The 57,671-nt window shown below is 35.7% G+C and carries 47 protein-coding genes and 2 tRNA genes (1 of these 49 only partly in view); 23 read left to right on the plus strand and 26 right to left on the minus strand.

Annotation, left to right across the window (positions count from 1 at the left end):
- Positions 1-8 precede the first annotated feature (8 nt).
- Positions 9-1,097 (plus strand): hypothetical protein, encoded by a 1,089-nt coding sequence (locus QMO11_RS12055; protein WP_282037523.1) that lies wholly within the window; start codon positions 9-11, stop codon positions 1,095-1,097.
- A gap of 186 nt (positions 1,098-1,283) precedes the next feature.
- Positions 1,284-1,616 carry a hypothetical protein gene (locus QMO11_RS12060; protein ID WP_282037524.1) on the plus strand — a complete coding sequence of 111 codons (333 nt, stop codon included), beginning with the start codon at positions 1,284-1,286 and terminating at the stop codon, positions 1,614-1,616.
- Positions 1,617-1,720: 104 nt separating this feature from the next.
- Here the strand turns inward: QMO11_RS12060 and QMO11_RS12065 are convergent.
- Positions 1,721-1,793 (minus strand) — tRNA-Gln (locus QMO11_RS12065).
- Positions 1,794-2,105: 312 nt separating this feature from the next.
- Here QMO11_RS12065 and QMO11_RS12070 point away from each other — a divergent pair.
- Both QMO11_RS12070 and QMO11_RS12075 read left to right on the plus strand, forming a co-directional pair.
- Positions 2,106-4,472 carry an arylsulfatase gene (locus QMO11_RS12070; RefSeq protein WP_282037525.1) on the plus strand — a complete coding sequence of 789 codons (2,367 nt, stop codon included), beginning with the start codon at positions 2,106-2,108 and terminating at the stop codon, positions 4,470-4,472.
- Between the two features lie 233 nt (positions 4,473-4,705).
- Positions 4,706-7,039: an arylsulfatase gene (locus tag QMO11_RS12075; RefSeq protein ID WP_282037526.1), complete on the plus strand. Its 2,334-nt coding sequence runs from the start codon at positions 4,706-4,708 to the stop codon at positions 7,037-7,039.
- 821 nt (positions 7,040-7,860) lie between these two features.
- Here the strand turns inward: QMO11_RS12075 and QMO11_RS12080 are convergent.
- The 4 genes from QMO11_RS12080 to QMO11_RS12095 all read right to left on the minus strand — a co-directional run bounded on the left by QMO11_RS12080 (position 7,861) and on the right by QMO11_RS12095 (position 10,844).
- The gene (locus QMO11_RS12080) at positions 7,861-8,034 is read right to left on the minus strand and encodes a hypothetical protein (RefSeq protein ID WP_171973178.1); all 174 of its coding nucleotides are present in this window, start codon (positions 8,032-8,034) and stop codon (positions 7,861-7,863) included.
- Between the two features lie 130 nt (positions 8,035-8,164).
- A complete protein-coding gene (locus QMO11_RS12085) occupies positions 8,165-8,818 on the minus strand; it encodes a response regulator transcription factor (protein ID WP_282037527.1) in 654 nt (217 codons plus the stop codon).
- Positions 8,819-8,822: 4 nt separating this feature from the next.
- Positions 8,823-10,589, minus strand: a complete 1,767-nt coding sequence (locus QMO11_RS12090; RefSeq protein WP_282037528.1) for a sensor histidine kinase — start codon at positions 10,587-10,589, stop codon at positions 8,823-8,825.
- A gap of 182 nt (positions 10,590-10,771) precedes the next feature.
- Positions 10,772-10,844: transfer RNA gene (locus QMO11_RS12095), tRNA-Gln, on the minus strand.
- Positions 10,845-11,364: 520 nt separating this feature from the next.
- Between QMO11_RS12095 and QMO11_RS12100 the strand changes: the two genes are divergently transcribed.
- The 5 genes from QMO11_RS12100 to QMO11_RS12120 all read left to right on the plus strand — a co-directional run bounded on the left by QMO11_RS12100 (position 11,365) and on the right by QMO11_RS12120 (position 19,113).
- Entirely contained in the window at positions 11,365-14,457 is a 3,093-nt protein-coding gene (locus tag QMO11_RS12100; protein WP_282037529.1) for a glycosyltransferase family 117 protein, read from the plus strand.
- Between the two features lie 65 nt (positions 14,458-14,522).
- Positions 14,523-15,131, plus strand: a complete 609-nt coding sequence (locus tag QMO11_RS12105; RefSeq protein ID WP_282037530.1) for a polysaccharide deacetylase family protein — start codon at positions 14,523-14,525, stop codon at positions 15,129-15,131.
- Positions 15,132-15,182: 51 nt separating this feature from the next.
- On the plus strand, positions 15,183-16,454 hold the full coding sequence (purD, locus tag QMO11_RS12110) for a phosphoribosylamine--glycine ligase (RefSeq protein WP_282037531.1): 1,272 nt from the start codon (positions 15,183-15,185) through the stop codon (positions 16,452-16,454).
- A gap of 156 nt (positions 16,455-16,610) precedes the next feature.
- Positions 16,611-17,465: a DUF6427 family protein gene (locus QMO11_RS12115; RefSeq protein WP_282037532.1), complete on the plus strand. Its 855-nt coding sequence runs from the start codon at positions 16,611-16,613 to the stop codon at positions 17,463-17,465.
- Position 17,466: 1 nt separating this feature from the next.
- Positions 17,467-19,113: a carbamoyltransferase C-terminal domain-containing protein gene (locus tag QMO11_RS12120; protein WP_282037533.1), complete on the plus strand. Its 1,647-nt coding sequence runs from the start codon at positions 17,467-17,469 to the stop codon at positions 19,111-19,113.
- Positions 19,114-19,121: 8 nt separating this feature from the next.
- Here the strand turns inward: QMO11_RS12120 and QMO11_RS12125 are convergent, their stop codons facing one another.
- The 3 genes from QMO11_RS12125 to QMO11_RS12135 form a co-directional block, all read right to left on the minus strand.
- Positions 19,122-19,373, minus strand: coding sequence for a DUF4834 family protein (locus tag QMO11_RS12125; RefSeq protein WP_282037534.1), 252 nt, complete (start codon positions 19,371-19,373; stop codon positions 19,122-19,124).
- Positions 19,374-19,485: 112 nt separating this feature from the next.
- Positions 19,486-21,108: a S41 family peptidase gene (locus tag QMO11_RS12130; protein ID WP_282037535.1), complete on the minus strand. Its 1,623-nt coding sequence runs from the start codon at positions 21,106-21,108 to the stop codon at positions 19,486-19,488.
- A 22-nt stretch (positions 21,109-21,130) separates the two neighbouring features.
- Positions 21,131-21,592: a dCMP deaminase family protein gene (locus QMO11_RS12135; RefSeq protein WP_075602732.1), complete on the minus strand. Its 462-nt coding sequence runs from the start codon at positions 21,590-21,592 to the stop codon at positions 21,131-21,133.
- A gap of 245 nt (positions 21,593-21,837) precedes the next feature.
- Here QMO11_RS12135 and QMO11_RS12140 point away from each other — a divergent pair, with 245 nt between their 5' ends.
- A complete protein-coding gene (locus QMO11_RS12140; protein ID WP_282037536.1) occupies positions 21,838-24,192 on the plus strand; it encodes a hypothetical protein in 2,355 nt (784 codons plus the stop codon).
- A gap of 59 nt (positions 24,193-24,251) precedes the next feature.
- Here the strand turns inward: QMO11_RS12140 and radA are convergent, their stop codons facing one another.
- From radA to panC, 4 genes are all read right to left on the minus strand, one after another.
- Positions 24,252-25,613, minus strand: coding sequence for a DNA repair protein RadA (radA, locus tag QMO11_RS12145; RefSeq protein WP_075602734.1), 1,362 nt, complete (start codon positions 25,611-25,613; stop codon positions 24,252-24,254).
- A gap of 25 nt (positions 25,614-25,638) precedes the next feature.
- Complete coding sequence (gene rfaE2 / locus QMO11_RS12150) at positions 25,639-26,127, minus strand: D-glycero-beta-D-manno-heptose 1-phosphate adenylyltransferase (RefSeq protein WP_075602735.1); 489 nt, start codon at positions 26,125-26,127, stop codon at positions 25,639-25,641.
- A gap of 74 nt (positions 26,128-26,201) precedes the next feature.
- Positions 26,202-26,555: an aspartate 1-decarboxylase gene (gene panD, locus QMO11_RS12155; RefSeq protein WP_282037537.1), complete on the minus strand. Its 354-nt coding sequence runs from the start codon at positions 26,553-26,555 to the stop codon at positions 26,202-26,204.
- Positions 26,552-27,403 carry a pantoate--beta-alanine ligase gene (panC, locus tag QMO11_RS12160; protein ID WP_282037538.1) on the minus strand — a complete coding sequence of 284 codons (852 nt, stop codon included), beginning with the start codon at positions 27,401-27,403 and terminating at the stop codon, positions 26,552-26,554. The genes panD and panC overlap by 4 nt, the downstream gene beginning before the upstream one ends.
- A 243-nt stretch (positions 27,404-27,646) precedes the next feature.
- Between panC and QMO11_RS12165 the strand changes: the two genes are divergently transcribed.
- The 4 genes from QMO11_RS12165 (at position 27,647) to glmS (ending at position 33,933) form a co-directional block, all read left to right on the plus strand.
- On the plus strand, positions 27,647-28,453 hold the full coding sequence (locus QMO11_RS12165) for a glycogen/starch synthase (RefSeq protein ID WP_282037539.1): 807 nt from the start codon (positions 27,647-27,649) through the stop codon (positions 28,451-28,453).
- Between the two features lie 34 nt (positions 28,454-28,487).
- On the plus strand, positions 28,488-29,927 hold the full coding sequence (locus QMO11_RS12170) for a DUF4270 family protein (RefSeq protein ID WP_282037540.1): 1,440 nt from the start codon (positions 28,488-28,490) through the stop codon (positions 29,925-29,927).
- 114 nt (positions 29,928-30,041) lie between these two features.
- Positions 30,042-31,979, plus strand: coding sequence for a DUF4954 family protein (locus QMO11_RS12175; protein ID WP_282037541.1), 1,938 nt, complete (start codon positions 30,042-30,044; stop codon positions 31,977-31,979).
- 118 nt (positions 31,980-32,097) lie between these two features.
- Positions 32,098-33,933, plus strand: a complete 1,836-nt coding sequence (gene glmS, locus QMO11_RS12180; RefSeq protein ID WP_282037542.1) for a glutamine--fructose-6-phosphate transaminase (isomerizing) — start codon at positions 32,098-32,100, stop codon at positions 33,931-33,933.
- A gap of 90 nt (positions 33,934-34,023) precedes the next feature.
- Here the strand turns inward: glmS and QMO11_RS12185 are convergent, their stop codons facing one another.
- Both QMO11_RS12185 and QMO11_RS12190 read right to left on the minus strand, forming a co-directional pair.
- Positions 34,024-37,989 (minus strand): peptidase associated/transthyretin-like domain-containing protein, encoded by a 3,966-nt coding sequence (locus QMO11_RS12185; RefSeq protein ID WP_282037543.1) that lies wholly within the window; start codon positions 37,987-37,989, stop codon positions 34,024-34,026.
- A gap of 884 nt (positions 37,990-38,873) precedes the next feature.
- A complete protein-coding gene (locus tag QMO11_RS12190) occupies positions 38,874-39,854 on the minus strand; it encodes a hypothetical protein (protein ID WP_282037544.1) in 981 nt (326 codons plus the stop codon).
- A gap of 493 nt (positions 39,855-40,347) precedes the next feature.
- Between QMO11_RS12190 and typA the strand changes: the two genes are divergently transcribed.
- On the plus strand, positions 40,348-42,144 hold the full coding sequence (typA, locus tag QMO11_RS12195) for a translational GTPase TypA (RefSeq protein WP_282037545.1): 1,797 nt from the start codon (positions 40,348-40,350) through the stop codon (positions 42,142-42,144).
- 95 nt (positions 42,145-42,239) lie between these two features.
- Here typA and QMO11_RS12200 read toward each other — a convergent pair whose 3' ends face one another.
- The gene (locus QMO11_RS12200; RefSeq protein WP_282037546.1) at positions 42,240-43,169 is read right to left on the minus strand and encodes an FISUMP domain-containing protein; all 930 of its coding nucleotides are present in this window, start codon (positions 43,167-43,169) and stop codon (positions 42,240-42,242) included.
- A 261-nt stretch (positions 43,170-43,430) separates the two neighbouring features.
- Between QMO11_RS12200 and QMO11_RS12205 the strand changes: the two genes are divergently transcribed.
- On the plus strand, positions 43,431-44,447 hold the full coding sequence (locus QMO11_RS12205; RefSeq protein WP_068475657.1) for a branched-chain amino acid aminotransferase: 1,017 nt from the start codon (positions 43,431-43,433) through the stop codon (positions 44,445-44,447).
- A gap of 350 nt (positions 44,448-44,797) precedes the next feature.
- Positions 44,798-45,790, plus strand: a complete 993-nt coding sequence (locus QMO11_RS12210; RefSeq protein WP_282037547.1) for a methyl-accepting chemotaxis protein — start codon at positions 44,798-44,800, stop codon at positions 45,788-45,790.
- Here QMO11_RS12210 and QMO11_RS12215 read toward each other — a convergent pair.
- On the minus strand, positions 45,787-46,182 hold the full coding sequence (locus tag QMO11_RS12215) for a hypothetical protein (RefSeq protein WP_282037548.1): 396 nt from the start codon (positions 46,180-46,182) through the stop codon (positions 45,787-45,789). The two genes, QMO11_RS12210 and QMO11_RS12215, sit on opposite strands and share 4 nt — an antisense overlap.
- A gap of 231 nt (positions 46,183-46,413) precedes the next feature.
- Between QMO11_RS12215 and QMO11_RS12220 the strand changes: the two genes are divergently transcribed.
- The 5 genes from QMO11_RS12220 to QMO11_RS12240 are packed head-to-tail and all read left to right on the plus strand — an operon-like array spanning position 46,414 to position 49,652.
- Positions 46,414-46,830, plus strand: coding sequence for a hypothetical protein (locus QMO11_RS12220; protein WP_068475651.1), 417 nt, complete (start codon positions 46,414-46,416; stop codon positions 46,828-46,830).
- A gap of 8 nt (positions 46,831-46,838) precedes the next feature.
- Positions 46,839-47,495, plus strand: coding sequence for a hypothetical protein (locus QMO11_RS12225; protein WP_282037549.1), 657 nt, complete (start codon positions 46,839-46,841; stop codon positions 47,493-47,495).
- Between the two features lie 16 nt (positions 47,496-47,511).
- Complete coding sequence (locus QMO11_RS12230; RefSeq protein WP_282037550.1) at positions 47,512-48,111, plus strand: TlpA family protein disulfide reductase; 600 nt, start codon at positions 47,512-47,514, stop codon at positions 48,109-48,111.
- Positions 48,111-49,109, plus strand: coding sequence for a tRNA dihydrouridine synthase DusB (gene dusB, locus QMO11_RS12235; RefSeq protein WP_282037551.1), 999 nt, complete (start codon positions 48,111-48,113; stop codon positions 49,107-49,109). Before QMO11_RS12230 ends, dusB begins: the two co-directional genes overlap by 1 nt.
- Before the next feature lie 3 nt (positions 49,110-49,112).
- On the plus strand, positions 49,113-49,652 hold the full coding sequence (locus tag QMO11_RS12240) for a methylated-DNA--[protein]-cysteine S-methyltransferase (protein ID WP_282037552.1): 540 nt from the start codon (positions 49,113-49,115) through the stop codon (positions 49,650-49,652).
- Positions 49,653-49,668: 16 nt separating this feature from the next.
- Here QMO11_RS12240 and QMO11_RS12245 read toward each other — a convergent pair whose 3' ends face one another.
- The 10 genes from QMO11_RS12245 to QMO11_RS12290 all read right to left on the minus strand — a co-directional run bounded on the left by QMO11_RS12245 (position 49,669) and on the right by QMO11_RS12290 (position 56,623).
- Positions 49,669-50,901, minus strand: coding sequence for an ABC transporter permease (locus QMO11_RS12245; RefSeq protein ID WP_282037553.1), 1,233 nt, complete (start codon positions 50,899-50,901; stop codon positions 49,669-49,671).
- A 7-nt stretch (positions 50,902-50,908) separates the two neighbouring features.
- Positions 50,909-51,736, minus strand: a complete 828-nt coding sequence (locus tag QMO11_RS12250; RefSeq protein WP_282037554.1) for a class I SAM-dependent methyltransferase — start codon at positions 51,734-51,736, stop codon at positions 50,909-50,911.
- Between the two features lie 2 nt (positions 51,737-51,738).
- Entirely contained in the window at positions 51,739-52,077 is a 339-nt protein-coding gene (rbfA, locus tag QMO11_RS12255) for a 30S ribosome-binding factor RbfA (protein WP_068475683.1), read from the minus strand.
- Between the two features lie 66 nt (positions 52,078-52,143).
- Entirely contained in the window at positions 52,144-52,398 is a 255-nt protein-coding gene (gene yidD / locus QMO11_RS12260; protein ID WP_282037555.1) for a membrane protein insertion efficiency factor YidD, read from the minus strand.
- Positions 52,391-52,792, minus strand: a complete 402-nt coding sequence (locus QMO11_RS12265; protein ID WP_282037556.1) for a ribonuclease P protein component — start codon at positions 52,790-52,792, stop codon at positions 52,391-52,393. Before QMO11_RS12265 ends, yidD begins: the two co-directional genes overlap by 8 nt.
- A gap of 76 nt (positions 52,793-52,868) precedes the next feature.
- Positions 52,869-53,618 (minus strand): uroporphyrinogen-III synthase, encoded by a 750-nt coding sequence (locus tag QMO11_RS12270; protein WP_282037557.1) that lies wholly within the window; start codon positions 53,616-53,618, stop codon positions 52,869-52,871.
- A gap of 22 nt (positions 53,619-53,640) precedes the next feature.
- Entirely contained in the window at positions 53,641-54,789 is a 1,149-nt protein-coding gene (locus QMO11_RS12275) for a DUF4271 domain-containing protein (RefSeq protein ID WP_282037558.1), read from the minus strand.
- A 22-nt stretch (positions 54,790-54,811) separates the two neighbouring features.
- Entirely contained in the window at positions 54,812-55,393 is a 582-nt protein-coding gene (locus QMO11_RS12280; RefSeq protein ID WP_282037559.1) for an LOG family protein, read from the minus strand.
- Positions 55,394-55,396: 3 nt separating this feature from the next.
- Complete coding sequence (locus QMO11_RS12285) at positions 55,397-55,837, minus strand: DUF417 family protein (RefSeq protein WP_068475629.1); 441 nt, start codon at positions 55,835-55,837, stop codon at positions 55,397-55,399.
- A 66-nt stretch (positions 55,838-55,903) separates the two neighbouring features.
- Positions 55,904-56,623 carry a hypothetical protein gene (locus QMO11_RS12290; RefSeq protein ID WP_282037560.1) on the minus strand — a complete coding sequence of 240 codons (720 nt, stop codon included), beginning with the start codon at positions 56,621-56,623 and terminating at the stop codon, positions 55,904-55,906.
- Between the two features lie 198 nt (positions 56,624-56,821).
- Between QMO11_RS12290 and QMO11_RS12295 the strand changes: the two genes are divergently transcribed.
- On the plus strand, positions 56,822-57,671 hold the 5' portion of the coding sequence (locus QMO11_RS12295) for an ATP-binding cassette domain-containing protein (protein ID WP_282037561.1). The gene runs 389 nt beyond the window's last position; only the first 850 of its 1,239 coding nucleotides appear in the window; its start codon is at positions 56,822-56,824; its stop codon lies off the right edge, out of view.

Below are 57,671 nucleotides of genomic sequence, written 5' to 3' on the forward strand. Positions count from 1 at the left end.
ATTAATCAATGAACCAAATTAAACTGATCATTATAGCATTAACAATTTCTTTTACAGCAAGTAGTCAAACAGCACATGTTAACTATTTGAAAGAAAACAGTAATGAACCCTCTGCGTATTTGAATCATCTATTTAGTCAGAATGATTTGGTGTTTTTATGCGAACGAAGGCATACTGAAATGACTCAGTATGATTTTATACAAGAAATTATATCAACAGACTGGTTTATCAAAAACGTTGGTTTTGTGATAACAGAGATGTGTACACGAACAATTCAGGATAAGCTTGATAGTCTTCTGTTATCAGAAGACTTACCAAGCGACGAATTACAGAATGCCTTAATAAGCATATGTAGAAACAATTCAGTACATACTTTATGGCATTACTCCAGCTTTTACAATTTTGTAAAACACATTTACGAATTAAATCAAAAGTTAGAAGGTGATGACAAGGTTCGTTTAATTGGTGCCGATATCAGTTATTCTTGGGATTCAATAAAAAGTAAAAATGATGCCAAAATTGCCATTCAGCATAATAGAGATACAGAAATGGGGCAATTTATTGTAGATTGGTATAACAATGACTCTACCCGTAAGGCATTAGTAATTATGAATACAAGGCATGCGTATTTTTCAAAGTACTCTGCTGCAAAATATACAAAATGGAAGTTGCCGCACACTACAACTAATGTTTACTTAAATGAGTGTTCAATGTCAGGAAAGCTTATAAATAAGGGTGTTTGGGACAATTCATTTGAAACTTTAGGTAATAAGCCGATGGCTTTTAAACTAAAAGGCTCTCCATTTGGGAAAGACCCATTCGATCATTTTTATAACAATAAACAAAAACTAATTTGGGAAGAGGTATTTGACCATCTTGTATTCTATAATCCTATAGAAGAGATGTACACTTCTCAAGGAGTGAGCGGCCTAGTTACAAGAGATTTTGAAGCGGAATACAACAGACGGCATAAATTCAGGTGGTATAGAAAACCTAAATCCTTTTTTCAAAGAAGGCTTAGAAATAGTAAGCATCAAGAGATAAAAATCAAATTATATAGAAAAACAGGTAACCGTGTTTACTTGCGGAAAGGGTAATGACTGATTGAATGATAGCAGGGCATAACAATGTATCATAAGTAATGCGTTAAAAGTATTATTATGAATGATATAGTAGTTAATAAATGACGGTGTAAGCTGATAGTTTGGAGTGGGAAACCTCCAGCTACTCATTCTCTCACCGATATGTGCACTTTATTCTATGAAAAACTTAAATCTAAAATAATGGAAAGAAATACATTAGTAGGAAGTGATAGAGGTGGAGGTGAGCAATATTTATCTAATTCTGGAGCAAGTCTTAGTTCAGAAGATTTAATAGCTGTAGGTTTTAAAGAACAGCATCATTTTATTGCACGCAATGCCGTAATTTTTAAACTATCGCGAAATAGGCATTTGTGTTTGGCCAATATTGGTACTATTGAAGAAGAACTCTGGCTTTGCGAATCTGACCATCAGAATGACAAAAAGATTATTGATATGGTTAGCCTCCATAATTATAAATATAACGGATATATAGATATTCAGAAAGTAAAAGGAATCATAAGTCTAGTAGACTAAAGGTTTAAAGTAGCGAGACATTATATCGTTAACAAGGTGTACTAATATTGCTAAGTATGGCCATAAAAAAAGCCCGATATCAATTTGATATCGGGCTTCTTCTGTTGTCCCACTAGGGCTCGAACCTAGACTCTTCTGTACCAAAAACAGACGTGTTGCCAGTTACACCATGGGACAATCCTAGTCTTTCTCTGTGAAAGCGATGCAAAAGTAATTTATTTTTTAAAACTGACAAAATAAATTACTCCGATTTTCAATCTTTTTTCAGGTTTATCTAATGTCGACTTGTTAGTGTGTTGTATTGTAGTGGTTTATATTTCATGTTTTAATTTCTCAAACGGGTAACTAAAAACTACGTGATACACCTAATTATAAGATATCAGTTAGACACCAATATATTTTAGGGTTTAATACATCACCTTTGTTAAGTCTCTTAATTGAGTGTATTCAGGATAATTAAGAACTGTGTTTAAATTTAAAATATACGATATGAAAACGAAACCATCATTATTAACAATATTAATTCTGTCCTTTATGGGAGTAATTAATGTTGTAGCGCAAGAAGTTTTGCCCTTTGCGCCTGTACCATCGGCATCAGTACCCGGAAGAACGCTTGGAGAATCTAGTCATCAGAAGCGAAGTGTACCCAAGCACCTGCCTGATGATGCTCCCAATATTATTATCGTTTTATTGGATGATGTTGGCCCTGGCCAAGCTGGCGCTTATGGAGGTGAGATTAATACACCGACGCTTGAAAAAATAGCCAATGAAGGTATTAGTTATAATCGCTTTCACTCTACGGCTATGTGTTCACCAACTCGTTCAGCTTTGCTTACCGGACGTAATCATCATAGAGTAGGCAATGGCGTTATTTCTGAATATTCTAATGATTGGGATGGCTATTCAGGCGTTATTCCTCAAAGCAGTGCTACAGTAGCTGAGGTGCTTAAGCAATATGGTTACGCTACTTCTGCTTTTGGGAAATGGCATAATACACATCCTTCTGAAACCAGTGAAATGGGTCCTTACGATCGATGGCCAACAGGCTATGGTTTCGAGCATTTTTACGGATTCTTAGGAGGGGAGGCTTCGCAATATGAGCCAACATTAGTAGAGAATACCAATTTAGTTGATCAAAGTAAAATTCATCGTGAGGGTTATCATTTAAGTGAAGATTTGGCTGATCAAGCTATTGATTGGTTGCATAAACATAAATCGCATCAGCCAGAAAAACCGTTCTTCTTATATTGGTCTAGTGGAGCAGCGCATGGTCCGCATCATGTTACTAAAGAATGGGCCGATAAATATAAGGGTCAGTTCGATGATGGTTGGGATGAGTATCGCAAGCGTGTATACGAAAGAGCTAAGAAAATGGGGTGGATTCCGGAGAATACACAATTAACTCCACGCCCAGAATCTATGCCTGCATGGGAAGACATACCTGAAGACGAAAAGGCTTTTCAAACTAGGTTGATGGAAGTTTATGCTGGATTCATGGAGCACGTAGATGTGCAAGTGGGGCGCATGATTGATGAGGTTGACGAATTGGGATATAAGGACAATACCATTGTGTTTTATATCTGGGGTGATAATGGAGCTTCAGCAGAAGGGCAGAATGGAACCATATCTGAATTGTTGGCGCAAAACACCATAAAAACCACAACTAAACAACAAATTGAAGCACTTGAGAAAATTGGAGGTTTAGATGAAATAGGCGGACCAAAAGTGGAGAATATGCAACACGCCGCTTGGGCATGGGCAGGAAGTTCTCCTTATAAAGCCACAAAATTAGTAGCATCGCACTTTGGAGGCACACGTCAGCCTATGGCAGTAAGGTGGCCTAAAAAGATTAAGGCAGATGCAACACCTCGTCCTCAATTTCATCATGTAAATGATATAGCACCCACTATCTACGATATATTAGATATTACACCCCCGCGTGTTGTAAGCGGAATAGAACAAGATCCGATCGATGGTACAAGTATGACATATACTTTTGATGATGCAGAAGTTGAAGGCACTAAGAAAACCCAGTATTTTGAGATTATGGGGAGTCGTGGCATCTATCACGATGGTTGGTATGCCTGCACCTTTGGGCCTCGTATCCCTTGGGTACCTGGATTGCCAGAAGGATTCAATACTTGGACACCTGATAACGATACATGGGAGCTGTATAATTTGGATGAAGATTGGTCGCAAGCAAACGATTTAGCAAAGAAGCATCCTGAAAAGTTACAGCAGATGAAGGATATATTTTTAATGGAAGCAACCAAAAATAAAGCTTTACCTATTGGTGGTTCCTTTTGGTCAACAGCGGCTATGCATCCTGAAGATGCTCCTATGAAACCCACTACAGAATGGAATTTCCCTAGTCCAATAACACGTATTCCTGAAGCCAATGCACCACGTATAGGTAACACTAATAATTCGGTTGTAATTAACGCCGAAGTCACTGAAAAAACCAATGGTGTGTTATATGCTTTAGGTCCTCATGCAGGAGGTATTAGCATGTTTGTTGAGAATGGTTATTTAAATTATGAGTACAATTTGTTTTTAATGGAGCGTACTAAAATTAGAGCCAAGAAGCGTTTGCCTAGCGGGAAAGTAAAAATAGAAGTCATCTCTCGCATGGAAGAAAATAAAATCTTTGCACCGCTCATGGTTACCATAAAAGTGAATGGCGAGGTGTATGCCACGGGCAAAGTGCCTAAAACAGCTCCCTCAATGTTTTCATTTAACGATGGTTTCGATATCGGCACCGATCTAGGTTCTCCGGTTGCAGAATCATATTATGATAAAGCACCATTTGAGTTTGATGGAGAAATAAATAATGTTGTTATTAAGTATATTGATTAGTGTAGTGTATAGTAGTCAGTAATTTATGCCCTTAACCCTTCACTTAACCTCCTTTGGTACTTTACAATAAGTATTAGGGGAGGTTTTTATTTACCCAAAAACTAGGTGGAACACCTATATTTTTAAACTAGGGGTTCAGCAAATAAATAGGCGGTACTAGTACCCTATTTTTGTTACAGGAAAATAGTTCCGTTTTAATTATTGAGTTATTAACAAGTATAAAATAAATAGCTATGCATAAATTATTAAGCTTCCTATTAATATCCCTGCTAGTCTCATGTACTATGCCGGATGAGGAAAAATCAAAAAAGAAAGGTAGTATTCTACCAATAGGGTGGCCCGAGTTTAGTGGGAAGATTGGTAAAACCTTTGAGGACTCGGATGAAGATTACCCGCAGCCCCTTGAGGCGCCCGAAGAATCGCCCAATATCCTAATGGTTATTTTAGATGATGTTGGTTTTGGACAACCCAGTACCTTGGGCGGTCCCATAGATATGCCTGAGCTTGATAAGCTGGCAGAAGAAGGACTATTATATAATAAGTTTCATACAACAGGGGTATGTAGTCCTACGCGAGCTGCACTTTTAACAGGTAGAAACCATCACCAATTAGGTTTCGGAACCATCTCTGAAATGTCTACGGGTTTTCCGGGCTATAATAGTATTTGGGATAAGGACGCTGCTAGTGTTGCCGAGGTATTAAAGCAAAACGGATACAATACAGCCGCATGGGGTAAGTGGCACAACACGCCCGATTGGGAAACCAACCAAACAGGTCCTTTTGATCGATGGCCAACAGGTTTGGGTTTCGAATATTTTTATGGTTTTATGGGAGGCGAAACCAGCCAGTACGAACCTCAATTGTTTAAAAATACTTTGCCAACAGAACCTACTTTAAAGCCCGAAGATGGTTATCATCTTACAGAAGATTTATCTAAAGATGCTACGCAATGGATACGTCAGCAAAAATCTTTGAATCCCGATAAGCCTTACTTTGCTTATTTCTCAACAGGAGCCATACATGCGCCAATTCATGTGCAAAAAGAATGGATTAAGAAATTTGAAGGCAAGTTTGATGAAGGATGGGATGTACTAAGAGAGCATACCATTGCGCGTCAGAAAAAAATGGGCATCATTCCACAAGATACCAAGTTAACAGAACGACCTGATGCGATTCCTTCATGGGATGAGCAAACGCCGGAGTCAAAGAAATTATTTGCACGACAAATGGAAGTAGTAGCTGGTTATTTAGCACATACCGATCATTACGTAGGCCAATTAATTGAGGCTGCTAAAAATGTGCCAGGCGGAGAAAATACCATGATCATATATGTTGTGGGAGATAATGGAGCTAGTGGCGAAGGAACGCCAATGGGAACCATTAATAATATGATGGTGCAGAATGGTTTCCCTGATAATTTAGAAGATCAGTTAAAAGTGATGGACGAATTGGGAGGTAAAGATTTCGAAAACCATTATGCAGTGCCATGGTCGTGGGCAGGCTCAACGCCATTTCAATGGATGAAACGTGTACCTTCACATTTTGGCGGCACCAGAAACGGATTGGTTATTTCGTGGCCAAAACATATAAAGGCTAGTAACGAAAAACGTTCGCAGTTTCACCATGTGGTAGATATTACTCCAACCATATACGAGGCTGCAGGTGTTCAAATTCCAACAGAAGTAAACGGGGTAAAGCAGGCGCCAATGGCAGGTGTTAGTATGGCATATACCTTTAATAATTCGCAGGCCAAAGATCAAAGAACAACGCAGTATTTTGAGGTTGGCGGACATAGAGCTATATATCACGAAGGCTGGGTAGCATCATCTTTTCATGGTGTACCATGGGCATTTACAGGCTCAGTAGGTTTCGATAATGATGTGTGGGAACTCTATAATGTTGATGAAGATTTCTCACAATCCAATGATTTGGCTGAGCAATATCCCGATAAGCTTGAAGAATTAAAGCATATATTCGATATCGAGGCAAATAAATACGATGTGTATCCGCTTGATGATAGGTATGCCGAGCGCGCTTTAAACCCGCTCCGTCCGTCCATAACGCGCGGTAAAACACATTTTAAATACTTCCCCGGAACAGTGCGTATACCAGAGGGAGGAACCCCGCCAGTGTATTCGCGTAGTCATACCATAAGCTCAAAAATCAATTATAAAAAAGGCAACCAAGGGGTACTTGTGGCGGTTGGCGGTAATGTGGCCGGCTATACCATGTACATTAAAAACAATAAGTTGCACTATACTTATAATTTCTTTAACAAATCACGATACACCATATCCTCAAGTAGTACCTTACCAAACGGCCCCTTAGAGCTTAAAATGGTATATACCCAAGAGTCAGAAGAGTGGGGTGGCGGAGGATCGGCCAAGTTATTTGTGAATGGTAAAGAGGTAGGTTCAGGCAATATTGATAAAACTGTTCCAATCAGATTTGCAGTAACAGAAACCACCGATATCGGAATGGATTTAGGTTCGCCCGTAACATCCGATTACGAAGCTCCTTTTGCCTTCGATGGTGATTTACAATACGTTCAATACGATTTAGATTAAGCAAGTAATACAAGAATCAGCCAAAACGAAGAGGTAGCACAAAGCTGCCTCTTTTTTTGTGTATAAAGCCACTATTGTCCTAAATAACATTATGTATTGGGCAAATAGCCCTAATGTAGGGCAAAGAAATTCAAGCCTTTTGGAAAGAGGCCAGCCTGACAAGGCCCTTAAATACAAGCCTGCGAAAAAATACATTCCAATAAAAAATATTCTTCAGTGGGGCTTCCCTTGCAGGTCGGGCTATGCGCTATATCTTTGTTTCGCCAAAATGGGCTCACAAAGTATGCCGCTGCTATCCCTAAGCCAAAACTACAAACTCAATATAAATCTGTTTAATCCTGACTACTCACAGTGTAATATGTTAAATAAAGGAGTGCCGTTTTTTTGGCTTCTACATCTATTATTTTTTAAAGGTTTAAGGAGGTGGAAAAACGTATAGCATGACCTTAAAAAAAAACACGTGTCTTTTTTTAAAAATCACACGTGTTTTTGGTAAAAATGTAGTGTCTTTTTATCCAAAATATAGTGTCTTTTTTTTGAGCGCTAAGCAAAGTGTGAAAGTCAGATGTCAATTCATTTATTAATAGGTAGTTGTGGTTTTATTTGTAACAGGGTAAATGCATTAATTCAATCCATTAATTAAGCCTTGGGTTTTATCATTTACAAACAATAAACCTAGCTCATTAAAGCTGGTTTTTTGGCGAATTCGACCCTGCTTAAATTAACATAATTAATATGTATAAACAACAAATCCCCCCACCAAACGATGAGAGGAAATGTAAATTCAGATACTATCCTAAAATATCAGAATGCTTCTTTTTTTAGAAAGGGCTAACTGTTGGATTTTCCGGAAGTGGCTGTTCAGCCGTTGGAGGAAGTGGTTGAATTTTCTCAGGCACTTCTGGTGTTACTTCTTCTTCATCTTTGTTGCACGATGCTAAACTCATTGCACCAATCATGGCAACTACTGCAAATAAAAATTTTAAATTCTTCATCATTCAATTCTTTAATGGATAATTACTTAAATATTACCCTACAAAGATGAAGCAATCTGCAGTCAACTCATTTGGTGATATACTAATATCAAGAAAATAGGTGTATCCCTTATTTATAAGTATGCCAATGTTATATATCGCTAAATAGCTTTTTCTCCAGGGCATAAATAACCAAGCCGGCTATGTTTTTGCAGCCTGTTTTTTCCAATAAGTTTCTTTTATGCGCTTCTACCGTACGGTTCGAAATAAATAACTTTTCTGCTATTTCAATATTCGAGTGTTCTTTACAAATTAGGTGTAAAATTTCAGTTTCGCGTTTGGTTAAGGGTATTTCAACCGCAACTCTATTGGGTTTAGCTTGCGGTGTAAGGCTTTCCATAATAATATTAGTAACCTCTTTGCTATAAAACGTTTTTCCTTTATTAACGCTTCTAACCGCTTCTCTTAATTCATCCTGCGTGCAATCTTTTAAAATATAGCCGTGTGCACCGGCGGCTAGCATGTTTTTAATGTTTTGCCTTTCGTTTAGCATGGTAAGGGCAAGTATTTTAACTTGTGGAAATTGCGAACTTACATTTTTAACCAATTCAATGCCGTTCATTTCGGGCATCATAATATCAGTAATTAAAACATCAATATTTTCTGTTTTTAAAAGTTCAATGGCTTCTATGCCATGTTGAGCCTCAGCAACTACCTTAAATTCATCATTATCCAAAAAAGTCTTTAGTCCCTGTCTGATCATTATATGATCGTCTGTTAATAGTATCTTAATAGTGTCTTCCATATTTTTAGAGCGATAATTCAAATAAAACTTGTGTTCCGTTACCCACTGAGGATTCAATTTGTAAAAAACCTCCAATCAAGTTAGCCCTTGTTTGCATGCTTGTTAAACCAAAAGTACCCGCGTTCTTATCTAGGTCAAAACCTTGTCCATCATCTTCTATGGTAAGGGTAATAATATTTTTATGTTTTAATAGCTGTATGGTACAGCTCTCAGCTTTAGCATGCTTATTTACATTATTAATGGCTTCTTGCACTATTCTATAAATGGTCATTTCAGCTGCCACTTTAATCCTCTCGTCTTTTAGGTTATGGTAAAAGCTAAATGTAGTTCCGGCTAATTCCGATTGCAGATTTATCAAGTCCTCAATGGCTGGTGCTACACCGCGCTGGTCAACTACCTTGGGCATTAGCTTGTGTGCTAAAGATCGGCTTTCGTTGATAGATTCCTTTAGGTAATCATAACCCTGCTGAAATCGATCCTTTGCCATATCATCAGTAAAACGAACTATAGATCTAACTTTTTCAAAACTCAATAGTGCTGTCGACATGGTTTGTTGCAAGCTATCATGAATTTCTCGTGCAATTCTACTGCGTTCTTTATCTTCAGTTTCTAAAATGGTATTCATCATTTTTTCATCTTGCAGAACGTGCTCCGTAATATCGGCAAAAACACCCACAATACGACTTGTATTATTTTTCTCGTCTTTCGATGATGAGCCCTTGCATCGGTACCACCTTAATTCATTATTCTTGGTGTAAAATCTGGCTTCTATATTAAATGCCCCACTTTCACTTATGGGGGAGTTTATATAGTTCTCGAATCTTTCCTTGTCATCCCTATGAATTTTTGAAATTAAGAAATCCCAATTTGATTCAATCTCGCTGCTGGTATACTCTAGTAAGTTGCAGTCTTTTGGATGCCAGTTTACGCTTTGGTCTTTTACATTATAATCCCAAATTATGGCCTCAGCTCCAATAACGGCCAAAGTAAAACGTTCGTCGCTCTTTAGTAATTCACCTTGGGTATGTTTCAGTGTTCTGAAATTACTTTGTAGTTCTTTATCTAATAATTCCTTCTCTTTTAGTTTTTTGTATATCAGGTAAAATGCCAATAAAGAAGCGGTTAATACTAATGCAATTAAAATGAGAACAAGGTAGTACAGGCGCATTCCTTCCGAAATGTTTTTTATCCAAATCTCATTTGTATTATTATTTATGATCTGTTCAAATTGTTTAATCTCCCTAATTAGTTTTCGTTTTAGCGAGATATATTCATCGCTACTAATTATTGATAATGCTTTATCTCGTGCAATTAAATATGCATCGCTTTCAATATCACCCTGCGAATTAGAGGATTTAATTATAGAAAATATTTCTTTTTCTAATTGAGTGATCTCGTGTGATATTAATATTGTTTTCTGTAAAAGGCCCTGTTCTCTCTTGTTTAAACCAAGGTGACTTAAGCTATCGGCAATGGAAGTAATGGTAGTTTTAGAGTTAGGCTGTGTTTTTTTGTTAATATAAATCAGATCTAAGTAGGCTTTTTCCCATACAGTATCTTGGGTAATAATAAACTGCATGCAGTAATGGGTAAGGTTTTCGTTACGTTCTCTAATTTTATCGCTTAAATTAATTACTTGTGTACGATTGAATTGACTCTCTCCAAATTCTGAACGGTTTTGAAATAGCAACAGAAATGCGATGAAAATAGCAGCCAAAAACAGAATAATTGTACCGTATAGTATCGAAAAAGAAGTTTTAATATTAGGCATACTTTGCTTGTGAATTGAATTCGCTTATTTTCTTTTTAATTAAGCTCTTTAAAATCAAAGTTATAAAAAGGATTAGAATACTAATTTTAGTAGGTTCAATATAAAAACTAAAGTGAAGGAATAAAAGTGGAGGAGTATAAAAAAAGAAAAGCCCGATATCGTAATGATATCGAGCTTTTGTGTTGTCCCATTAGGTTTCGAACCTAAACTCTTCTGTACCAAAAACAGACGTGTTGCCAATTACACCATGGGACAATCCTAGTCTTTCTCTGTGAAAGCGATGCAAAAGTATATCATTTTTGGATAACTGCAAATTTTTGAAAAAGATTTTTTTCAATTGTTTTTGCTTGCCAAGTAGCGCTTGTGTGTATCCTACAGATTATCTTTTAATTATATTATTAATGCTATTTGCATTTTTTTGTGGTAAATAATTAATTTCTCCTTTTAAAGAACTACTCAAATCATTCTGTACACCATTTTGCAGATCATAATCTATGAAAAAGAGTGTCTCTACAATTAATGATTGTTAGATTGTTTTTCATCATAAGTAGATGTTGAAATCAAAGCTTTAGATAGTTAATAAGCTAAACCAATTCTTAATATATAGTTAAACTCTAAACATTACTATATAATACAAATAGGTTTGAGAAAAAAAATCTTATTTTTGGCATCGAAAGTCAAAAGAAAATAATCTGATGACTGATATACAGTAAGATAGTATATTGTTAAAGTTCTGAATATTACGTTAAAGCGATTATAATACTCATTATTTATTATGAAGAATCATAAGTTTTTGAATAACCTAGTAGGTTGGCTCACTTTTTTTATTGCAGCTGTTACCTACATATTAACGATAGAACCTACAGCGAGCTTTTGGGATTGTGGTGAGTTTATCTCAACATCATACAAGCTTTTGGTCGGACACCCTCCAGGGGCACCATTTTTTATGATTGTAGGTCGATTCTTTACTTTGTTTGCACCATCACCTGGCGATGTAGCCTATATGATAAATGTAATGAGTGCTTTAGCAAGTGCCTTTACCATTCTATTTTTATTTTGGACGATCACACATTTCGCACGTCGTATTTTCATGACAAAAGAAAATGAGGCTTGGCGTTCATGGGCAGTTATAGCAGCTGGTTTTATTGGAGCTTTGGCTTATACATTTTCTGATACATTTTGGTTTTCAGCAGTTGAGGGTGAAGTGTATGCAATGTCGTCTTTATTTACGGCCATGGTATTTTGGGCTATCCTTAAGTGGGAAGATGTTGCCGACGAGAAATATGCAAACCGTTGGTTGGTGTTAATTGCCTATTTAATGGGGCTTTCAATCGGGGTTCACTTACTTAACTTACTTGCAATACCTGCCATTGTAATGGTATATTACTTCAAAAAGTTTGATGTAACTCGTAATGGTATAATTAAGGCTTTGCTTATTTCCGGGGTTATTTTAGTAGGTGTATTATATGGTATAATACCATACACTGTTAAAATTGCTAGTTGGTTTGAGCTATTGTTTGTTAACAGCTTTGGTGCTCCATATAACACAGGTATAGCAATATACTTTACTTTATTGCTTTGTGGTTTAGTATTCGGGATTCTTTATACTCACAAAAAACAAAAAGCAATTGCCAATACTATATTGTTAGGGGTAACGGTTATTTTAATAGGATACTCTTCATTTGCGATGATTGTGATTCGTTCTTACGCAAATCCAACCATGGACCAAAACTCTCCTGAGGATGTGTTTTCAATGATGGGTTATTTAAATCGTGAGCAATATGGCGATCGCCCTTTATTTGTGGGGCAGTATTATAATACGCCAATCGATAGAGTTAAGTCAAGTGCTAAAGAAGGAGCACCTGTACGTATTAAACAGACTGATAAATCGAAAGATGATGAGTACATAATAGTAGATCATAAGCCTGAATACGTATTTAATGATAAGGCAACTACTATTTTCCCTAGAATGTATAGTCGTGAAGGTAGACATATAGAGCAATATAAAGCTTGGGCAGGAGATCAAAACAAAAATAATGTTAGAATACCAAATCCAGAAACCGGGCAAACAGAAACCGTTTCTTTACCATCATTCGGTCAAAACCTGAAGTTCTTTTTTAACTATCAGGTTAACTATATGTATTTCCGCTATTTTATGTGGAACTTTTCTGGTCGTCAAAACGATATTCAAGGACATGGTGAAATCCACAAAGGAAATTGGATTTCGGGTATACCGTTTCTTGATAATGCTCGTTTAGGAGATCAATCAAGGCTACCAGATACTTATAAAGAAAACAGAGCCCGCAATAAATATTATATGTTGCCGCTTTTATTAGGAATATTAGGTTTATTATTCCAATACAATGCAGGGAAAAAAGGCAAGCAAGGTTTTTGGGTAGTAATGTTATTATTCTTTTTAACAGGTTTAGCAATTGTTATTTACCTGAATCAAACGCCGCTTCAACCACGTGAACGTGATTATGCATATGCTGGTTCGTTTTATGCCTTTGCCATTTGGATTGGTTTAGGAGTGCTCTACGTAATTGATGGTTTGCGCAAACTACTGCCTAATAAAATGGCTGTTGGTATTGCGTCAGCATTAACATTAGTTTTGGTGCCTGGTATTATGCTTGCAGAAAACTGGGACGATCATAATAGAGCCCACCGTTTTGTAGCGCGAGATTTAGCGTTTAATTATCTCGATTCTTGCGAGGAGAATGGAATCATATTTACAAATGGTGATAATGATACCTTCCCACTTTGGTATGCGCAAGAAGTAGAGGGTTATAGAACAGATGTTAGAGTTTGTAACTTGAGTTATTTACAAACCGAATGGTATATTGATCAAATGAAACGTAAGGCATACGAGTCTGATCCAATGCCATTTTCATTAACGAAAGATCAATATGTAACAGGTACGCGCGATGTTGTGCATCTATTGCCACGTATCAAAGGAAGAGTGGATATGCGCGAGGCTATTAAGTTCTTGGCTAGTGAGAATCCAAAAACAAAACAAATACCTGGTTACGAAGGTCGCATTGAGCACCTGCCATCAAAAGAATTTTCTGTTCCTGTGGATAGTTTAAAAGCCATTCAAACAGGATTAGTTAATGAGCGTGATGCTGAAGAGATTGTTAGTCAGTTGGATATTACATACAATAAAGAATATATCCTTAAAAATGAGTTAATGATCTTGGATCTGATTTCAAATAACGATTGGAATCGTCCTCTTTATTTTGCAGTTACTGTTGGTCAGGATAACTATGCCAATCTTCAAGATTATTTCCAATTAGAAGGTTTTGCTTATAAAGTTGTGCCAATTAAAACTAAAAATGCAGATGGTCAGTTCGGGCGCATTGATACCGAAAAAATGTACGATCGTTTTATGAATAAATTCCGATGGGGTGGTTTTGATGACCCAAGAGTTTATTTAGATGAAAATCATCAGCGAATGGCCATGAATATTAGAAATAACATGTCGCGATTGGCATTGGCTTTAAATAAAGAAGGTCAAACTAAAAAGGCTGTTGATATACTCGACTTAGCAAGTGAGAAGTTGCCGTCAGATAGAGTTCCTCATAATTATTTCTCTCTGTTTTTAGCCGAAGGTTATTATCAGGCAGAAGATCTTGACGATGGGGATAGAATACTTAATGAGCTATCTACACAATGTTTACAAGAAATTAATTTCTTTTCGTTATTGCCTCCAAAATTGCAAAATTCAGTGGGTAGCGATTTACAACGTAGTATGGCAATCTATTTTGAGCTAGCTAAAGTGGCTGAAAAATATAACCGTAAAGGTTTAATGGATCAGTTTGAAAAGGATTATCAGAATACAATTTCAGGAATGAACTTTTTAGGTAGATAATATTTATAAATGGGAGAGCATTAATGTGCTTTCCCATTTTATTTATATCTGCATTAATTAATATAATGATACAACCACATAAGTTTTTAAGTAAGGTTTTTAAACAGGCAACTTGGGAAGAAGATGATAGTAAGAACGAGGTTTTTATAACCTTCGATGATGGTCCAATTCCTGAGGTAACCCCATGGGTGCTTGATGAAGCAGATAAGTGGAATGCCAAGCTTACTTTTTTTTGTGTTGGAGATAATGTTCGAAAATACCCCGATGTTTTTAATGAAGTTTTAAAGCGAGGTCATGCAGTCGGTAATCATACCTTTAATCATTTAAGAGGGTGGGCTTGCAATAAAGAAACTTATTTCGAGAATGTTGATAAAGCTTCAGAATATATTCAGAGCGATTATTTTCGTCCACCGCATGGGCAAATATTTCCTTGGTATCAGGATGAGTTAAAGAAACGTTTTAAAAAGATTGTAATGTGGAGTTTACTCTCGTATGATTATGATCCAGATAGAACAGGTAAACAGGTTTTTAAAACCGTTGAAAAAAGAATTAAACCCGGATCGGTAATCGTATTTCATGATTCGCTAAAAGCACAGGAGCGAATGCGTTACGCCTTTCCTAAAACCTTAGAGTTAATTGCTCAAAAGGGATATAAAACTCAGGTATTTAAGTAAATACCTAGAGAAATAATTTATTAAAAATTCGTAATATAAAATTTCAATAGCATGAACGTACTTTTATTAGGATCAGGAGGAAGAGAGCATACAATCGCCTGGAAACTGAGCCAAAGTCCTAAATTAACTAAGCTATTTATTGCACCTGGTAATGCGGGAACTGACGCATTGGGAACCAATATAGAGATAAATCCAAATGATTTTGAGGCTGTTAAAAAAGCAGCTATCGAAAATAAAATAGACATGCTGGTTGTTGGTCCTGAAGAGCCTTTAGTAAGAGGTGTTAGCGATTTCTTTGCCAATGATAGCGAGTTATCATCAATACCAGTTATTGGCCCTAGTAAAGCAGGTGCTCAACTTGAAGGAAGTAAAGATTTCTCAAAGGAATTTATGGAGCGTCATAATATTCCAACCGCAAAATATAAAACAGTAACTGCTGAGAATTTAGAAGAAGGATTATCGTTTTTAGATACCATGAAAGCTCCTTATGTGCTTAAAGCAGATGGTTTAGCAGCAGGAAAAGGGGTGTTAATCATTAGTGATTTAGATCAGGCTAAAGCCGATTTAAAAACAATGCTTGATGGGCAGTTTGGTGATGCCAGTAAAAAAGTGGTTATCGAAGAGTTTTTAGATGGAATAGAATGTTCTGTTTTCGTTTTAACCGATGGTTCATCATATGTAGTATTACCTGAAGCTAAAGATTATAAGCGTATTGGTGAAGGTGATGCGGGTTTAAATACTGGTGGAATGGGTGCTATTAGTCCTGTGCCTTTTGCCGATGAAGTATTCATGAAAAAGGTTCATGATAGGATTATTGAGCCAACCGTAAATGGATTAGCTAAGGATAATTTACCATACAAAGGATTTATTTTCATTGGATTAATTAAGGTAGATAACGAGCCGTTGGTAATTGAGTACAATGTTCGTATGGGTGATCCTGAAACAGAAGTAGTTATGCCTCGTGTAAAAAGTGATTTATTAGATCTTTTTGAAGCAACTGCAGCAGGAACATTAAACGAGAAATCAATTGAAGTTGATGAGCAGACAGTAACAACGGTTATGATGGTTGCTGGTGGTTATCCTGAAGCTTACGAAAAAGGTAAAGAAATTACCAACCTTGATCAGGTTGCTGATGGTATGGCTTTTCACGCAGGTACAAAATTAGTTGATGGCAAGGTTTTAAGTAATGGTGGCCGAGTTATTGCAATGAGTGCATATGGTGCTAATATGCAAGAAGCGCTTGCTAAGTCATATAAAAATGCAAATGCAGTTTCTTTTGAGGATAATTATTTCCGCACAGATATTGGCTTTGATTTAAAATAAGAACTGAATTAACAAGGATCAATATAAATGATCATAAGAGCTATAAATAGTAATAGAATAGGAGCCTACTTGATAGTGCTCCTATGTGCTATTGTGAGTTGGATTCGCCCACTGGTTTCTCCAATTGCTGCGGATAATACCTTATCAGTAATTGAGATGCCCTTTTGGCAAAGTTTGGAGTTGTTGCTTAGCTCTTCCGAAATACTAGCATCATTTATAGTCATGTTTTTTGGTTTGGGAATGGCTTTCGCTATCGCTCGATTTTCCTTAAGACATAATCTTTTAAATAAACAGACCGCCTTACCAGCCTTTATGTTTGTGCTTTGTGTTGCAGCATTTCCGCAAAGCCAGACTTTCACTCCCTCTTGGATTGCTGCCTTAGCTTTGCTGGTTAGTTCATCATTAATTTATGAATCACATAGTAAACGAAAGCCAGCTATTTACTGTTTTCTGGCAGCATTCTGGATGGCAGCAGCTAGCTTATTCTATTATAAAGCTATTTTTATTTATCCATTATTGCTCATTATAATAATAACGGTACGCTCCTTTAATTTTAAGTCTTTATTAGCCACTATTTTGGGTTTCTTATTGCCATGGTATCTGTATTTTGGGCTACTTTATGTTCAGGGTGCTGATGTGATGGAAGTAGCAGAAAGTTTTGTAATTAAAAAGGAGATGTTCTTAAACTATGCAAAGCTACCCTTGCAAGCATGGATTAATTTTGCACTGTTGGGCCTTTTTGTGTTAATGGCATTTATTTCCATTGCTCAGCATTATAATACAAAAAAAATATTTATTCGAGTGCTTTATAAAGTACTTGTTATAACTACAGTATACTTAACTGTTGTGGCTAGTATAATCGGGTATTCTTTTGAAAGTATTCCTATTATAGCTGTACCTGTTTCCATTTTGTTTGCTCACTTGTTTGATAATATTAAGTCCGTTCGTTGGCAAAATATTTTGATGCTCATTTTAATGGGAGTTGTTATTGTATCACAGATTTTAATGTAATATGAATTCTTCAAAGCCAACCTTATCCATATATGCTATTCAGGATAGGTTAGATAGCGAAACGCCTTATTTTGTTCACGATCACGGTATCACTCTAATGGATCAAGGGAAGATTATAAAGCACCTTACCTTTGAGCGAACATCAAGAAATAAACACGATAATAAACTACAGAATTCGCTATACGATATTTTAAAAGGAGAGGGGCTATTACATCCAGACGATTATGATTTAGTATTTCCCGATAATGTAGTTGGTAGGAGTGTGATTAGTAAATGTGGGAGGCTGCGTTTCGAAGCTCCATTATCCAATACTTTATTATCTAATCCTGAAAAAGGAAGGTGTTGGTGGCTCGATCATGAGCGTGATGCATATGCAATTAATCATGAGTTGGCACATATTGGTAGTTGTTTGCCATTTTATGGTGGGTACAAAGAAGATAGTTTGCTTATTCATTTTGATGGAGGAGGGAGCTTATCTAATTTCTCAGCGTGGCACTATAAGGATGGAAAAGTTCAGAATATTGAATTTCATTGGAAGTTTAAATATTTATCTTCCTTTTTTAATGCCAACCCTATCGTATTCGGAATTATTGGCGCCAAATATAATCAACAGAACTCAGTGCCGGGTAAAATGATGGGCTTGGCTTCTTACGGAAGTTATAATGAGAAAATAGAATGTTGGTTAAAACAGAATAACTACTTTGCCAATCTTTGGGGAAAGAAGGGTGCCTTTTATCAGTCGGCACAAAAAGAATTTGGGTGGAAAGGGAATCAATTACATACTAATGACTCTTTTTTGCAAGATATTGTTGCAACAATGCAGTTTATCTTTATTCGAGAATTCACAGCAGAACTGAAAATATTGCAACAACAAACTAGTGCAAGGCATTTGTATTATACGGGAGGTTCAGCTTTAAATATAGTTGCAAATAAACATATTGTGGATGCAAATATATTTGAGGATGTGTTTATTCCTCCTTGTACAGAAGATAGTGGTTTGTCTCTGGGTTCAGCAGCATATGTGGAGTTCTTAAAGCATGGGAATGTAGCAAAACACTCTCCTTATCAATTAAATTGGGGACTAAGCAATACAGCTACATCGTTAAATGATATTCCGCAAATTGCAAAGGCTTTGTCAGAAGGTAAAGTAATTGGCGTTTGTAATGGTGCAGCTGAGTGCGGACCAAGGGCTTTAGGAAACAGAAGTATATTAGCTCTAGCTAATAGCAAAAAATTAGCTAAAAAAGTTAGCGAAGAACATAAAGGGAGAGAGTGGTATAGACCCGTAGCGCCTATTATGCTTGAAAAAAATGCACTGCATTATACTGGAGGTAAATCAATCCATAATTTAGCAGATCTCATGCTTTTGGATTTTGATATTCAGGAAGATAAGCAAAATGAGATTGAAGGTGTGGTACATGTGGACGGAACAGCTCGTATACAAACCATCCGTTCAAAAGATCAGAATCCTTTTATGTTTGATTTATTGAGTTACTTGGATAGTAACTACAATTGCAAGGCGCTTATAAATACCTCATTTAACAAACGCGGAGAGCCAATAGTACATTCGCATCAAGATGCTGTTAAATCGGCAAAAAATATGAATCTTGATGGAGTTGTTTTAGATGGAAAACTTCAACTGTTTTAATACAAGTACTATTTTATTTCTTCAAAGCTAACGTATTCTCCCATATCATCAGGAGTCATCTTCTTGTGCTCTTGTGTCTTCTTAATAGTAACCTGTCCTTCGTTACGTTTGCTTTCTCTTCGGAAGTCTTGTTGGCTTTGATTGCCTGTCATTTTATTCACTCTGTTTGTAATAAACATAGGTAAGAATACTTTCCCTATTAAGCGAAAAATAAAGTTGAAAACTATAAATATGACTATTACTTTAATTAAAAATCCCATAATATTTCTTTTAACCTTAACGAGAAACAAATATAATATTTGTTTCTCGTTTATAATTATACACTTTTTGTGCCAAAGCTCTAAAATGCCAGTTTGTCAGAATATCACCTAATTAAATTGCCGCTTTGCCATCTTCCAGAAGTTTTAAGGCTTCTTTAAATACTTCATCTATCTCAGAAATTAATGGATAAAATCCTTCATCATCAATTATATTACGGGCTATGTAGGCATTTAATTGAACGCGGATAATATTTTTAGAAATATTAAACTCCTTTTTATTGAGTTTAACTCCTTCTTTGCTAGCATATTTAACAAAGTCGTTAACTACATTTCTCGATTTAAGAAATTGATCAATCTCTTTCGGTGTTTTGAGTTTCTTTAATTCCTTACGATTGTTATCAGAATATTCTAATGCATAACGATACATCATCGCGTTAGCAGATACCTTGTAATAATAATTGGTAAGTTGCGTTGTGTCTCTTGCCACAAAGTAATCGGGCATGATACCGCCACCGCCATATACAATTCGTCCTTTCTTGGTTTTATATTGAATCGTATCAGTTACATGAATGCTATCTTGGTTAAAGAATTCTCCGTTTTCAAAACGTTCAATTATATCAAGGTTATATTCATCAACACCTTCTTCGTAGGGTTTTTGAATGCATCTGCCAGCAGGCGTATAATATCTCGAAATGGTTAGTCTTAAGGCTGAACCATCAGCTAATGGAATCTGGTTCTGAACCAATCCTTTTCCAAAAGAGCGGCGACCAACAATTATTCCTCTGTCGTTATCTTGTATAGCTCCAGCAAAAATTTCACTTGCCGAGGCTGAAAATTCATCAATTAAAACAGCTACTTCTGTATCTTGAAAGCTGCCTTTTCCGTTGGCATATACTTCTTGTCGAGGATTAGATTTTCCTTGTGTATACACAATCATATCTTTATCCTGTAAAAACTCATTACATAGGTTAATGGCTACATCAAGGTATCCACCTGAGTTTCCTCTAAAGTCGACAATAAGTTTTTTGCAGTTTTGAGCTTTAAGTTTTGCCATTGCGGTTAAAAACTCACCGTATGTATTTTGTGCAAATCTATTTACTTTTACATAGCCTATTTCATCGGTTGCCATATAAGATACATCTACACTATACATTGGTATTTCGCCGCGAGTAATCTCAAAATTAAGGAGCTCAGATGAATTTCTACGTTGAATACCAACATTTACAATGGTGCCTTTTTCTCCACGAAGTAGTTTTAAAACAACCGGATTTTTAATGCCATTACCCGCAATTAACGAATCGTTAACTTCTACAATTCTATCGCCAGGTAATAATCCAACTTTTTCTGATGGTCCGCCTGATATTACCGCAACAACCATAACCGTATCTTTTTGGATACTAAATTGAACCCCTATACCACTAAAATTGCTAGATAACTCCTCGTTTACGTTTTTAAGATTTTTTGCAGGAATATATACAGAATGCGGATCTAGTTTTTTTAGCATTTCAGGTATAATATCCTCTTGCATTTTCACTACATCCACGGTATCAACGTAATCCTCTTTAATTAAGTTGAGGATTGCATCAATTTTATTGGATTGAGGGTGTATTACTAAGGGGCTACTATTGTCTGCACTTTTCGGCATTACAATATACCCAATTAATATACCTGCGATTAATATTAATCCGAATAATAGAGGAAGTAATATTTGTTTTTTTGTGTTATTATAACTCATAGTTTTATTTGTTCTTAATTGGCTATTGATCAGAGCTGATAGCTATATGAATAACTTCAATATTTGCTCTCTTTAAAAGGATTACACCATCTTCAATTCGATATTTCTCCGAAAAAACGACTCTATTAATTCCTGCTTGCACAATTAGCTTAGCGCATTCAATGCAAGGTGAAGCTGTTACATATAAAGTGGCTCCTTCTGAACTATTATTTGAGCGTGCTACCTTTGTTATGGCATTTGCTTCTGCATGTAAAACATAGGGTTTCGTTAAATTGTTTTCATCTTCACAATTGTTTTCAAAACCAGAAGGGGTTCCATTGTAACCATCGCTAATAATCATTTTATCGCGTACAATAATTGCACCTACTTGTCGGCGAACACAATAAGAGTTTTCGGCCCACACATATGCCATTCTTAAATATCTTTTGTCTAGCAATAATTGTTTTTCACTTGCGGGAAGATCTTTCTCGTTTATTTGGCTCATTAAGTTTAATCTTAAATTGGATTCCTGTATATATTACTGAATCCTGTGAATTACAAAAATAGAAGAAAAAACAGATTATGAGACATTCTACCTAAGTAAGTTCTATTTATAATACGCTTGTTGGGTAAATTTTATAGTTTCTCAATCCGCTTAAATGTTTATCTTTCTAGTGTGTTAAAATATTTTGGCAAGAGAATTGCTATACATATTAACACAACTACTATTACTCACTACAAAACTACTGCATGAAGAAGTTACTAATACTACAAATGCTTCTGGTTTCTTTTTTATTTGCTAACGCTGATGAATTTGAAAGTACAGAAGGATGGCCACGAGTCTTTACTCATGGCAATGCTGAGTTTACAATATACCAGCCACAGATTGATTCATATAAAAACAATACAGTTGAAGCAAGAATTGCAGCTTCGGTTAAATTTCCAGAAAAGGATTTGATTTTTGGTGCAATATGGACTAAAGCCAAAGTAAATACGGATAAAGACAACCGTAGAGTTGCTTTTGATGAGTTACGTGTTACTCAGTCAAATTTTCCTGAATTTGATGAAGCTAATACTGATTTGGTAGAATCTATATTGGCAGAGCGTCTACAACAGTATGACCTTGAAATGTCTTTAGATCGTTTTATGGCATCATTAGATAGCAATACAAATAAAGATGTGGTAAGCCAATTAAAAAATGATGCCCCAACTATTTATTACGAGTCGCAACCAACGGTTTTAGTTTACATTGATGGTGAGCCAATTTTAAAAGACGTTGAAGGTAAAGATTTCGAATACGTACTTAATACACCTTATTTTATTGTAAAGAGTACTAAGAGTAATCAGTATTATATGCGTGGAGGCGAATGGTGGTATGTTTCCAAAGATATTATTTCAGGATGGGTTGAAACTATTCAAGTACCTGCTGATATAGTTGAGTTTGCCGAAAGTCAGTCTACAGAATCAGACGAAGTGCAAGAACTACCTGAAGATACAAGAACTCCTAAAATTATTGTGACCCTAGAGCCTGCTGAATTAATTACGACTGCAGGAAATCCAGATTATGCCGCACTTTCCGGAACCTCACTGTTATATATAAAAAATAGTGAAACTGATATTATTATGGATTTGGGTACGCAGATGCACTACATCCTAATCTCTGGTAGATGGTATCAATCGAAAAGCTTACGTGATGGAAAGTGGTCGTTTATTGAACCTGATTTATTACCAAAAGATTTTGCAAAAATTCCTAACGACAGCGAACTATCTAGTGTAAGGCATAGTGTTCCGGGTACCGACGAGGCTAATATGGCTTTGTTAGAACAGAGTATTCCTGAAACAGCAACAGTGGATAGAAGTAAAGCAAGTGTTTCGGTACAGTATGATGGCGACCCAAAATTTGCTGGCATAGATGGAACAAGTATGCAATATGCCATTAATGCTGATAAAACTGTGATTAAATATAATAATGAGTTTTATTGTGTGGATGATGCCATTTGGTTCGTGTCGCAAAACGCCAATGGACCATGGGTAGTCAGTACCAGTAGACCAACTGAGGTAGATAAAATACCAGCAAGTTCTCCGGTTTATAATGTAAAATACGTTTATATTATTGATTATACACCCGAGGTTGTATACGTTGGGTATACTCCTGGTTATACACATGCTTATACTTATAATGGAGTTGTGGTTTATGGTACAGGATATCATTATACACCATGGTATGGACATTATTACTATCCACGTCCTGTTACTTATGGTTTTAATGTGCATTACCATCCATATAGTGGATGGGGCTTTTCGTTTGGAATGAGCCATGGATGGTACGGATGGGGATTTCATCATCATAATTATTGGTGGGGACCGCATGGTTATCACTATGGATATAGATATGGTTGTGGTTATCCTGGGTATAGACCAGGACATCGTCCGCCAAACTATAATAGACCGCGTCAACCTAGACCAGAACACTATAACGCTTATCGCGATAGAGCTTCAAGGCCAAATACAAGGCAAGATACTAGGCCAACACAATTGCCTACTAATAGACCAACAAGGCCTAGTAATGGATCTTCAAGCACGCGTCCTTCTCGACCATCAGAAAATAGACCGAGTACTAGACCTACAAACCCAAGTGTTAATAGGCCCAGTACACGACCAACTACTCCATCAGGTGGAGGTTCAAATTCAAGGCCATCAACACGCCCTATTGAACCACAAAATCCAGCTGTTCGCCCTAGTCAGCCAAGTAATAATGCAAGGCCAACAACTAGAGAAAACAATATTTATACCGATAAAAATGGGAATGTTTATCGCCAGAATAGCTCAGGTACATGGGAGAATAGAAGTAATAAAAGTTGGACCCCTACGCAGCCTAGTAACAGCAATATAAATAGAGATTCGCAAATGCGAAACAGAGGCACGCAGCAGAAGCAAAATTATCAGCAAAGTAGGCCTGCTCAACAATCGCGACCAACACAGACGCGACCAGCGCAAAGTAAACCCTCTTATTCGAGTCCGAGTCCATCAAGATCGGTTCCAAGTTCTCGACCAGCACCAAGTAGAAGTGCTCCAACGAGATCTGCGCCAAGCAGAAGTAGATAATAGATTGTTATATTATATAGCCTCCCTTAGGAATAAGGGAGGTTTTTTTGTTGTTATTTTTAAGCAAATAGTAATTTGAATGCTTCTTCTAATTTGCTTACTTGCGTTACCTGTATAGAATATTTTGACAGATCCATATCTTTAGTAAATCGAGGAATGATAATTTGATCAAATCCTAGTTTCTCGGCTTCACTGATTCTTTGATCTATCCTGGTTACAGGTCTTATCTCTCCACTTAAACCAACTTCGCCTGCTAAGCATATTTTTGATGACATAGCAATATCAATATTGGAGGATAAAATGGCAGAAACTACAGCTAAATCTATAGAAGGATCATTTACTTTTATCCCTCCTGCAATATTTAAAAATACATCTTTAACAGCCAATTTAAAACCAGCTCTCTTCTCAAGAACTGCTAAAAGCATATTAAGTCTTCGCAAATCAAAACCTGTCGACGACCTTTGTGGAGTTCCATAAGCAGCAGTACTAACCAATGCTTGAACCTCAATTAAAAAGGGACGCATGCCTTCTATGGCTGCAGCAATAGAAATACCGCTTAAGTTTTGATGATGGTGAGAAAGTAGTAATTCCGATGGGTTAGTTACTTCTCGTAATCCATCACCAAGCATCTCAAATATTCCGATTTCAGAAGTTGAACCAAAGCGGTTCTTTATAGATCTTAATATTCGATACATATGGTTTCTGTCTCCTTCAAACTGAAGTACCACATCTACCATGTGTTCTAATACCTTGGGGCCAGCTATATTTCCATCCTTATTAATATGTCCGATAAGGATAACAGGTAAGTTCTGTTCTTTAGCAATTCGCAATAGTCTTCCGGTGCATTCGCGCACTTGTGATACACTTCCCGGAACCGATTCGATTGCCTCGCTACTCATCGTTTGAATTGAATCAATAACCAATAGGTCCGGATTTGTATTTTTAATGTGGCCTTGTACCTTCTCTATTGAAGTTTCACTAACCACATGGCAATTCTCCGAATCGTTGGCAATTCTATCAGCTCTAAGTTTTATTTGTTGCGGGCTTTCCTCTCCAGAAACATACAAGACTTTTCTGGATTGAATTTGAAGGGCCATCTGCAATACCAAAGTAGATTTACCAATACCAGGTTCGCCGCCAACTAAAACCAATGAGCCAGGAACCATTCCGCCGCCTAAAACTCTATTGAGTTCATTATTTGAAGTGTCTATTCTTGGTAAATCAGCAATAGGAACGTTTTTAAGTAATTGTGGTTTTTGCTCGGTTGATTCAAAAGCTAAGGCAGTAGGTACACCCTTGGTTTTTACTACAACTTCCTCAACAAAAGTATTCCATTGGCCACACGAAGTACATTTTCCTATCCACTTTGGTGAGTCCAATCCACAGTTCTGACATACGAATACTGATTTTGCTTTGGCCATTTTTTTGCTGTTTAAAGTTTATATCTTACTTGAGTTCATTGGCAATTCGTTCCACAATGTTAGAGGTTGAAAATCCTTCAACAAACGAAATTGTTTCAACTGTTCCTCCTTTTGCAGTAACAATATCATAACCTACAATATCTTCCGCATTGTAGTCGGCTCCTTTAACGAGGCAATCTGGTTGAAGAGCTGAGATAAGTTCATAAGGTGTATCTTCATCAAACAATACAACTAAATCAATAAACTGAAATGCGGCCAATAAAATGGCTCTGCTTTCTTCATCTACAATAGGTCGTGTTTCACCTTTTAGCCTTTTTACTGAAGCATCAGAGTTCAAGCCTAAAACCAGTTTTTGCCCTTTCTCTGCTGCTTTATTTAAATATTCAACATGGCCTCGGTGCACTAAATCAAAACACCCATTAGTAAACACAACCTTGTCGCCATTTTGTTGCCATTTTGAAATCTGTAATTCTGCTTCTGAGCGAGATTTAATTTTTGAAAAAAAATCAGACATATTTTATTGGTTTATATTGTACAAACAAAAAACCCCGGATAAACCGGGGTATGTATCTTTTCGTTACACCTAAATTACACCAACTGATTGGTTGCTGTATCAGGGAAAATAAACGTAGGATTAAACTTTTTTGCTTCATCTAGAGGCATAGATGCATAAGTAATAATAATAATTACATCATTTACAGCAACTTTTCTTGCAGCAGCTCCATTAAGGCAAATTACCCCAGAGCCTCTTTCTCCTTTAATAACGTAGGTTTCTAATCGTTCCCCATTGTTATTATTCACTACCTGAACTTTTTCGTTCTCAATAATATTGGCAGCATCCATTAAATCTTCATCGATGGTAATACTTCCAACGTAATCAAGATTTGCTTCAGTAACCGAAACATTGTGCAGTTTCGATTTTACAACTTCAACATTCATCATGCAAGTTTTTTGTAAATCAAATTATCAATTAACCTTACTTTGTCGGCAAATACAGCTATGCAGCCAACAACAAAATCACTATCTCCCCAGTTGTTAACAGGCTGGAGAGTATCTCCATCAACAATTTCAAAGTATTCAACTTCTAAAATTCCTGACTTATTAATTTCATCGGTGACAAAATTAATAACTTCTTTTATATTTTTAGTACTCAATAAGTTTTTAGACTCAAATAATTTTTGAGCTATTATTGGAGCTTCGCTTCTACATTCGTCCGTTAACAGCATATTTCGAGAACTCATTGCCAAACCATCTGATTCTCTAATTATTGCACAAGGAACAATTTCAATTTCGTAACCCAATAATTTAGTCATTTTTTTGATGATAGCCAACTGCTGAAAATCTTTCTCTCCAAAAAAAGCTTTGTCAGGATTAATTAAATCGAAGAAGCGACTTACAACCTGTGCCACACCATTGAAATGCCCTGGTCGGAATTGTCCTTCCATAACCTTATCAAGTTGCCCAAAATCAAATATTCTTTTATCCTCTTCAGGATAAACTTCTTCTACACTTGGATAGTATAAAATTGCACACTTCGTTTGTTCTAACATCTCCCGATCCTGATCTATAGTTCGAGGGTATTTATCTAAGTCATTCGGATTGTTAAATTGGTTTGGATTAACAAAAATGCTTACAATCACTACATCCGATTTCTTAGAAGCCTCGTCTACCAATGAAAGGTGTCCTTCGTGCAACGCCCCCATTGTAGGAACAAAACCTACAATTAATCCGTCCTTTTTATAGCCGCTTATTAGTGCGTTTAATTCTTTTGATTTCTCAACAATTTTCATGCCTCTATCTTACTTCTGAATAATAAATATTCACCATTTCTCCAATCTGAAAAACCGCGCAAAGTAAATAATAAAATTGATACAATAAAAGTATTACATTGCTAAGCTTTGTTTAGGTGGTATATTTTTGCTAATTTTGCGGCTTATATTCTGAAATAAAGCTGAATGATTTAGTTAGTTCAACAAAATGAAAGCTTATTTGAGTAATAGAAAATAGGAAGCTAAAAAGTACAAAACGATAAGATGGACAAAACAAAGGTTTTATTTATTTCTCAAGAAATTACCCCTTACCTACCAGAGACAGAAATGTCTAAAATAGGTCGCTACTTACCACAAGGTATTCAAGAAAAAGGTAAAGAAATCAGAACATTTATGCCTCGTTATGGATGTATAAATGAACGTAGAAATCAACTTCACGAAGTGATTCGCTTATCAGGGATGAACTTGATAATTGATGATACCGACCATCCTCTTATCATTAAAGTAGCTTCAATACAAGCTGCCCGTATGCAGGTGTATTTTATCGACAATGAAGATTATTTCCAAAGAAAATCTACATTAGTTGATAAAGAAGGTGCTGAGCATTTAGATAATGATGAAAGAGCTATTTTCTTTGCACGTGGTGTTTTAGAAACAACTAAAAAACTAAGATGGGCACCAGATGTAATTCACTGTCATGGTTGGTTCACAGGTTTAGTACCTCTTTATATTAAGAAAGCAATGAATGAAGATCCTCATTTTGCTAATTCTAAGTTGGTTTACTCAGTATATAATGATGATTTTACAACTACATTCTCTGATAGTTTCCGCGATAAGTTAAAACTTGAAGGAATTGAAGATTCAGATATTGAAGTATTAAATCCTTGCAATTTTGAGAATTTAAGCAAATTAGCAATCCAATATTGCGATGGTATTATTCAAGGTCATCCTGATGCTAATAGCGAAATAATTGAATATGCAAAGAACTCAGGAAAACCAGTTCTTAATTTCCAATCTGAAGAAACTTATGTAGATGCGTTCAATTCTTTCTATGACGATTTATTGGGTTAGTATAAATTAATTGCCACTTAACTAAGTACACATTATGCGCTTATCACAATTAATCATGGCTGCGGCTGTAGTTGTATTATCAGTTTCATGTAACGATGATTTTTCATCAGTAGGAGGGAATGTATTGCCTGGTGATGAAGTAATATCAACGCATGTTGAAACAAATACTCTGCAAGCATTGAGTGAAATGTCAGATCCAATTAAATCATCAAACCCAACATCCTTTATTTTAGGAGAGTTGCAGGATGAATATTTTGGGGCATCTAAAGCCGACTTCATTACTCAGTTTTCAGTAGGAACAATTGATGGGAGTAGTGATACTACAAGCCTTAAGGCTGCAGATAACTACGAGCTTGATTCAACGAGATTACTGTTAAAGTATCCTTTGAATTCATGGACAGGAGATACCTTAGCAAATCATATCGTTTCAATTTATGAATTGACAACTTCTTTATCGCCATCGAGTTCTTATAACTCAGATACTAAAGGCGCAGATTTGTCTGATCCAGAAGTTGTTGGTACGATTACCTTTAATGTACTGAATGGTAAAAATGATTCTATCTGGAGTCAAGCAAGTTATGTGGATACACTATCTATTCCGATAGATGATGCAATAGGTGAAAAGATATTTACTGTGGGTGTTGATACCATTACGAACAATGCCTTATTTCGCGATTTCTTTAAGGGGTTTTATGTTACGAGTGAATTAGAAAGTGATGATCCAGATGCTGAAGGTTCTCTTGTTAAATTCAATCATCGCAGTACAAGTCAAGAATTGGTATTGTATTATAAGCGATATGAAATTGATGCTACGCTAGGTGATACGATTGGTACTACCTTATTTGAAAGAAAGTTCCCTGTTAATAGTGAGAGTGTAAAGATTAATTCTTTTGTACATTCTAATTCTTCCGTTGATCAGTCGGATATTTCAAAATTATTTGTACAGCCTATGGCTGGGAGTATGGGAAATATTAAGATTGATAATGCTTTTAAAGAAGCTTGGGGAGATTCAATAGAAAATATTGACTCAGACTATCATTTAGGTATTGCTGCTGTTGATATTAATGTTTTTATAGATACAACAGCTACAAATTATAGAACTTACGCTCCACCACAATCGTTAAGTATATATAGAAAGAACGATAAAGATGAGTTAACAACACCAACCTTTTATAGTGATAATGGAACTTTGTCTTCTGGTATTGGTAGTGGTCTGCTTTCTTATGATGTAAATGAAAATGATGAAGTTTATCCATCATATTATAAGTTTTCTTTTACTCCAGGTTATTTCGAAGAATTAGTAGCTCCTTCATCTTATAATATTGATTTAGTTGATTTTGAAGATATTTATATTATGCCTCAAAGTCCTGAATCGAATTTTGATAGAGTAATTTTGCACAATACAGAGATCATTTCTACAACGGATACTATACCAGCTCCATACATCGCGATTAAGTATATTAAATTAAAATAGAAACTTATATATCGTATAATAGCCCTTTCATTTATGAAAGGGCTATTTTTTTATATAAACGTTTAAGTAGATCATTTTCTATTTTAGTATTTTTATCAGGCTAAAATTTAACAAATGCAATACAGAAATCTAAATACCGAAGAAATTATTACGCTAAAGTCTCAAGGTTGTATAAGTGATGACTGGCAGGATATATTTGTTCACCCAAAATTCTCCACTGATAGGGTCCGTGATTGTAAGTTCTCAGGAAAAAACCACATTGGTGATCTCAATATTAAGGTTACACTGCAGCATGGCCTAAAAACGAAAGCGGGATTGTATAATTCATGTTTTCATAACTGTAGATTTGGTAACGGAGTTTTTATTAAGAATATTGGTAATCTAATTTCGAATTATCTTATTGAAGATAACGTTCAGATTGTAAATACCAATGAAATAATATGCTCTGGAGAATCTTATTTTGGTAATGGCACCCAAGTCTTAGCAGTTAATGAAGCTGGTGGGAGGGAAGTTACTATATATAATGAGCTCTCATCGCAAATAGCATACTTGCTTTGCTTTTTTAGGCACGATCAGAGCTTAATTAGTTCTCTTAATACTAAAATAAAAGCTTATTGTAATACCATTAAATCTGATATAGGCAAAATTGGGACTCACGCAAAAATTTATAATGCTGGGAGTATCTTAAATGTTAATGTGGGCGACTATGCTATTGTTGAAGGTGCTTCTTTATTAAATAATGGAACAATAAATAGTTCAGAGAAAGCGCCTTCATATATTGGAAAAGATGTGATTGCCAGAAACTTTATTTCCACAAGAAATGCAAAGGTTTCTGATGGAGCACAAATTAATAATTGCTTTATTGGTGAGGCTGCAGAAGTAGGTGGTGGCTTTTCGGCTGAGAATAGTTTGTTTTTTGCCAATAGCCAAGCTTTATTAGGTGAGGCTTGCAGTATTTTTGCAGGGCCATATACAGTTACTCATCATAAATCTACTTTGTTAATTGCAGGTAACTTCTCTTTTTATAATGCAGGAAGCGCAACAAACCAAAGTAACCATATGTATAAACTCGGACCAGTTCATCAAGGAACCTTGGAGCGAGGATGCAAAACAGGAAGCGGGTCGTATATTTTGTGGCCAGGTAAAGTGAGCGCCTTTACAATGATTTTAGGTAAGCATTATAACAATCCTGATACATCAGAATTTCCATTCTCATATCTAATTGAGGATAATGGAAAGAGTGTACTTATGCCAGGCCAAAATATGTTTAATGTTGGTACTTGTCGTGATATCCAAAAATGGCCTAATCGCGATAAGCGTACTTCAGATCTTCCCCTAGACCTTATTCACTTTGATGGTTTGAGTCCTTTTACGATTAATAAAATTGTAAAAGGAATAGAAGTGTTACAAGCCCTAATTAAAAAGGCAAAGCCTGATACCAAGGCGCTCATGTATAAAGGCGCTCAAATTTTTGTTGCATCAATAAAGCGAGGTATTACCTTATACGAGCAGATGTTAACAACTTACATAGGTGATATTGTAGTAAATAATTATGATGAAATTGAAAATGGGGATCTGTCACAATCCGATAAACTAAGTGAATGGATTGATCTTGGAGGTTTATTTATTAGGGAGGATAAGCTTGATACTTTAACTAAGCAAATTGTTGAAACTGACATATCAATACATGAGATTGGAGCGTTTCTTCAAAATGAATATAAACAGCTATCTAAACTTAGTATAACTCATGCCATTAGTATTGCGAATTCCTATTTTAATAAGGATTTATACAAAAACGAAAGCCTTTCAGAGTTTCTTGTTAGTTATCAGGGTGTTCTAAAAAAGAATGAAACTGCAATAATATCTGATGCCAAAAAGGAGTTTAATGTTAAGAGTAAAATTGGTTTTGGTTTGACATCAGAAGCATTAAAAGAAGACGATTTTCTTAATGTACGAGGCGATGTGAATAACAATAATTTTATAATTGACCTACAGAAAGAATACCAGATAAAGGATGAGAATGTTGAAAATAGAATTAATAACCTAAAATAATACGTGTTTAAGGTGATAAATGTGTCATATACCAATTGAAGAAAGATTTATTAAAATAATGAATTATATTGCTTTAGTTAAATAAGGTGTTCGCGTTTTACGAATAAATGAAAAAAGTATGTGTGGAATAGTTGCTTACATAGGGGAACGAAAAGCTTACCCAATATTAATTAAGGGATTACAAAGACTTGAATATAGAGGATATGATTCAGCAGGAGTTGCTCTTGTAAACGGATCTATCAATAGTTATAAAAGAATGGGCAAGGTGAAAGACCTTGAAGAGTTTGTTAGTGATAGTTCTACTGATGGGACTATAGGTATTGGTCATACGCGCTGGGCTACTCATGGAGAACCTAATGATACCAATGCGCATCCACATACCTCGATGAACGGAAAGTTTACCTTAGTGCATAATGGAATTATTGAAAACTATGCGCATTTAAAGAAGGAGCTTGTAAATAGAGGGTACGACTTTAAAAGTGAAACGGACACTGAAGTTCTTGTAAACTTTATTGAGAATATTTATCTAGAGCAAAAAGTAGATGCGGAGTTAGCGGTTAGAGTTGCCCTATCAAAGGTGGTTGGCGCCTATGGCTTGGTAATTTCTTGTGCTGATGAAAAGGATAAGTTAATTGCAGCCCGAAAAGGTAGTCCTTTGGTAATTGGAGTTGGCCAGAATGAATATTTTTTAGGTTCAGATGCTTCACCAATCATTGAATATACCGATCAGGTTATTTATATGAACGATGAAGATGTTGCTATTCTTACAAAAGAGGATCTTGTTTTAAAGAATATTCAGAATGATGCCCAGAAGCCTAAGATTCAGAAAGTCGAACTAACGATTGATGAAATTGATAAAGGTGATTACGAGCATTATATGCTGAAAGAAATATACGAGCAACCTACATCAATAATGGATACCATTCGTGGTCGTATCACTATGGATAAGTCGAAGATTTTCCTTGGGGGGATTAATGACGAAATGCAAAAGTTGACCACAGCAAAGCGAATTATAATTGTTGCCTGTGGTACATCATGGCATGCGGGTATGGTTGGTGAGTATCTTTTTGAAGAATTTGCCCGCGTACCAGTTGAAGTAGAATATGCTTCAGAGTTTAGATACCGTAATCCGGTTATTAATTCCGATGATGTATTAATTGCTATTTCTCAGAGTGGAGAAACTGCTGATACCTTAGCTGCTATTAAGATGGCCAAGGAACAAGGTGCAACAATTATTGGTATATGTAATGTTGTGGGGTCATCTATTCCAAGAGAAACGCATGCAGGGGTTTATACCCACGCAGGTGTTGAGATTGGTGTTGCTTCAACAAAAGCCTTTACTTCGCAAGTAACTGCGCTTATGATGATGGCATTTACTATTGGCCAGAAAAGAGGTTCGTTATATGATGAATTATATAAGCAACTAATTAATGAGTTGACTTTAGTTCCTGAAAAGATAAAAACGATTCTTGAAAAAACAGCAGATATAAAAGATATCGCATCCTTATATAAAGATGCTAATAATGCACTTTACTTAGGTAGAGGATATTTATTCCCGGTTGCTTTAGAGGGTGCTCTTAAATTAAAAGAAATTTCTTATATCCATGCCGAGGGTTATCCTGCTGCTGAGATGAAGCATGGACCAATTGCCTTAATTGATGAGAATATGCCTGTTTTTGTTGTGGCAACAAAAGATAAGTCATATGAGAAAATCGTTAGCAATATTCAGGAGGTTAAGGCAAGAAACGGTAAAGTGATTGCAGTAGTAACTGAAGGTGATACAACAATTAAGAAGATGGCTGATCATGTTATTGAGGTACCTGATTGTCATGAGGCAATTGCACCTTTATTAACGGTTATTCCATTGCAGATTATTTCATACCATATTGCTGTTTTAAGAGGTTGCGATGTGGATCAACCGCGTAACTTAGCCAAATCGGTTACTGTGGAGTAGGGTAGAGATATTTTATACAACTATAAAAAAGAAGGCTTCAGTATAACTACTGAAGCCTTTTTGTATTCTGCTATTTTGTAATGCAGTAGCTTATTGCTTCTGCTTTATAAACGTAACCTCATGTAAGAAGTTAATCTGCTCATTAATGTCTTTGTCGGCAGGTAATACCCATGGTTGACGCCAGTATTCCGGGTTGTAGTTAACCGTTCTAATCATCATTCTACGCTTATCCATCTTATCAACAGAAGTCTTTTTAAACTCATCAGGTTTTTTATCAAACACCTCGGTTGTTGAGAACTCCCTTTTGTACGCCAGTTTAATATTGTCAATGCGTAACTCTGCCGATTGTGATACATTTTTTAAATACCACTTGCCATCCTTTATGTAGTAAGAAGCAGTATTATCTTGCTCAAGTACCTCAAATTTCTCGATGGTTTTACCCGGCATTAAAAATTGTATTGGTAAAAGGTACTTACTAGCCGTTTCACTATACTTCCAGTTTAACGATACTAAGCCGAAGGTTTCTTTATCAATAAGCATTGAGCCATCGAAAAGTGCCTTACGAACTTCGGGGTTTTGTGTAAAGCTGATTTTGTAACATTTACGCCCCTGAAATTCCACAACACCTTCTGCAGCATATGTATAATCTTTACGGTTGTCGTACTTCAAGAAACTTAAATCTTGATGCAATGGATCAATAATTGGCATTAAATCATCGGTGGTATTTAATGGCTCATATTTAATTTGCATTGGGTAATCCTCAGTGCGGTACTCACGTCCCTCTAATGGCATTGTTTCATGTGTAATTATCGGACCGTAATAATTCTCCTTCTTTTGAATTAGCCCAAAGTCTGATACTCTAAATAGATCGCCATTCTTTTTAATGGTTTCTCGGTATGCTCCCTTAATAAAGATGCTCGATAGAATACTATTTGATCTTTTCTTACGACCCATTTGCTGAATAATCTTTTCGGCATCTATCTTTTCGCTTGTATCCAAATTATTTTGAAGCTGAACCGATTTATCTCTCAGTAAATCATCCACACTCAATTCCGCTGAACCAAAATTAAGGGAACTTATTATAACAATATCGCTGCCACTTACTTCATCAAGATTGATGATAAAATCACCATCGCAGTTTGTTGTGGTAGCAAAAGGTTTTCCTTTAATGGTAATATCGGCGTAAGCTAAACTATTATTGGCAGGGGATTTCGCTATTGCAGCTCCCAATTTATATTCTTTTGAAAGCGCAAGGTTTTCAACAGTTTCCTGTTCGTAATCAGAAGCCATATCATTTGTGGTAGCCTTTCTATAGCTATTTGTAATGCTTCCTTTTAATACAATTTGAGCTCCGGGTGTACCATCAACAGAAAAACCAGCTACATCAAACCTGAGTTGTTCTGCGGCGTCTGAGTTATAAAATTGAATAGATCCTATACCTAATGAATCCGTTTTTATGGATGGCGACCAATACAAAGTAGAGCGCTCATCGTTAACTACTTTTAAATCGTCGGTACCATCATATTGTGGCGCATAAAACTCACGTACTTTCTCAAATCCATATAATCTGAAGTTGGCCATTCCTTTGTTGTAGCTCTGTGCATAAACACCAGTTCCTTCCTTTGTATAAATAGATAGTATTGCCTCGGGAGCTCCTGATATATCAATATCGGCAGTAGTTTCGGGCATAATGTCAAACATAGGTGAATTGCGCGGCGAGAATACTAATTCGATAGACTTAATAGCCGTAGGATCCATCGACATAAAATCATCGAAGCTATAATTGCTATCCATTGTTGCCAATCGTCCGTTCGAATTGGTCATCCCAATTAAAGAACCATCCACATAAATATAAAAGCGGTGCGGACTTTTACCTGTTAATACAAAATCAACCGTTCGCTGGTTACGTAACTCGGTAAAGCCATCATCATCCGAAAATATTGAATCCTCTTCTGCAGCAAAGTCATCTTGTATGCCACCCATGTCCTCAGGGTTGCTCACTTCATATACTCTTAAACCCGGAAATGCATCGTACAATAAACTTGTTAAACCGTAGTACCATGGCGTATCTTTCATTAAGTCCTCTAGTTGCGATTGGCCTACCACATAACTTGGGGCACCAAATTGCTCCACCATATTCTCTTGTACAGTGCGCTTTTTACTGGCAGTAACATTAATGTTATCTAAAAAAATATCGGTTGTATCCTGAAAAATAAAGGCATCATCATCTCTTTGCAGTCGTTCTTTTGTATTGCCCTTACTAGCCTGTACTTCATCGGCTTTTATGGCCTCGCTGCTAAAGAATGTTGTGGCTACCTTTTCGCTAAGCATCATTCGTGCACGAGCGTTATTATCAGCAGGGTCAAAGCGTAGATTCGAATTTAAATCGATATTAAAATCTGCTTTACTGTTCGATCTGTTTACCGTTTGCACCAACACATCAACAGTATCGTTAAAATCTTGTACATTAAACTTAAAGTGACCTTTTGAGTCGGTTGTAGTTTTCATCACTTGGGTTTGGTCTCCAGATAACATCATGGTAACTTCAATGCCTTTCGGAGCCGCCTTTTTCCCACTCTTACGTTTTAATTTTCCATCAATATAAATACCCGTTTCGTATTGGTATTTAGGCGTAGTAATAGTATCGGCTATTACTTTTTCCCATTTAAATCGGCGCCATCCGTTAACCAGCATAATAATATCAAGGTTATTAAAGGCCTCGGCATTATTTTTCAATAGCGATCCAATATTATTAATTTTACCAGGTAGATTGGCACTTAGTAACATGTGATTTACTAAATTTATTTGGCTATAGGCTTTATCATCTACCAATGCAGCATCAGTTACCGACATCGAAAATTCACCCTCAACAGGGTTTCCATTTTTATCGCTTACGCTAAGCTGAATGTCAATAGCCTCGCGACTATTGTAATGGTCTTTAGCCCCCTCAATAGAAATATTTAAAGCATCGTAGTGGTTTATAAAAGCCAAACGCTCAGCCTCCGGAATCATATCACTGTTTAATAAGGTTAGCTGAACAATGCCTGTGTTAACAAGCTCTTTGGGTATTAAAAAACGCAGACTACCATTTGTAATAGTGCCCTCAAGCATTTCAATAATATCTCCTTCTTGCTGTACTAGCAGGTTAATGTTCTCTTCACCTTTACCCGTATTCGATTGGATATGTATATCCAAGTTTTCGTTATTCCATCGGTTACTCACACTTAAAGAATACCCTTGAGGCATTACCTTTGGCAGCGGAAAAGTGATGCTTTCGTTATTATTGCCTTCAATTTGAGCAAAGTATTGTTTGTTAAGTTCGGCTTTAATAAAAATAAAACCTTTGCCATCGTAAATGGGTTGTATTGGCGAGCAAAAATTACCATCCTGATCAACAACTGCACCCTTAAAGTCCATGGCATCGCCAGCTTGGTTTACACCTGAAAAGGCAACACGTGTAGTAATGCCATTCACTAAATTTCCTCCTTCAGGATAAAACTGTAGGTTTAACTTAGCGGTTGAAGTATTATTGGCGTTTATAACTGTTTCTTCAGTTGCTGGTTCTGTAGCTGTGCTGGTGCGTTCTGAATTTGCAACGGCCATCTCTTCATCCACATCCTCGGCATAAATATGCACTTCTTTTTTAAAAAAGAAATCAGAGCCTTGGTTACGCATCCAGTTGGTGTAAGCAACCATCAAATACTTTCCGGTGGCCATATCCTGATCCAACTCCATATGTCCGTAACACTTTCCCTGGTTTAATATAAACATGCGTTTAGAGGCAGTTACCCCATTAGGGTTTATCAGCTCAACATACAATACGCGTTCATGTATCTCGGGTAAATGCGTTATGGCATTAACCAAGTAAGATTGAAACCATACATCATCACCAGCAAAATATACCGGTTTATCAGTGTGTATAAATAGTTTCTCGGGGTACGACGATTTGTTATATCGGTTAACTTTATTTATTAACGTTTGTGCTTTTTCGGCACTATTAAATGAACATAGCAACAAGGCAGCCATGCATGCCATTAAAACCTTTTTAAACAACATGTATACGTAATATATAATGAATAATTACCCAAATATAGTTTTAAATATCAGTATCAATGCGTGTGTCAATACATTAAAAAGGGAGGGGAGTTTAATAATTATGCTCCATAGTTCAGTAGCTGTACTTCTCACTCCTGTCTAGTATAATAATAAATTGGGCGTGCCCCTAAAGGGTCGAGCTTTTCACTGCTACTCCTCGCTTCGTGCCTCGCTGTGGGGTATTCGTTGCAATCTCTCACGCAGCTGGGTTGTTGCCCAGTATAACCACTCAGCCAGTAGCACATTTTTTACCAAGCACCTTGAGTTAGGCCATAATTTGTAATAATGCCCTTGGCTCTGCATTAGTATTTCTGTTAACTGAATGCATGTTTGTAATATTTGTACTAAAAAATTGCGCATCTGAACCAGCCTAGGCTATAATTCTGCTCAGTCACGTTATAGCGTGTAAGATTCTTCCAAAGGGGATTCATTTTTTTTGCCTTTGTACCAACTTTTTCTGTAACTGTACCACTATTTTCTGCTTTGTGTCACTAAATTTTGCTCTTGTACCATGTACAAAGTCAGAATTACGAGGTACAAACCAAAAGTGAATGGTACACTCCCAAAATAAAGTGGTACAGAAGCAAAAGTAGGTGGTACAATCGTCTAAAAAATGGTACAATTGCAATTGCAAGTGATGCAATTGTAAAATTTTATGGAACCGATGAGAAGAACTTGGTACCGATACTAAATTTGTTCATACAGCCTCGAAAGGGGGAGGTAAATGTTAAACTTTTTAGGTTCAATGTAAGAACGCCTCAAAATAATATCGAGACGCTCAAATGTAATGTAAAATCAGTCACCATATTTAGGATTGTGTAAATTATATGCTATATAATAATATGTTACTCTGGAAAATAAATGTAGTCTACGTTTAGTTCCATATTATTGAATACTACAAGTCCCCACTCATTGATAATATTTGTTGATGAACATCCTTCAGAGATCAGTAAATTATTAAGTGAGCTTGGATCAAATAATTCAATATTATTTATGCTCACATTCAGATTTGCTAATTTGTCGTAATTAGCTTCAATAACAAACTGTTCATCTTTTGTATTAATCGATGGTGTGTTTCTGTTTTTAGTAAAAGGGACTATATCCTTATAGCTATTGGTACTTGTTTCAATGTCTCTCATAATCGCTCGGATATAGAAGTTTGTATGATTGGCATCTTCTCGAGGAGATATAAAAAAATATAATGCGACCAATTGTTTGTCTGTTTGTTTATCCGGATCCAAGGCGAATGAAGTCCTTAATATAGCGTAGTTTTTATCTTCGTTTATTCCATTTGTCGAGAGTTTGGTTATAAAACCATTAAAGGTGGATTTACTTAAGCTCGATTGTCTAAAAGATAACCATCCCGATGTTCTATCTATGATTTCACCCCTCGATAATTTAAGCATATCATTAGTAAAACTAGTTTTTACATTTGATTTATAGGAGATTTGACTATCGCTTTTAAATCTATCATAAAACTTAACTGGTAAAACTTTCACTGTTTTTATATCGCTAATAGAGTCTGTAGTGCTTTTAACATCCAATGTTACTATTACCTCGCCATCAGTTCTAGGTAAGGTTAATGTTGCTTTTTTAGGATCGCCATCAGTTTTAATAGTTCCCTTATTAGAAGTAAAACTATAATCTAATGGTTCATCACTGTCACAAGTTGCATCAGCCGTAACTATAATCGATTCTTCAGGGTAAGCCTCTGTTTTGTTTACCTCAAATGAAGTAATGGTAGGCGTGTAAATTGGGGTGCTTTCTTTTTCATTACAACTAGTAATTAAAAATGTAATTAAGCCTAGTGTTAAGAGTTGTTTCATTGTTTTCATAAATAGTAAAGGGATTAATTATAAGTATTAAATAATATGTTTTGTGGAGAAAATCTTATGATAATGCAATTGTTGGGCATGGTTTCGAACTTTTAAGGAAGTATTTTATGGCTTAGTTTATATTTAATGGCTATGTTACTAACCATTTATAATAAAGTCAACATGTATTTTGAATACCCCCTGATTTAGAATGGATTTACGACCGTTAAACCTAATATAAAATTTATGTTCGTAATGTAAGGATGTTGTTCCACACTGATGTTCTTTAGTGTTCACTTGATGTACATATTAGTTCGATTCTATATTATACTACATCAACTTATTTTTCTAAAGTCTTATTTACTTGACATTCTTGTTTGATTTCCATTATATTAGGGTCAGATGTTAAAAAAACTTATAAAATAGCGCTATGTCTAACACTTAAGCAATAAAGCGTGTTAAGTCATAATTAAACACTACATTTGCACCCTCATTTGAAATTGCTATGCAGGATATAAGAAATATTGCAATTATTGCACACGTTGACCACGGTAAAACTACCCTGGTAGACAAGATGTTACTAGCCGGTCAATTATTTAAAGACCATCAAGAGGTTGGTGATTTAATAATGGATAACAACGACCTTGAAAGAGAGCGTGGTATTACCATTTTATCTAAAAACGTTTCAATGGTGTATAAAAACACCAAAATCAATATTATTGATACCCCAGGTCACTCCGACTTTGGTGGAGAGGTTGAGCGTGTTTTAAACATGGCCGATGGTGTACTACTTTTAGTAGATGCTTTTGAAGGACCAATGCCACAAACACGTTTTGTACTTCAAAAAGCAATTAACTTAGGCCTTAAGCCAATTGTTGTTATTAATAAAGTTGATAAAGAAAACTGTCGTCCAGAGGAGGTACAAGAGTCGGTATTCGACTTAATGTTCAACCTTGGTGCTACAGAAGACCAACTAGATTTTGTAACCATTTATGGTTCTGCTAAAAATGGTTGGATGAGTACTGATTGGAAACAGCAAACTGATAATATTACTGCTGTATTTGATGCAGTTGTTGAAAATATTCCAGCGCCAGAGCCAAACGAAGGAACACCTCAGATGTTAATTACATCTTTAGATCACTCGCCTTACACAGGTCGTATTGCTATTGGTCGTGTTCACCGTGGTACTTTAAAAACAAACCAACAGGTTTCGTTAGTAAGTCGCGATGGTTCAATCACAAAAACTAAGATTAAAGAAATTAACGTATTCTCTGGTTTAGGTCGTACTAAAGTAGAAGAAGTTTCAAGTGGCGAGCTATGTGCCTTAATTGGTTTAGATACTTTCGACATTGGTGATACTGTTGCCGATATTGAAGAGCCAGAAGCTTTAGATCCTATCTCTATCGACGAGCCAACAATGAGTATGTTATTTACAATTAACAACTCACCATTCTTCGGACAAGATGGTAAATTTGTTACTTCACGTCATATTAAAGACCGTTTAGATGCTGAGCTTGAGAAAAACTTAGCACTTCGCGTTGAAGATACAAACTCTGCTGATGCATGGAATGTATACGGACGTGGTGTACTTCACTTGTCAGTATTAATTGAAACAATGCGTCGCGAAGGTTATGAGCTACAAGTTGGTCAGCCACGTGTAATCATTAAAGAAATTGGAGCTATCAAACATGAGCCAGTTGAGGAATTAACCATCGATTTACCAGATGAGTATTCAGGTAAAGCCATCGAAATGGTTACACAACGTAAAGGTGATATGTTAAGCATGGAGCGTAAAGGTGATCGTATCGTTATCGAATTCCATATCCCATCTCGTGGTATTATTGGTTTGCGTAACGCAATGCTTACAGCTACAGCTGGAGAGGCAATTATGGCACACCGTTTTGTTGAGTTCCAACCTTACAAAGGCGAAATCAACAAACGTTTAAATGGTTCTCTTATCTCAATGGAAGATGGAGCAGCTATTCCTTACGCATTAGATAAATTACAAGATAGAGGTAAATTCTTTGTTGCACCGCAGCAAAAAATATACAAAGGTCAGGTAATTGGAGAAAATAACCGCGATGGTGATTTAACTATCAACATTACTAAAACCAAGAAGCTTACCAATATGCGTACTTCTGGTTCTGATGATAAAGTGAAATTAGCACCGCCAATTATCTTCTCATTAGAAGAAGCATTAGAATACATTCAAGGAGACGAGTATGTTGAGGTAACACCAAAAGAAATTCGTATCCGTAAAATATTTCTTGAAGAACACGAACGTAAGCGTTCTGCTAAATAACAAATAGTGTAAAAGCATTATTTATCATTTAGCTGTTTTCGAGTTAGCAGCGAGCCGCATCATTTATTTGGTGCGGCTCTTTTTTTATTTGAGATTTATCTTTTAATGAATTTGCATAATGCAATAGAGCCATCAAATAACGTTGCTTCAAGAATATAAATGCCAGATTCGAGCCCTGATACATCTACTTGATCAGATTCATACTTACATTTAATAATATTGGAACCAAGTGTATTGGATATTTTTATGGTTTCAACATTCGGAATTCGTAATGATATATAGTTTTCACATGGATTCGGATAAACGTCTATTTGTAAAAACTGTTTTGTATTACTAAATCCGGTATCATCAACTTCATCTTTCAAACAACGTACAGCTAATCCCTGATATTTATAATAACCACTTCTAACCATTTGGTTTTCACCTACAGTAAATAACCAAGCGAGTCTTTCATTAGGTCCATCGTGGTAAAAATCTCCACTAAGCCAAAACCAAGTTTCACTTTCTATAGTATTATAGAAGCCATATGCTCTTCTTCCACTGAATCTTTTTATTTCAAGTCCGCTAGTGCCACCTTCTAGTAATTCCTTAGTTTCCTTATAGACTTTAATCTCACCTCCTCCATCTGGAGATTGTGATTCCAAAATAGCACTAGTGTTTTCCATTAATTGATCAAACTCTATACTTGATGGTACGTGCCAACCATCCGGACATAGTTTATTCGAATTTACGGCTTCCCAATTATACATGGCGCCAAAAATATCTTTATTTTGTATATTATTTGAGTACCAACAGTATGCTCCTTCTGTTGCATTGGTCCAATTATTCTCGTCTGTAATATGCTGTATAGGCTTGCCATCATTGTAAGTCGTAGTCTTAAGGTTTTCCGTCATCCATTCTTGATTTCCTATCTTTACGGTTTGATATTTATTTCCATCAAAGTCACTTATTTCATTTGTTGTTTGGCATAAAACACAAGGTAAGATAGTAGCTAATAGTAGCGTAATGATTAAAAAATTCTTCATGATTAAAAAAAATTTATGAGTATTAAGTTAAATTTATAATGATGCCAGGTATTGAGAATTATAAGAAGTAATGCAGTGTAATAATTAAGAGATAAAAAGGATAGAATGAGCTGCATTTCGGTTATAGATAAAAGTTAATAGGTATCGGTTATATATCAAATATACCTATAAACATTGATTTTGTCATAAAAATATTTAACAAATTATTCATAGCTTTACAGCAGGTAAAAAAACTAGTATTTATTATTTTAATCATTTTCCATGAGTAATATCGATTGGGCAAATCTATCGTTCAGTTATATCAAAACGGAGTATAACGTTAGAAGCTATTTTAAAGACGGCCAATGGAGTGATTTAGAAGAAACTACTTCTGAACAAATCACAATGCATATGGCTGCAACAGGTATTCATTACGGTCAGCAATCGTTCGAAGGACTAAAGGCCTTCAAAGGAAAAGATGGGAAAGTCCGCATTTTCAGAATGGAAGAAAATGCCAAAAGACTTCAAAGTTCTGCCGACGGAATTTTAATGCAAGCGGTACCAACCGAGCTTTTTACCAAAGCTGTCGTCCGCGCTGTTGAGCTCAATCTAAAATTTGTCCCTCCATACGAGTCTGGAGCTGCTTTATACATCCGCCCTGTATTATTTGGTTCAGGTGCTAAAGTAGGCGTTTCTCCTGCTGATGAATTTACATTCGTGGTGTTTGTAACCCCTGTAGGGCCATATTTCAAAGAAGGCTTTAAGCCAACTAAGCAAATGATCAGCCGTCAGTTCGATAGAGCTGCACCGCAGGGTACGGGTAACTTAAAAGTTGGTGGTAACTACGCAGCAAGTATGAAAGCCGGACAAATGGCACACGATAATGGTTATTCTTCAGTTCTTTATTTAGATAGTAAAGAAAAGAAATATATCGATGAGGCTGGTCCTGCTAACTTTTTTGCCATAAAAGGCGATAAGTACATTACGCCGCTTTCTAATTCAATTTTGCCAAGTATCACCAACATGAGCTTAATTCAGTTGGCTGAAGATATGGGCTTAACCATTGAACGAAGAAAAGTAGCATTGGAAGAATTAGCTACCTTTGATGAAGTGGGTGCTTGTGGCACTGCAGCAGTAATATCGCCAATTGGTCAAATTGATGATATCGATGAGGATAAATCATATGTATTCGGAGATCCTAAAGTAGCAGGTGAAGTGAGTACAAAGCTATACAATAAATTAAGAGCCATCCAGTATGGCGATGAAGCAGATACTCATAATTGGGTAACCGTTTTGTAATACATAGTTTAGCATAAAAATATTGTTGCCCATAGGTTTTATAACCTATGGGTTTTTTTACGAATAATTAGATGATATATTTTACGAATACTAGTAATCGTTATCATTTGTTGAAATACAAAAACTTCGTCTATGTCCATTAAACTTTAGGGTTATATAGCTTATAAATAATAAGGGAATCGGTATAATAATTGCTGATCCTAGAAAAATGATAACTATATAATATGAATAACTTTTACATCTTTTGTTTAATTCTAATCCCAAGCATAAGTATAAGTACCTCCTTCCTATTTTACAGATATAGAAACTCTATACTTAAAAATGTAGTTATAGCCATTGGTTTAACAACGATGATAGCATCAATTGCTTCAGCCTACGTAATGTATTCAAATCTTAACCACTTTCTAATTGGTTTCTCTATTGCATTGCTTACAATTATTATTCTAGTACGCCTTCTTAAAAAGCAAATTACAGGAACTATAGCACAACTTAAAGATGAAATTTTAGCTCCAATAGCCAAAGGCCACTTATCTAATAAGATTGATGAAAGTTTTTTAAATAGGAAAGATGAATTTGGAGAAATTGGCAATACTATTTCAAATATAAAAAATCAGCAGCAAGAGTTAATACAATACATAAAAAGAAGTTCTAATCAGGTACTAAAAATAGTTGAGTCAAATAATCAAGACGCAGCACAATTAGCTGATTCAGCAAATGAACAAGCCGCTTCAACAGAAGAGTTATCATCTACTTTGCTTGAGGTAATGAAGAATGCAAATATTAGTTTAAAAGCTACAAATGACTCAGCTTCACTTTTTAAGCAATTGCAGATAGATGTAAATCACGTAAATGATGTGTTTAATAATAATTTAGAATCAATTAATAAAATTGCAAACAAGGTGGTTACGTTAAATAATATTGCGGCTGAAACCAATATACTTGCGTTAAATGCCTCGATTGAGGCGAGCAGGGCTGGTGAAATAGGAAAAGGATTTGGAGTTGTAGCCGGTGAAGTAAAATCTTTGGCTGAGTTTAGTTCTGATGCTGCCGAGCAAATTAACATACAGATTGCCGAAACAATTGGCTTGTCGGATAATACGAGCAATAGACTTATTGATTTACTAAAGGATATTGATGTAACCAGTGAATTATCTAACGAGGCGCTCCAACTTAGCAACCAACAGAATATAGCAATGGATCAGGTAAACTCTACCACAAGTGAAATTTCAAGTCTAGCCAATAAAAATGCCATTACAGCCGAAAAAATGCAAACAAGTACTGATGATCTAAAGAAGGTAGCGCTGGAACTTAATCAATTAGTTAATAACTTCACTGTTGATTAGCTAGCTTTCATTCTACGCTCTTCAACAATCATTAAAGCTTCTTCTCTGATGATGTCGGGTAATTCAACAAGGCGTAGTTGCATGCTCTTAATCCACGAAGCTACTTCACGTTCTTTAAGTGTATAAAGAACATCTCTAAATTCTTCAATAGCTTCATCGCTATATGATTTTGAAGGAGTGCCTTTGAAACGATCTAATTCTTCATCCTCAAAATACTCTATATTATCACTTGATGTTAGTAGGCTATCTGATTCACAAACTTCATGAGCGCCACAACAATCATCAGCAATTTCAACTTTCTCCTCTTCTAACTTTTCCTTCTTCCATGGTTTGTTAGAGGCAAACCATGCCACTGCCATTGCCAGTATAATTAATGCAATAATGTAAATCATAGGGCAAAATTATAAAAAATGCGCTTACGTTGTTACGTTTATATCTAATATTAACAAATCATTAGCATCCGAATAAATAAATTTAGCTTGCTTAAAGCTTACATTATTATAATTCAATCAATAGGTATGCCAACTATTTCTTAAATCCGCTTTATTTTCGCAATTTTGCAGCCGCTTTCACATAGGAGGCAATCAATTAGTTTTGGTATAATTTTGGCATTAATTATAGATATGGCAAGTAGCGAGATAATGAATTTAGAGGAGTTACATTTCTTAGGGATTAAGGTAGTGTATAAAGATATGATTGACCAAGGTTACGAGGTTTTGAATGTGAGAAAAGAGTTGGATATCAACCCTCAAATTTTGGCTAAAAAAGACGATCAGTTTTATGCCGTGGTTGTTAAAACTGGCTATTATCCTGAGATGGGAATTGTGTTGCCAGAGATTATTCAGCAAGTTCGAGAAATGGGGCGTAAAAGAAATGCACTTTGTTATTATGCTAGTGTAGGTATCGCCAATGCTAATGGGAAAACAGAAAAAGAAATGGCCCGCCCAGTTGTTGGAGGCGAGTATTACATCAACTATAAAGGGATTATTCCATTTCCTGAGCTTAAAGCTAAACTACCATCTATTAATAAAGAAGATTAGTGCAAGTAATGAATCAGTTGAAACAAATAGGTGAATTCTTAAAAAAGAATAGAACTGTAATATATGTTATTTTAGGCTTGGCCTTGATGTTACAGATTTGCAGTAGAGGAGCATCCACACCAGGCACCACAACAACTACTCAAGGTGTTGAAGAAGTAATTACTGATTCAATACAGGGTATGGAGGCACCAACGAACGAGCCATCGCATAGTAACGATATTAATTCGTTAATGATAATGATTGGTTTGGTTTTGGCATTTTTTGTGGCCAAACGTTATGGCTATCTCGAAAAATTATTTCCGAAGGTAGTTATAGTAAAACTTAGTTTTGCAAAGCAACGAAGTACGGGTAAATTAATAGCTCAGGTTGTACTTATTAATCACAAAAAGGAAGCTATTAATTTCGAAAATCCTGTTTTAATCTTCCATAAAGGAAGCAAGAAGCGTGAGTTTGTTATTAAAAATATGGGCGGGGTAAATTATTTTCCTCTAACTTTAGTTTCGGGTGTGGGTCATAAGTTTAATGTTGATATTCAAAAGTTTTACGATAATGTTGAAGGATTAAATCAATTTAAAAACATTAGTGTAAGCTTTAAAACTACTGTTGGCAAAACACATACAAGTATGAAGTGGCCAACGTGGATGGTTACAAAAAAGATAGGTTAAGTTAAAACCAATTTAGATGGGATTTTTAAGAGAACAATGGGAGAAATATAGAGACCGAAAAACAAAGGCCGGAATTGTGCTCGATTTTGTTTTTTTGGCTTTGTTTTTAGCTATGCTTAATCCTACAACGCGCAAGGTGATTAGTTCTTCTGTAATTAGATATACGATGACTGCACCTAAGGTGGAGAAGAAAATAAACTCACTAGCTGATGTTGATTATAATTGGAGGTATCAGGATAAGGATGGCACCGAAATTAACTTTTCCGAGAATAAAGGAAAGGTTGTATTACTCAACTTTTGGGCAACATGGTGTCCGCCGTGTGTTGCTGAAATGCCATCGCTTCAAAAGTTATATGATGAATATGGCGATAGGGTAGAGTTTGTGCTAATTACAAACGAAGGTTTTAATATTATTGATCCTTTTATGACTAAAAGAGGATTAAGCTTGCCTGTATATACGGCCATTGATCCTGTGTCTGATATCTTACAAAGTAAAAGTATACCAGTTACTTATCTCATTTCAAAAAAGGGTGAGATTATTCTGAGTAAAACAGGAGCCGCTAAATGGCATAGTGATAAAGTAAAACAAGTAATTGACAATTTATTGGTTGAATAGTGAAGATAGGAAATTTACAATTACGAAAGCATCCGCTTTTATTAGCGCCCATGGAGGATGTTACAGATCCTTCGTTTAGACTATTGTGTAAAAAATATGGTGCAGATTTAATGTATACTGAATTTGTATCGGCAGATGCATTAATTCGTAGCATTGAAAAAACACAGCGAAAACTCAAGATATTTGATGAGGAACGCCCAGTAGCTATTCAATTATATGGAAAAGATATTGAGGCAATGGTTGAAGCTGCTAAAATTGCAGAGCAAGCTAAACCGGAGTTGATTGATATCAATTTTGGTTGCCCGGTTAAAAAAATCGCAACAAAAGGTGCTGGCTCAGGAATGCTTCGCGATATTCCGAAGATGATTGATATGACTACTCAGATTGTGAAAGCGGTTAACCTACCGGTTACGGTTAAAACACGTTTGGGTTGGGACGAGGATTCTAAGATTATTGTTGATGTTGCTGAACAACTTCAGGATACTGGTATTCAGGCTTTGGCAATTCACGGAAGAACACGAGCTCAAATGTACAATGGTGAGGCAGACTGGACTTTGATTGGTGAGGTGAAGAATAATCCTCGAATGAATATACCTATCATTGGTAACGGAGACATAACACACCCGCAAAAAGCGAAAGATTATTTGGATAGATATGGGGTTGATGCCCTTATGATAGGCAGGCCTACCATTGGTCGTCCTTGGATCTTTAGAGAAATCAGACATTACTTAGAAACGGGTGAATTACTTGATCTGCCAAAAATACCAGAGCATGTGGAAATGATACGTGAGCATCTGAATAATAGCATTGACTGGTTAGGCGAACGCAGAGGGATATTGCATATGCGTCGTCATTTGGCAATTTCGTTTAAAGGTTTGCGCGACTTTAGAGATCTAAAAATTAAAATGCTTAGAGCCAACACGGCGGAAGAGGTACATGCTTGTTTAAATGAGATTAAGGATAAATATCCCAACGAAATTTCTGATGTAAGGAGTTAGTTTATGGCTAGCTCTATTACCATAAAGTATTATCAATCGCCTGTAGGAGAGTTAATTTTAGGAGAATACAGTGGGAAGTTATGTATTTGCGATTGGCGTTATCGCAAAATGAGAGATGCGGTTGATAAGAGAATACAAGAGGCTCTTGATTGTTGCTATACAGTTGGTGAATCTGATTTGCTAGATGTTACTATAGCTCAGTTTAAAGAATACTTTGTGGGTAAACGCAGGGTGTTTGATGTTCCATTATTACCCATTGGTACCGAATTTCAAAAGCGTGTTTGGGATCAACTCCTTACAATCCCTTATGGGGAAACGTATTCCTATCTTCAACTCTCAAAAAAATTAGGAAATGAAAAAACGATTAGAGCAGTTGCCTCTGCAAATGGTGCCAATGCTATTTCAATTATTATTCCGTGCCACAGAATAATAGGTGCCGATGGTAGTTTAACTGGTTATGCAGGAGGCTTACCTGCTAAGAAAAAACTATTGAGTTTGGAGGATGCCCTACCAAATCAACAGTTGAGCCTTTTTAAACTTTAAAATAATCAAGATCTTTTTACGCCTCTCCCTTAAAATATCTTTTTACAATTACTTTAACAGGATAAAGTGTAGCTAAGAAACCAATTGTGGTTACTGTTGCAAGTGTTGTGAATATATCTAATATTTCAAGTTTTACCGGATAAGCATCTACAACAAAATTACCACCACCACTAAAATGAATAACCCCAAAATATTCTTGAATTAGAATTAAAACAACCCCTACTACAAGACCCGATATTACTCCGATTAATGAGATTAACCAACCTTCAAGTAAGAAAATGCGTGTCACTAATTTTTGATTAGCGCCCATACTCTTTAAAGTTGTGATACTTTCTTTTTTATCAAATATCAGCATCGACATGGTTCCAATTAAATTGAAGGTTGCAATAATCAAAATGAAGCATAAAATCAGATAGGCCATTATCTTTTCAATGCGCATCATTTTATAAAAGCTGGCATGTTGCTCTTGCCTGTTTTGCACATTAAAAGAACTCCCTAGTATTGATTCAATTCTTCTCTGGGCAGAGCTAATATTATAGGATGGATTTAAGGAAATAGATAAAGACGTTACTTCAGAGTTTGAATATTTAAGTAGTCTACGTGCCAAATCAATATCAATAATGAGGTATTTAGAATCGTACTCCATTTGCTTCACTAAAAACACTCCTTTCGGGTGTATGTAATGCGATTTAAAGGCCTCGTTAGGTCTAGCAAGATTTATTTTCTTATTTCTATCAGGAACATAAATCATTAAAGGAGTGAGAAAGCTAGTGCGTACATTTAGTTGGTCGGCTAACACGTAACCAATAACCCCACCATAGCCATCTTTACTTTTTAGTTCAAATTTGCCATTATAAATTATGGAATCTAGTTTACTAACTCTAACAAAGTTAGAATCAACCCCCATAATAATACCGGTTACTTGTCTGTCTTTATACTTGAGTAAAGCATTATCTTCAATAACAGGGGCAATATAAGTAACCTCCTCAAGTTGATTTATGGCATCAAGGTTTAAGGAATCAGTTGAAAAGTACTTGCCTTCGTTTAGGGTAATTTTGATATCAGAATCAAATGAACCATATAAGTTTCCAATTAGGCCATGAAGTCCGTTAAAAACAGACAGAACCATTAGTAATGCAATGGTACCTACCGATACTCCGATAATAGAAATGGTTGAAATAACATTAATTATCCCTTTCGACTTTTTACCAAACAGAAATTTTAATGCTATTTCAAAAGACAGCTTCATTCAGTAATTATTTGAAAGCTTTAACAATTAAGCCAGTTCCACTTTTATGGGTTTTTGCAACATCCATTGCATTTAGCAATAAACAAAAAGGGAAAGTTATTAAATAGTAGAAGGGTAATAAAATGAAAAATGCTTTAGTAGCATTAAGCATGATAATTGGATACTTCATGGATAATTTCCATGATATTTTGCCGGGTATTCCGTACGAATATCTAGCATCAATATCTCTAAACCCTGCCTTCTTAAGTTTTTGAACTATTTCTTGCATATTATATCCATCGCGAACATGCTCATCAATAAAGCCAGTTACTCCGTCATCGTGCTCAGCATCGTGATGATGTGCATCAGATCCTCCTTGGTCACTTGGGGTTGATATTAAAATCATACCTCCAAGATTCATTGCCTGATAAAGGTTTTTAAAAACGCCTTCGTCGTCTTCAATGTGCTCCATCACATCTACGGAAACAACTAAGTCGTATTTATCTTTTTCTTCAAACTTAGTTAAATCGGCAAATTTAAATTTTACCTGCTCTTGTCGGTTTATTTTTGTGAAGAATTGATTACAATCAGCAATCTGTTCATCCTTAACATCAACACCGGTAATATTCCACTTCTTATTTATCCCAGATAGGAAGTAAACATACTGGCCAAAGCCTGAACCTGCATCCAATACATTAAGTTCGTTACCTACTTTTTTCGACCATCGCTTTATTTCTTTTCTGATGTGCCATGAGCGAAGAAGCAAGAGGTCGAGCAGTTTATAAAATACACGTCGGAGCGAAGGTGTGCTATTAAATACTTTTCCTAAACTACGTTTTATTGGGTCGTATTGCATTGTTATTCTTTTAGTAAGCGGTCAATATTTTCAAGATAATCTAATGAATCATCTAAAAAGAATTGTAAATCAGGAATAACTCTTAGTTGTTTTCCCGCTTTCATTCCTAATGCTTTACGCACTAGGCCACCTTTTGTTTTAATTTCTTCAATTACATTAGCTGCATTTTTAGATGGGAATATGCTAAGGTAAACTTTTGCCATTCCTAAATCTGGTGAAATACGAACTTTAGAAACAGAAACCATTGTTCCTAAGGTTAATACTCTAGCTTCTTGTATAAATATTTGGCTTATTTCTTTTTCGAGTAATCTATTTACTTTTTTTTGCCTGGTAGAATCCATTGCTTTTGATTTTATTTTGTACGAAAATAATCTTTTTACTTTAATAACAATATGCTTTCGCATTGATTATGGAACGGGATCATGTCCGTGTCCGCCCCACGGGTTACAGCTTAATATACGTTTAATGACAAGGTAAAAACCTTTAATAGGGCCATGTTTTTTAAGTGCTTGTATAGAATAGGCAGAACAACTTGGTGTGTACCTGCATGATGCTCCTAGCATTGGAGATATGGTATATTGATATATTTTAATGGGAATTATCAAAATGAAGGTAAAGAACCTTTTAATCCAAAATCCAATATGTTGAAAGAAACTAATCATTGGGTTCACTGAGCTTCTGGCATAATTTATCCAAGGCTTTAATCATACCTTTTTCAATACTATCATACGACATTTTACTTGATGATATATAAACCATTGCAATCGCAATTTGTTGATTTTTTTCTTTAAGTAATGTTTGTAAGCCTTGTCGGTGCAGTCTATATGCTTCTTTACTTCGCCTTCTTAATAAGTTTCGGTGTACAGCTCTTTTAAATTTTCGCTTCCCAACAGAGAACAATATCTGAGAATGTACATCCTGCGGTAACTCAGTATCTAAATAAATTACTCTAAAAGGATAACAAACAAAAGCCTTTCCCGAGCTGAATACATCGTTAATAACATTATGGCTGCACAGTCTTTCGGATTTAGGGAACGAAAAGTCGTCTGTGTTCATTCTATTTGCTTGTTTATATAGAGTAAAAAAGGGCATTAAATAATGCCCTTTTATTAAATATATCTTTTGTTGTAGTTTATTTGCCTTTGTTGTGCTGCTTAATAAACTGCTCTAAAGCCATCGTCATTGATGGAGCTTTTGGCATTGGAGCTTGAATATCTAATCTGTATCCAGCATTAGTAACTGCTTTAGCTGTTGCCGGACCAAAAGTTGCAATCATTGTCTCATCTTGGTTCCAATTAGGGAAGTTTTGTAACAAACTTGTAATTCCAGAAGGACTAAAGAATACAACTATGTCATAATCAATGTCTTTTAAATCGCTTAAGTCACTACTAACAGTACGATATAAAATAGCTTTTGAATACTTAATCTTATTTTTCTCCAATAACTCTGGAATCTCTTGCTTATGAATATCAGAAAGAGGTACAAGGAATGTTTCGTCCTTATGCTTCTTAATCACATCTACTAAGTCAGGAAATTTACCTGTTGAATGGAAAATTTTTCTTTTACGATAAACAATGTATTTTTGAAGATAGTAAGCCGTTGCTTCATTAATACAGAAGTATTTCATGTCATCAGGTACAGTAACCCTCATTTCTTCAGCAACTCTAAAGAAATTGTCAATTGCCGTACGGCTTGTGAAAATTACAGCAGAGTGATCAAGGATATTAATCTTCTGCGTTCGAAACTCTTTTGTAGGTACGCTCTCAACTTGAATGAATGGTCTAAAATCAATTTTTACATTGTTTTTTTCCGCTAATTCGAAATATGGAGATTTTTCGGTCTGTGGCTTTGGCTGTGAAACCAAAATTCTTTTAATCTTCAAAGCTTTACTGTTTTAATTTCAACTATGCCCCTTTAAAAATATTATACATAATTAATAAAGGCAAAATTTCTAGGGCACAAAGATACAAAAACAAGTAAAATAACGATGCTATATTACCTAAAATTAATTGCAAACCTCTTGTAATCTGAATTAAATAGAGGCTGATCATCAATAATATTCCAATTTTTAATAGAATTTCCACCATGCTGATCTCAATATATGGGATGATGGCAATAAATGGTAATAGAATTAAACTTCCTATTTTACTATGTCTTTGGCCAATCCATAAATATTCTTTTGTTTGATCAGTGGTATCAAAAATATAAGCTACCAACCTATACATTCCTGCTTTGAAGGTAAAATAGGCAAGAATTATGAGCATACAGATTGGAATTAACCATAGTCCCAGTAGTTTCACATGAGATAATTGAAAATAACTGCTGAATAAATATAAAAATATGGATGCATTTAGCACAAAAAGAACATTTAGTACAAAAGACGGTAATTGATTTTGAGTACTAAATGTGGTGGTTAATTTTCGGGCTGCTTGACTATAAATTAATGACGAAAATAATTCCTTAAGATATTTGAAATTGCTGATACGAAGAAATCCAACAATGGCAATCACAAATATTAAAAGCCCAGAGATAACATCTTTATCTGTGCTTGAAATAAACTGGCCTTCTTTTAGCTTTGAGTTTTCACCTACTAAAGTTTGTGTTTCAGTTCTGGTGTTATTTTCTTGATTGATGATGGAGTCTGCTTCGAGGGCTAAACTGTTTAAGGTCTGATTTATTTCTTCATTTTCTTTCTCGTGTTTAATGATCTCAATAACTCCTGAGTTATCAGTTGTAGCGGTGTTGATCCATTGTTTATCACTGCGTGGGATTGGGTTTAGATAGTCATTAACTACATTGTCAAATAGTGGACTTTTATTATTTACAGGACGAACTTTAAGATTGTATTTAATCGAATCTTCAGCACTAGGGGTATAATGTTTTATTTTTTTACGCGGTGTATATCTCTTTTGTACCTGAAAGCGAACTGGAGTTTCAGGTATAGAAGTAATTGTAGTTGATGACTTAACCTTTAGTTCAGAATTCAAACTGGGTTTAATCTCAGTGCTTGTGCTATCAGCAGTTATTGTATTTTGAGGTGCAAAGTACTTCATTAAATTTATATAATCACCAGTATTATAATATTGAATTATTGGTTGTTTTACTATCTCTTAATTCTTGCGAAATAACTTCTACAATGTTTTCAACAGAAGGAACTTCAATCCATAACCTAGCGTTTTCGCCTGTCATAAAGTTTTCTTCTATCATTAGCTCTAGCATTTTAATGAGCGGAGTATAAAAACCTTTAGCATTAACAATCACTATGGGTTTATTAAATAAGCCTAGTTTTTTATTAGAAAGTACTTCGGCAAGTTCTTCTAATGTGCCGGTGCTGCCGGGTAATACAATAATAGCATCAACACCTTCAACTAAAAGCTGTTTGCGCTCGGCCATGGTTTGTGTAATCACCATATCTTCAACGCCCTTGTGAGCCCATTCTACCTCAACCATAAATTGAGGAATAACTCCTCGTACCGAGCCTTTGTTACTTAGCATAGCATTGGCGGCAGCTCCCATTAAACCTATTTCGCCACCACCGTAGTTCATGGCAATATCTTTTTTGGCTAATATTTTGCCAAGTTGTGTGGCTTGGTCTAAGTAGTATTGATCTACTTTGGGGCTTGAAGCGCAGAATACGCAAACTCTTTTTATTGTCATAATTTATAAACTATCTCCTACGCACCATGCAGATGCGCCAAGTAAAATAAAATCTTTTAATATGGTTTGCCCGGCTTTTGATAACTCAGGGAAGCCGTAGCCTGCTAACCAAACATAATCAGATGTAAAGAGTAGAGATGCGCTAAGTGTAAACATTATTACTGCAATAAGCCCTCCCCAAAATGATAATGGACGAGAAACGGGCTTAAGCATAATAAGTATACCTGTTGCAATTTGTAGGTAGGCAATAATAGAGTTTAAAGCATAAGGGGTAATGTATTTTAGTACCCACGAAACATATCCGCCACTAATAAGTTGGCGTGTATAATCTGCTTCAAAGTTCTTGAATTTTAAAAAGCCAAGCCAAATAATTACAAAGGCAAGGCCATATCTTAGCATAAATATGCCAAATGATTTTAAAATTTTGCTGAGAAGGTTTTTCATGCAAATTGATATTTTCTAATTCGGTTTCGAAGATAGTTAATATCAATTGAAGTTTGAAACCTGACTTTACTTCAGTTCATCCAAATCTAAAATAAACTGGCTATTCGGATAAGTTGAGTGGATGTATTTGTCAATATCAGTCTTTAATTTATCTAGTTGTTTAATAAATTCACGTTTTACAGTTCCTCCAAATTTAGATACCTGTATGTGGAAAGTAAAATTGCGCCCTTTGTGCTTCTGCACATTGTTAGCCGTTTCAAATATCAAACGGTTAATATCAAACAATAAACGTTCTTCGTTCATATGCCCAATTAGAAACGCGATGGACGGATTCTTAACCGTATTCTCTTTTGTTTCAACAGCATTGCAAGAGCTCTCTTCTTCCTTAGGTTCCTCAACAGAATAGAAGATATTATCCTCAATATTGCTGAACTGTAATTCTCCTATGGGTTCATAAGTTGCTTTGTTTACCAACTGATAATAAACTAAGCCTTTATTAAACAGCTTGTGGTAGCCTTTATATAAAAAATAGTGTAGTTCTTTGTCGTTTTCTCTTGTAGCAACAAAGTCACTTATTACAATGGCTTCTGATTCGTACTCCGATAATATTTTTTGTACAAAACTATTGGTAAATTCCTCCATGGGAAGGCTCACTTCTTTACCAAAATTTGTACGTAACATTGCTTTGTTGGGTTCTTGTAGTTTGGCTTCATTCGAAGCGAGTAGTTGAATATTCGCTTTTTCAATGAGAGATTTTAAGTTTGCTGCGGATTCAAGATAATTCATGTAGTTGTTGTTTTTTTTGTCGGTCTAGCATCAAAATTATCAATTTTATTAAGATAAATGACTGTTTATGCAGGGGTTTAAAGTGAAAAAAGCTTAAAAAGAACTATATGTACTCGCTTTTGATACCCTTATGTTCTATTTTTTACTTCGATAAATTGAAAATGCTAAATTTGTAGCGCACCAAAACTGAGTATAATTGTGAAGCATTACGCCATTGAAAGTGAATCAATCTCTGTAAAAGGAGATTGGGTTAAGCATATTTTAAGTCCGCAAAAAGAAAAAGATTTACCAGAATTAGATAATAAACGGGGGTTACTTTTTTCAAATGTAACACTCGAAAAGATGATTGATGATGAAATGCGTCATGATAATTTTGCTTTATCGCTCGATAAGAGTAGAAGTATTAGAACCTATTCAAGCGGGGAGCAGAAAAAAGCACTTCTAATATATTTAATTAATCAAAAGCCTGAATTTTTAATTTTAGATAACCCATTTGATTGTTTAGATGTGGCTTCGGTGGCTTCGCTGAAAGAAAGTATTATAGAATTAAGTAAAGTGGTTCCTATTATTCAGTTGTTTAAACGCGAGCATGATATACTTCCGTTTATTACTGATGTATTGGTATTGGAAAAAGAAAAGCTAGTTAAAAGGCATAGTCTGAATTCTTTTAAGGAAAGTTTAATTCATCAGAATAAAGATGTTTTTGTAAATGCACTTCCTGCTGCAGCAGGAAAATTAATTGAAGTGCCTCAAGTGTTAGTTGAGCTAAAGGATGTTACGGTAAGCTACGATGAGCGATGCATTATAAATAAGCTCAACTGGAGAATTCAGAAAGGTGAATTTTGGCATTTAATTGGGCCCAATGGATCGGGTAAAACTACCTTGCTTACTATGATTTATGGAGATAATCCGAAAGCGTATGGAGTGAATTTATTTTTATTTGGGCATAAAAAAGGAACGGGAGAATCGGTTTGGGAGATTAAAGAAAAGATTGGCTATTTCACCCCATCAATGACCGAATTATTTAGCGGTAATCACACAGCCGAGA

Source organism: Saccharicrinis aurantiacus (assembly GCF_947489045.1).
GTDB classification, from domain to species: Bacteria; Bacteroidota; Bacteroidia; order Bacteroidales; family Marinilabiliaceae; genus Saccharicrinis; species Saccharicrinis aurantiacus.

Coding starts and splice junctions, on each gene's coding strand:
- QMO11_RS12055 (WP_282037523.1), top strand. CDS start 9: ATGAACCAAATTAAACTGATCATTATAGCATTAACAATTTCTTTTACA.
- QMO11_RS12060 (WP_282037524.1), top strand. CDS start 1,284: ATGGAAAGAAATACATTAGTAGGAAGTGATAGAGGTGGAGGTGAGCAA.
- QMO11_RS12070 (WP_282037525.1), top strand. CDS start 2,106: ATGAAAACGAAACCATCATTATTAACAATATTAATTCTGTCCTTTATG.
- QMO11_RS12075 (WP_282037526.1), top strand. CDS start 4,706: ATGCATAAATTATTAAGCTTCCTATTAATATCCCTGCTAGTCTCATGT.
- QMO11_RS12080 (WP_171973178.1), bottom strand. CDS start 8,034: ATGAAGAATTTAAAATTTTTATTTGCAGTAGTTGCCATGATTGGTGCA.
- QMO11_RS12085 (WP_282037527.1), bottom strand. CDS start 8,818: ATGGAAGACACTATTAAGATACTATTAACAGACGATCATATAATGATC.
- QMO11_RS12090 (WP_282037528.1), bottom strand. CDS start 10,589: ATGCCTAATATTAAAACTTCTTTTTCGATACTATACGGTACAATTATT.
- QMO11_RS12100 (WP_282037529.1), top strand. CDS start 11,365: ATGAAGAATCATAAGTTTTTGAATAACCTAGTAGGTTGGCTCACTTTT.
- QMO11_RS12105 (WP_282037530.1), top strand. CDS start 14,523: ATGATACAACCACATAAGTTTTTAAGTAAGGTTTTTAAACAGGCAACT.
- purD (WP_282037531.1), top strand. CDS start 15,183: ATGAACGTACTTTTATTAGGATCAGGAGGAAGAGAGCATACAATCGCC.
- QMO11_RS12115 (WP_282037532.1), top strand. CDS start 16,611: ATGCCCTTTTGGCAAAGTTTGGAGTTGTTGCTTAGCTCTTCCGAAATA.
- QMO11_RS12120 (WP_282037533.1), top strand. CDS start 17,467: ATGAATTCTTCAAAGCCAACCTTATCCATATATGCTATTCAGGATAGG.
- QMO11_RS12125 (WP_282037534.1), bottom strand. CDS start 19,373: ATGGGATTTTTAATTAAAGTAATAGTCATATTTATAGTTTTCAACTTT.
- QMO11_RS12130 (WP_282037535.1), bottom strand. CDS start 21,108: ATGAGTTATAATAACACAAAAAAACAAATATTACTTCCTCTATTATTC.
- QMO11_RS12135 (WP_075602732.1), bottom strand. CDS start 21,592: ATGAGCCAAATAAACGAGAAAGATCTTCCCGCAAGTGAAAAACAATTA.
- QMO11_RS12140 (WP_282037536.1), top strand. CDS start 21,838: ATGAAGAAGTTACTAATACTACAAATGCTTCTGGTTTCTTTTTTATTT.
- radA (WP_075602734.1), bottom strand. CDS start 25,613: ATGGCCAAAGCAAAATCAGTATTCGTATGTCAGAACTGTGGATTGGAC.
- rfaE2 (WP_075602735.1), bottom strand. CDS start 26,127: ATGTCTGATTTTTTTTCAAAAATTAAATCTCGCTCAGAAGCAGAATTA.
- panD (WP_282037537.1), bottom strand. CDS start 26,555: ATGATGAATGTTGAAGTTGTAAAATCGAAACTGCACAATGTTTCGGTT.
- panC (WP_282037538.1), bottom strand. CDS start 27,403: ATGAAAATTGTTGAGAAATCAAAAGAATTAAACGCACTAATAAGCGGC.
- QMO11_RS12165 (WP_282037539.1), top strand. CDS start 27,647: ATGGACAAAACAAAGGTTTTATTTATTTCTCAAGAAATTACCCCTTAC.
- QMO11_RS12170 (WP_282037540.1), top strand. CDS start 28,488: ATGCGCTTATCACAATTAATCATGGCTGCGGCTGTAGTTGTATTATCA.
- QMO11_RS12175 (WP_282037541.1), top strand. CDS start 30,042: ATGCAATACAGAAATCTAAATACCGAAGAAATTATTACGCTAAAGTCT.
- glmS (WP_282037542.1), top strand. CDS start 32,098: ATGTGTGGAATAGTTGCTTACATAGGGGAACGAAAAGCTTACCCAATA.
- QMO11_RS12185 (WP_282037543.1), bottom strand. CDS start 37,989: ATGTTGTTTAAAAAGGTTTTAATGGCATGCATGGCTGCCTTGTTGCTA.
- QMO11_RS12190 (WP_282037544.1), bottom strand. CDS start 39,854: ATGAAACAACTCTTAACACTAGGCTTAATTACATTTTTAATTACTAGT.
- typA (WP_282037545.1), top strand. CDS start 40,348: ATGCAGGATATAAGAAATATTGCAATTATTGCACACGTTGACCACGGT.
- QMO11_RS12200 (WP_282037546.1), bottom strand. CDS start 43,169: ATGAAGAATTTTTTAATCATTACGCTACTATTAGCTACTATCTTACCT.
- QMO11_RS12205 (WP_068475657.1), top strand. CDS start 43,431: ATGAGTAATATCGATTGGGCAAATCTATCGTTCAGTTATATCAAAACG.
- QMO11_RS12210 (WP_282037547.1), top strand. CDS start 44,798: ATGATAGCATCAATTGCTTCAGCCTACGTAATGTATTCAAATCTTAAC.
- QMO11_RS12215 (WP_282037548.1), bottom strand. CDS start 46,182: ATGATTTACATTATTGCATTAATTATACTGGCAATGGCAGTGGCATGG.
- QMO11_RS12220 (WP_068475651.1), top strand. CDS start 46,414: ATGGCAAGTAGCGAGATAATGAATTTAGAGGAGTTACATTTCTTAGGG.
- QMO11_RS12225 (WP_282037549.1), top strand. CDS start 46,839: ATGAATCAGTTGAAACAAATAGGTGAATTCTTAAAAAAGAATAGAACT.
- QMO11_RS12230 (WP_282037550.1), top strand. CDS start 47,512: ATGGGATTTTTAAGAGAACAATGGGAGAAATATAGAGACCGAAAAACA.
- QMO11_RS12240 (WP_282037552.1), top strand. CDS start 49,113: ATGGCTAGCTCTATTACCATAAAGTATTATCAATCGCCTGTAGGAGAG.
- QMO11_RS12245 (WP_282037553.1), bottom strand. CDS start 50,901: ATGAAGCTGTCTTTTGAAATAGCATTAAAATTTCTGTTTGGTAAAAAG.
- QMO11_RS12250 (WP_282037554.1), bottom strand. CDS start 51,736: ATGCAATACGACCCAATAAAACGTAGTTTAGGAAAAGTATTTAATAGC.
- rbfA (WP_068475683.1), bottom strand. CDS start 52,077: ATGGATTCTACCAGGCAAAAAAAAGTAAATAGATTACTCGAAAAAGAA.
- yidD (WP_282037555.1), bottom strand. CDS start 52,398: ATGATTAGTTTCTTTCAACATATTGGATTTTGGATTAAAAGGTTCTTT.
- QMO11_RS12265 (WP_282037556.1), bottom strand. CDS start 52,792: ATGAACACAGACGACTTTTCGTTCCCTAAATCCGAAAGACTGTGCAGC.
- QMO11_RS12275 (WP_282037558.1), bottom strand. CDS start 54,789: ATGAAGTACTTTGCACCTCAAAATACAATAACTGCTGATAGCACAAGC.
- QMO11_RS12280 (WP_282037559.1), bottom strand. CDS start 55,393: ATGACAATAAAAAGAGTTTGCGTATTCTGCGCTTCAAGCCCCAAAGTA.
- QMO11_RS12285 (WP_068475629.1), bottom strand. CDS start 55,837: ATGAAAAACCTTCTCAGCAAAATTTTAAAATCATTTGGCATATTTATG.
- QMO11_RS12290 (WP_282037560.1), bottom strand. CDS start 56,623: ATGAATTATCTTGAATCCGCAGCAAACTTAAAATCTCTCATTGAAAAA.